52 protein-coding genes (1 of these 52 running past the window's edge) are annotated in these 57,671 nt (G+C 41.6%); 13 read left to right on the forward strand and 39 right to left on the reverse strand.

Annotation, left to right across the window (positions count from 1 at the left end):
- Nucleotides 1–467 precede the first annotated feature (467 nt).
- The 26 genes from L1077_RS21180 to mioC all read right to left on the reverse strand — a co-directional run bounded on the left by L1077_RS21180 (nucleotide 468) and on the right by mioC (nucleotide 27,869).
- Nucleotides 468–2,681 carry a peptidase domain-containing ABC transporter gene (locus tag L1077_RS21180; protein ID WP_237138926.1) on the reverse strand — a complete coding sequence of 738 codons (2,214 nt, stop codon included), beginning with the start codon at nucleotides 2,679–2,681 and terminating at the stop codon, nucleotides 468–470.
- Complete coding sequence (locus L1077_RS21185) at nucleotides 2,681–3,925, reverse strand: HlyD family secretion protein (RefSeq protein ID WP_237138880.1); 1,245 nt, start codon at nucleotides 3,923–3,925, stop codon at nucleotides 2,681–2,683. The genes L1077_RS21180 and L1077_RS21185 overlap by 1 nt, the downstream gene beginning before the upstream one ends.
- Before the next feature lie 2 nt (nucleotides 3,926–3,927).
- The gene (locus tag L1077_RS21190) at nucleotides 3,928–4,269 is read right to left on the reverse strand and encodes a hypothetical protein (RefSeq protein ID WP_237138881.1); all 342 of its coding nucleotides are present in this window, start codon (nucleotides 4,267–4,269) and stop codon (nucleotides 3,928–3,930) included.
- Nucleotides 4,270–4,793: 524 nt separating this feature from the next.
- On the reverse strand, nucleotides 4,794–5,351 hold the full coding sequence (locus L1077_RS21195; RefSeq protein ID WP_237138882.1) for a hypothetical protein: 558 nt from the start codon (nucleotides 5,349–5,351) through the stop codon (nucleotides 4,794–4,796).
- Nucleotides 5,352–5,497: 146 nt separating this feature from the next.
- Nucleotides 5,498–5,638: a hypothetical protein gene (locus L1077_RS21200; RefSeq protein WP_237138883.1), complete on the reverse strand. Its 141-nt coding sequence runs from the start codon at nucleotides 5,636–5,638 to the stop codon at nucleotides 5,498–5,500.
- Between the two features lie 405 nt (nucleotides 5,639–6,043).
- Nucleotides 6,044–8,179, reverse strand: coding sequence for a winged helix-turn-helix domain-containing protein (locus L1077_RS21205; RefSeq protein WP_237138884.1), 2,136 nt, complete (start codon nucleotides 8,177–8,179; stop codon nucleotides 6,044–6,046).
- Between the two features lie 367 nt (nucleotides 8,180–8,546).
- On the reverse strand, nucleotides 8,547–9,278 hold the full coding sequence (locus L1077_RS21210) for a helix-turn-helix transcriptional regulator (RefSeq protein ID WP_237138885.1): 732 nt from the start codon (nucleotides 9,276–9,278) through the stop codon (nucleotides 8,547–8,549).
- A gap of 293 nt (nucleotides 9,279–9,571) precedes the next feature.
- Nucleotides 9,572–10,111 (reverse strand): hypothetical protein, encoded by a 540-nt coding sequence (locus L1077_RS21215; RefSeq protein ID WP_237138886.1) that lies wholly within the window; start codon nucleotides 10,109–10,111, stop codon nucleotides 9,572–9,574.
- Nucleotides 10,112–10,320: 209 nt separating this feature from the next.
- Nucleotides 10,321–10,506 (reverse strand): hypothetical protein, encoded by a 186-nt coding sequence (locus tag L1077_RS21220; protein ID WP_237138887.1) that lies wholly within the window; start codon nucleotides 10,504–10,506, stop codon nucleotides 10,321–10,323.
- Between the two features lie 807 nt (nucleotides 10,507–11,313).
- A complete protein-coding gene (locus L1077_RS21225) occupies nucleotides 11,314–11,847 on the reverse strand; it encodes a hypothetical protein (RefSeq protein ID WP_237138888.1) in 534 nt (177 codons plus the stop codon).
- 219 nt (nucleotides 11,848–12,066) lie between these two features.
- A complete protein-coding gene (locus tag L1077_RS21230) occupies nucleotides 12,067–12,273 on the reverse strand; it encodes a hypothetical protein (protein WP_237138889.1) in 207 nt (68 codons plus the stop codon).
- A 915-nt stretch (nucleotides 12,274–13,188) separates the two neighbouring features.
- Nucleotides 13,189–15,348, reverse strand: coding sequence for a winged helix-turn-helix domain-containing protein (locus L1077_RS21235; protein WP_237138890.1), 2,160 nt, complete (start codon nucleotides 15,346–15,348; stop codon nucleotides 13,189–13,191).
- Nucleotides 15,349–15,640: 292 nt separating this feature from the next.
- Nucleotides 15,641–16,057, reverse strand: coding sequence for a F0F1 ATP synthase subunit epsilon (locus tag L1077_RS21240; RefSeq protein ID WP_237138891.1), 417 nt, complete (start codon nucleotides 16,055–16,057; stop codon nucleotides 15,641–15,643).
- Between the two features lie 14 nt (nucleotides 16,058–16,071).
- Nucleotides 16,072–17,457, reverse strand: a complete 1,386-nt coding sequence (gene atpD, locus L1077_RS21245; protein WP_023400934.1) for a F0F1 ATP synthase subunit beta — start codon at nucleotides 17,455–17,457, stop codon at nucleotides 16,072–16,074.
- A gap of 32 nt (nucleotides 17,458–17,489) precedes the next feature.
- A complete protein-coding gene (atpG, locus tag L1077_RS21250; RefSeq protein WP_039611157.1) occupies nucleotides 17,490–18,350 on the reverse strand; it encodes a F0F1 ATP synthase subunit gamma in 861 nt (286 codons plus the stop codon).
- Between the two features lie 49 nt (nucleotides 18,351–18,399).
- Nucleotides 18,400–19,941, reverse strand: coding sequence for a F0F1 ATP synthase subunit alpha (gene atpA, locus L1077_RS21255; protein WP_046357198.1), 1,542 nt, complete (start codon nucleotides 19,939–19,941; stop codon nucleotides 18,400–18,402).
- 14 nt (nucleotides 19,942–19,955) lie between these two features.
- Entirely contained in the window at nucleotides 19,956–20,489 is a 534-nt protein-coding gene (gene atpH / locus L1077_RS21260) for a F0F1 ATP synthase subunit delta (protein ID WP_063360166.1), read from the reverse strand.
- Between the two features lie 16 nt (nucleotides 20,490–20,505).
- Entirely contained in the window at nucleotides 20,506–20,976 is a 471-nt protein-coding gene (gene atpF, locus L1077_RS21265; protein WP_046357200.1) for a F0F1 ATP synthase subunit B, read from the reverse strand.
- Between the two features lie 51 nt (nucleotides 20,977–21,027).
- Nucleotides 21,028–21,261, reverse strand: a complete 234-nt coding sequence (atpE, locus tag L1077_RS21270) for a F0F1 ATP synthase subunit C (RefSeq protein WP_023400939.1) — start codon at nucleotides 21,259–21,261, stop codon at nucleotides 21,028–21,030.
- A 66-nt stretch (nucleotides 21,262–21,327) separates the two neighbouring features.
- Entirely contained in the window at nucleotides 21,328–22,188 is an 861-nt protein-coding gene (gene atpB / locus L1077_RS21275; protein WP_237138892.1) for a F0F1 ATP synthase subunit A, read from the reverse strand.
- 15 nt (nucleotides 22,189–22,203) lie between these two features.
- Nucleotides 22,204–22,584, reverse strand: coding sequence for an ATP synthase subunit I (locus L1077_RS21280; protein ID WP_063360164.1), 381 nt, complete (start codon nucleotides 22,582–22,584; stop codon nucleotides 22,204–22,206).
- Nucleotides 22,585–22,722: 138 nt separating this feature from the next.
- Entirely contained in the window at nucleotides 22,723–23,667 is a 945-nt protein-coding gene (locus L1077_RS21285) for a ParB/RepB/Spo0J family partition protein (RefSeq protein ID WP_237138893.1), read from the reverse strand.
- Nucleotides 23,668–23,682: 15 nt separating this feature from the next.
- On the reverse strand, nucleotides 23,683–24,468 hold the full coding sequence (locus tag L1077_RS21290) for a ParA family protein (protein ID WP_063360162.1): 786 nt from the start codon (nucleotides 24,466–24,468) through the stop codon (nucleotides 23,683–23,685).
- A gap of 13 nt (nucleotides 24,469–24,481) precedes the next feature.
- The gene (gene rsmG, locus L1077_RS21295; RefSeq protein WP_237138894.1) at nucleotides 24,482–25,102 is read right to left on the reverse strand and encodes a 16S rRNA (guanine(527)-N(7))-methyltransferase RsmG; all 621 of its coding nucleotides are present in this window, start codon (nucleotides 25,100–25,102) and stop codon (nucleotides 24,482–24,484) included.
- A 15-nt stretch (nucleotides 25,103–25,117) separates the two neighbouring features.
- Nucleotides 25,118–27,007 carry a tRNA uridine-5-carboxymethylaminomethyl(34) synthesis enzyme MnmG gene (gene mnmG, locus L1077_RS21300; protein WP_237138895.1) on the reverse strand — a complete coding sequence of 630 codons (1,890 nt, stop codon included), beginning with the start codon at nucleotides 27,005–27,007 and terminating at the stop codon, nucleotides 25,118–25,120.
- 415 nt (nucleotides 27,008–27,422) lie between these two features.
- Nucleotides 27,423–27,869: an FMN-binding protein MioC gene (gene mioC / locus L1077_RS21305; RefSeq protein ID WP_063360159.1), complete on the reverse strand. Its 447-nt coding sequence runs from the start codon at nucleotides 27,867–27,869 to the stop codon at nucleotides 27,423–27,425.
- 837 nt (nucleotides 27,870–28,706) lie between these two features.
- On the opposite strand from mioC, the gene L1077_RS21310 reads away from it, so the two are divergent.
- Nucleotides 28,707–29,582 carry an EamA family transporter gene (locus tag L1077_RS21310; RefSeq protein WP_237138896.1) on the forward strand — a complete coding sequence of 292 codons (876 nt, stop codon included), beginning with the start codon at nucleotides 28,707–28,709 and terminating at the stop codon, nucleotides 29,580–29,582.
- A 69-nt stretch (nucleotides 29,583–29,651) separates the two neighbouring features.
- Here L1077_RS21310 and mnmE read toward each other — a convergent pair whose 3' ends face one another.
- Entirely contained in the window at nucleotides 29,652–31,016 is a 1,365-nt protein-coding gene (gene mnmE / locus L1077_RS21315) for a tRNA uridine-5-carboxymethylaminomethyl(34) synthesis GTPase MnmE (RefSeq protein WP_063360172.1), read from the reverse strand.
- A 125-nt stretch (nucleotides 31,017–31,141) separates the two neighbouring features.
- On the opposite strand from mnmE, the gene L1077_RS21320 reads away from it, so the two are divergent.
- Nucleotides 31,142–33,313 carry a winged helix-turn-helix domain-containing protein gene (locus L1077_RS21320; protein WP_237138897.1) on the forward strand — a complete coding sequence of 724 codons (2,172 nt, stop codon included), beginning with the start codon at nucleotides 31,142–31,144 and terminating at the stop codon, nucleotides 33,311–33,313.
- A 9-nt stretch (nucleotides 33,314–33,322) separates the two neighbouring features.
- On the opposite strand, the gene L1077_RS21325 is transcribed toward L1077_RS21320, so the two are convergent.
- The 8 genes from L1077_RS21325 to rpmH all read right to left on the reverse strand — a co-directional run bounded on the left by L1077_RS21325 (nucleotide 33,323) and on the right by rpmH (nucleotide 38,416).
- Nucleotides 33,323–34,054 (reverse strand): TlpA family protein disulfide reductase, encoded by a 732-nt coding sequence (locus L1077_RS21325; protein ID WP_237138898.1) that lies wholly within the window; start codon nucleotides 34,052–34,054, stop codon nucleotides 33,323–33,325.
- On the reverse strand, nucleotides 34,054–34,512 hold the full coding sequence (locus L1077_RS21330) for a TlpA family protein disulfide reductase (RefSeq protein WP_237138899.1): 459 nt from the start codon (nucleotides 34,510–34,512) through the stop codon (nucleotides 34,054–34,056). Before L1077_RS21330 ends, L1077_RS21325 begins: the two co-directional genes overlap by 1 nt.
- 19 nt (nucleotides 34,513–34,531) lie before the next feature.
- A complete protein-coding gene (locus L1077_RS21335; RefSeq protein WP_237138900.1) occupies nucleotides 34,532–35,200 on the reverse strand; it encodes a cytochrome c biogenesis protein CcdA in 669 nt (222 codons plus the stop codon).
- A 126-nt stretch (nucleotides 35,201–35,326) separates the two neighbouring features.
- A complete protein-coding gene (locus L1077_RS21340) occupies nucleotides 35,327–35,509 on the reverse strand; it encodes a hypothetical protein (protein ID WP_237138901.1) in 183 nt (60 codons plus the stop codon).
- Between the two features lie 299 nt (nucleotides 35,510–35,808).
- Nucleotides 35,809–37,440, reverse strand: a complete 1,632-nt coding sequence (gene yidC / locus L1077_RS21345; protein WP_237138902.1) for a membrane protein insertase YidC — start codon at nucleotides 37,438–37,440, stop codon at nucleotides 35,809–35,811.
- Nucleotides 37,441–37,448: 8 nt separating this feature from the next.
- Nucleotides 37,449–37,673 (reverse strand): membrane protein insertion efficiency factor YidD, encoded by a 225-nt coding sequence (gene yidD, locus L1077_RS21350; protein WP_237138927.1) that lies wholly within the window; start codon nucleotides 37,671–37,673, stop codon nucleotides 37,449–37,451.
- Between the two features lie 188 nt (nucleotides 37,674–37,861).
- The gene (rnpA, locus tag L1077_RS21355; RefSeq protein WP_046357211.1) at nucleotides 37,862–38,275 is read right to left on the reverse strand and encodes a ribonuclease P protein component; all 414 of its coding nucleotides are present in this window, start codon (nucleotides 38,273–38,275) and stop codon (nucleotides 37,862–37,864) included.
- A gap of 6 nt (nucleotides 38,276–38,281) precedes the next feature.
- On the reverse strand, nucleotides 38,282–38,416 hold the full coding sequence (gene rpmH / locus L1077_RS21360; RefSeq protein WP_005492430.1) for a 50S ribosomal protein L34: 135 nt from the start codon (nucleotides 38,414–38,416) through the stop codon (nucleotides 38,282–38,284).
- 695 nt (nucleotides 38,417–39,111) lie between these two features.
- Here rpmH and dnaA point away from each other — a divergent pair.
- From dnaA to L1077_RS21395, 7 genes are all read left to right on the forward strand, one after another.
- Entirely contained in the window at nucleotides 39,112–40,521 is a 1,410-nt protein-coding gene (gene dnaA, locus L1077_RS21365) for a chromosomal replication initiator protein DnaA (protein ID WP_237138903.1), read from the forward strand.
- 10 nt (nucleotides 40,522–40,531) lie between these two features.
- Nucleotides 40,532–41,635: a DNA polymerase III subunit beta gene (dnaN, locus tag L1077_RS21370; RefSeq protein ID WP_063360152.1), complete on the forward strand. Its 1,104-nt coding sequence runs from the start codon at nucleotides 40,532–40,534 to the stop codon at nucleotides 41,633–41,635.
- Between the two features lie 10 nt (nucleotides 41,636–41,645).
- On the forward strand, nucleotides 41,646–42,734 hold the full coding sequence (gene recF, locus L1077_RS21375) for a DNA replication/repair protein RecF (protein WP_237138904.1): 1,089 nt from the start codon (nucleotides 41,646–41,648) through the stop codon (nucleotides 42,732–42,734).
- 12 nt (nucleotides 42,735–42,746) lie between these two features.
- Entirely contained in the window at nucleotides 42,747–45,164 is a 2,418-nt protein-coding gene (gyrB, locus tag L1077_RS21380; RefSeq protein WP_063360150.1) for a DNA topoisomerase (ATP-hydrolyzing) subunit B, read from the forward strand.
- A 184-nt stretch (nucleotides 45,165–45,348) separates the two neighbouring features.
- The gene (gene glyQ / locus L1077_RS21385) at nucleotides 45,349–46,248 is read left to right on the forward strand and encodes a glycine--tRNA ligase subunit alpha (RefSeq protein ID WP_237138905.1); all 900 of its coding nucleotides are present in this window, start codon (nucleotides 45,349–45,351) and stop codon (nucleotides 46,246–46,248) included.
- 2 nt (nucleotides 46,249–46,250) lie between these two features.
- Nucleotides 46,251–48,320 (forward strand): glycine--tRNA ligase subunit beta, encoded by a 2,070-nt coding sequence (gene glyS / locus L1077_RS21390; protein ID WP_237138906.1) that lies wholly within the window; start codon nucleotides 46,251–46,253, stop codon nucleotides 48,318–48,320.
- 65 nt (nucleotides 48,321–48,385) lie between these two features.
- Nucleotides 48,386–48,838 carry a hypothetical protein gene (locus L1077_RS21395; protein ID WP_237138907.1) on the forward strand — a complete coding sequence of 151 codons (453 nt, stop codon included), beginning with the start codon at nucleotides 48,386–48,388 and terminating at the stop codon, nucleotides 48,836–48,838.
- Nucleotides 48,839–48,953: 115 nt separating this feature from the next.
- Here L1077_RS21395 and L1077_RS21400 read toward each other — a convergent pair whose 3' ends face one another.
- The 4 genes from L1077_RS21400 to fadB form a co-directional block, all read right to left on the reverse strand.
- Nucleotides 48,954–49,094 (reverse strand): hypothetical protein, encoded by a 141-nt coding sequence (locus tag L1077_RS21400; protein WP_237138908.1) that lies wholly within the window; start codon nucleotides 49,092–49,094, stop codon nucleotides 48,954–48,956.
- A gap of 236 nt (nucleotides 49,095–49,330) precedes the next feature.
- Nucleotides 49,331–49,570 (reverse strand): sulfurtransferase TusA, encoded by a 240-nt coding sequence (gene tusA, locus L1077_RS21405; protein ID WP_063360147.1) that lies wholly within the window; start codon nucleotides 49,568–49,570, stop codon nucleotides 49,331–49,333.
- Nucleotides 49,571–49,751: 181 nt separating this feature from the next.
- Complete coding sequence (gene fadA, locus L1077_RS21410; protein WP_237138909.1) at nucleotides 49,752–50,918, reverse strand: acetyl-CoA C-acyltransferase FadA; 1,167 nt, start codon at nucleotides 50,916–50,918, stop codon at nucleotides 49,752–49,754.
- Nucleotide 50,919: 1 nt separating this feature from the next.
- Entirely contained in the window at nucleotides 50,920–53,082 is a 2,163-nt protein-coding gene (gene fadB, locus L1077_RS21415; protein ID WP_237138910.1) for a fatty acid oxidation complex subunit alpha FadB, read from the reverse strand.
- 380 nt (nucleotides 53,083–53,462) lie between these two features.
- On the opposite strand from fadB, the gene L1077_RS21420 reads away from it, so the two are divergent.
- From L1077_RS21420 to L1077_RS21435, 4 genes are all read left to right on the forward strand, one after another.
- A complete protein-coding gene (locus tag L1077_RS21420) occupies nucleotides 53,463–55,331 on the forward strand; it encodes a transglycosylase SLT domain-containing protein (RefSeq protein WP_237138928.1) in 1,869 nt (622 codons plus the stop codon).
- 105 nt (nucleotides 55,332–55,436) lie between these two features.
- Entirely contained in the window at nucleotides 55,437–56,759 is a 1,323-nt protein-coding gene (pepQ, locus tag L1077_RS21425) for a Xaa-Pro dipeptidase (protein ID WP_237138911.1), read from the forward strand.
- 87 nt (nucleotides 56,760–56,846) lie between these two features.
- The gene (locus L1077_RS21430) at nucleotides 56,847–57,461 is read left to right on the forward strand and encodes a YigZ family protein (RefSeq protein ID WP_237138912.1); all 615 of its coding nucleotides are present in this window, start codon (nucleotides 56,847–56,849) and stop codon (nucleotides 57,459–57,461) included.
- A gap of 83 nt (nucleotides 57,462–57,544) precedes the next feature.
- Nucleotides 57,545–57,671: the beginning of a TrkH family potassium uptake protein gene (locus L1077_RS21435; protein ID WP_237138913.1), read on the forward strand. Its footprint extends 1,325 nt past the window's final position; 127 of the gene's 1,452 nt are visible here — the first part of the coding sequence; it begins with the start codon at nucleotides 57,545–57,547; the stop codon falls past the right edge of the window.

A 57,671-nucleotide genomic window follows, 5' to 3' on the forward strand; every position in this document is an offset into this window, starting at 1 on the left:
CTCTCCGCCAAGAATGCTCGGAACAACCCTAGTTTTTAGGTAGTAAGAAAAGAATGATATGTAGATTACTCGCTTTCCTTATTACCATGGACTGAACCTAACTCTCCGCCAAGAATGCTCGGAACAACCCTAGTTTTTAGGTATTAAGAAAAGAATGATATATAGATTACTCGCTTTCCTTATTACCATGGACTGAACCTAACTCTCCGCCAAGAATGCTCGGAACAACCCTAGTTTTTAGATATTAAGAAAAGAATTACATTTAGATTACCTTCTTTTCTTATTACCATTAGTTCGACTTTAACTCTATACCAAAAGTGTAAGACAAACCTCTTTTTAAATACCACTCAAAACCTCAAAGTGATGAATGCATAATAACAAACAAACCCAAAAAGTCAACACAAAATAATTATAAATAAAAGTAAAAAAAACAAAAATAAAGAGGTTAAACCCCCTTTATTTAAAAATCACTCCATTAAAAACCCACCATTAAACCCAGTATAATTAAAAGGCTCATTATCTATAATAAGAAATGGAGATTTTAAATCATTATAAAACCTATTTTTTAAATCAGGTTTTTCAACTTCATGTATTTTTCCATACCTTAATTCAATGACCCTATCCGCACTCGCAATTGTCTCCGGCCTGTGCGCAATAATTACCCGTGTAATATCTAAGTTTTTAACAGCATCATTGACTGAACTTTCTAACCGCGTATCTAGATTACTTGTCGCCTCGTCCATAAAAAGAATCTTCGGCTTTCGATACAGGGCCCTGGCTAACAATAAGCGCTGAATTTGTCCCCCCGAAAGAGCTGCGCCCATATCCCCTACCAAGGTGTTATAGCCCATGGTCATTGTGTGAATATCTTTATCCATTGCCGCCACTTCCGCCGCCCATTTCACTCTTTCCATATCCAAATCTGGATCAAAAAATGAAATATTGTCCGCAATGGAACCTGATAACAGCTGATCATCTTGCATCACGGCAGCTATTTGAGAACGGTATGCAGATAATCCAATTTGCCTAATATCTACCCCATCTACGAGTACCTTACCCTCATCAGCATCAAACAATCCCAGCATAATTTTAGCTAATGTGGTTTTACCACACCCTGATGGGCCAACGACAGCAACCGATTCACCCGCTTGTATAGCCAAATCAAGGTTTTTAAAAACAGGTGCTTCTTTCTTATTATAGCGGTAGGTTATTCCCTGAAGTTCGATACCTCCAGTGAGTGTTTTACAACCCATTTTACCCTGCATATCTCCTTCTTTATCCGTTAAAGAGATATCGGCTAAGCGATTAAAATGCAAACTCAGCATCTTAAATTCAATAAGCTTCTCAATTAAAGACGCCATCTTGTCTACAAACTGACGCTTATAAGCCATAAACGCAAAAAGCATACCGACTGTTAAGTTGCCTTCCATCACTAATAACGCAGCAAAATAAACAACTAAAACATTTTCAATGCCAAATATGATCTTATTGATCGCCTCATACCCAATCGTCAGGTGCCCTACTTTAATCCCCGCATTTAAGCTATCCGCATATTTGTTATGCCAGACACTTTGACGCTGCACTTCTCTTCCAAACAGCTTAATCGTTTGTATGCCTCGCACTGTTTCCATAAAGTTAGATTGCTCTTTTGCTTGTGTGACAATCACTTCTTCGGACATCTGCCTTAACGGCCTATACATCGCAATACGTACAATTGCGTAAACAACAGTTGCAGCCAAGACAATAAAGCTTAGCTTCGGGCTGTACAAAAAGATCATCACCATAGTTGCAATGGCCATCACACCATCAATTAAGGCTTCAATAACACCTTTTGTCAGTAAGTCTTTTACCTGTTGAAGAGAGCCAAACCTTGATACAACATCACCAATATGGCGCTTTTCAAAATATTGTAATGGCAAACGCACTAGGTGATGAAAGAGGTTGGCACCTAGCTGGATGCTCATTAAGTTACCAAAGTGCAGCAGTAAAACACTTCTCACGGCGCCTGTTACCATTTCAATAAACATGAGCAGCCCGAAGCCCAACGCTAAGATCGCTAACAGGTTTTGATCAAAGCTCAATATCACTTCATCAACCACAAGCTGCATATAATAGGGGCTCGCGATCGCAAATGCCTGAAGTAAAAGAGATAAAATAAATACTTTACCCAAAGTAGATTTTAACCCGGTCACCTTACTCCAGAAATCAGAGAGTTTTAAATCAACTCGGGTATCTTCTGATTTAAATTCTTCGGTTGGACTGAGCTCTAAAGCAACCCCTGTAAAGTGTTTTGAAAACTCTTCCATTGTGAATTTTCGATGGCCAAGGCCAGGATCATGTATCTCAACACTCTGTTTGCTCACTTTTTTTAGCACAACAAAATGATTCATGTCCCAATGAAGAATACACGGGGTTTTAAGCTTCGGTAAATGCTCTAAGTCGAGCCTTAGCGCACGAGAATTCAAGTGTAACTTATCAGCAATTTGCATCAACTCTTCAAGGTTTGCGCCTTTTAAAGAAATTTCATGCGTTTGACGTAACGTGGTCAAGTCAGTCTTATACCCATGATATGCCGCGACCATAGCGAGGCTAGCTAACCCACATTCGGCCGCTTCTGTTTGTAAGATGACCGGAAGTCGTTTTGTGCCACTAAATTTCAATAGATGCATCGGGTTTTCCATCATAATGCTCCTTTGATGGTATATAGAGGTTCAAATAGCCACTCAAATAATGTTCTGCTATCCACCATAATATCGGCCTCAAGCAGCATGCCCGCTTGAAGCGCAACAGATGCCCCATAAGCTCTGGCATTTTGCGCTTTGAGCGTCACAATCACCTGATATACAGGCTCTCTAAGCGCGACAGGCAGGTTTGCTTCGCTTGGCAATAAAATAGATTTAGAAACGCTGGTGATCTCTCCCTCATATATGCCAAAGCGTTCATAAGGAAATGCTTGATAGCGGATACGAGTATGCTGAGCTGTTTTAACAAAACCAAATGCTCGAGACGGTACTAAAAGTACGGCTTCAAGCACTGCATCCTCTGGTAAGATAGTCATTAACGGGACTGAGCTATGTGCAATCATTCCAGGCTTTACCATTAAGCCCGTTACTTTTCCGCTACGATGACTGCGTACGTCATAACTTTGCTGTGCACTCGCTTGGGTAATTTGTTGATTAATACTAGCAAGCTGACTTCTCAACTGCGCTTGGGACTCTTTTAAAGTAATTGGCAATTGTAATCGTTCTAAGCGCAATTGACTTATTGACTCCTGCTGACTTAAAACACGCCCTTCTAAATCTTCTGCTTGCTGCTGGATTGCTAACATTGCATCTCGCACAGCTTCTAAATCCGCTTGCGATGCAAATCCTTTATCAATCAGAGCTTGTGTATCTTGAAAGCGCTTAATGCTTAACCCAACCCGCTCGTTTAATAATGCCAGCTGCTTGTTGGCCTGACCCAGTTGAAACTCAGTATTATTTATCTGTGAATCTAGCTTTTCTTGATTCACACTGACAAGTTCAATTTGGTTTTCTATATTCTGTTTTACTAGTTCTTTTTGCTTTACTAATTCAGATAGGATCACTTCATTCATATCGCTACCTGAGGTTAAAATTCTTTCCATTCTAACACGAGCCAAAAGTTGACCTTTTTCTACCAACTGACCTTCATTCACATAAACTTCATCAATGACGCCTTGTCCCAATGGATATACTTTACTCAACCCTTCGGTAGGTCTGAGATAACCAGCCACAATTTCCTTTCGGTGGTATTCGCCAATTACCAAGTATGTAATACCAATCACGACAATGGTGAGGATAAGCGCTAAAATCCAATTGAAAGACATATGTGTTGCAATAGACACTTCACCATCTAACTTTTGACCTTGGTGTTCAATCGCCTCCTTTCTAAATAGCTCAGACATAACTACTCCTCAGTTTCAGGCACTATCGATGTTGAGAATATTTTCCATACACCAGCCTCTTTCGCTAAAGAATGAACATTACTTGAATGGCGATTTACTTGCTGACCATTCACTTCACCTGCAAATTGCATTTGGTCATACACAACCAACAAGTTTTCTTGCTTCGCAATTAACTCAATATGTGTGAGTGTTATTTCAAATTCACATTGTGTACGCATCATCTCCCATTGAGATTTTGCTGCATCCATCATCGGAGATGCTGTGTGGTAATATTGTGCTAATTCATCCAAATTGCCTGAGCTAATAATCGAGTAATAACGTGTGAAGTAGTCTTGTAAAGTCATTCGTATCTCTCCATTTCTAAACTTTTACACTCATACTAAATTTGCTTAAAGAGTGCTAATTAGCTACATAGTGCGTAACTGAAAATATAAAATCAAAAAACTCAAAAAACTCAAATAACCAATAAAATCAGATAAATAGCAGTTAATATTATTGTTAAATAAGTCGATAATCCGAGTTATATTGGAAACCATGCTTTTTGAAGATATGAGTGAATAGGTGGGTCATTCCAAGACAGTAAACGAACAGCTCGGATACTTAACTAAACGTGCCAAAACGGAGACTAGACAAATGATGTATTCCACACAGACATAGCTATAAATCGCACCATAGAGTTATGATTTAACAATTTGAGCACCGTCTTCATACACCTTTATAATCGTGTAAAAAACATTATATTGCGCTAAAAAGAAGACGCGGTATTTTAGGCGTCTGTATTTTAAGAAGTTTAAATGAGAGTTATATCTAGATTGGTTAAATATTGATTGAATTTATTGGAGCGAGGCGGTATTATCTTGTCTCCTTATTACATCTGCAAATCTCGCACATGTAAGCCCAAAGCACCGCCATGCTTTGGGCAATTTTTTGCTTCTTCATAAATGCTGACTTTGTTTTCGTAAGACAGCGACTCTTTCGTTCTTTTCATTGAAATGAGCACTTTTGATTTGAGAATATGTTCTATAACGATCTGGTACTCTTGCCCTTCAATGCAGAGCCAATAGGACTCACTCGGTCTCAGCTGCCCAAGCTCAGAAGCATCACTCGGGTTAAATATACCTTGAATACTTTCAGACTGAACAATCGCTAGCAGATTACCAGCTTCAATTTTCGCGTCACTGTGCACCTCAACTAGCCATCCTTCTCCTATCGATTTCAGAGAGGTAAACTCTGCAGTATCGCGCTTTTGGTATTGTAAAATAACCTCTCCCTTAGAAAGGCGACTGCCCTGCTCTAAAACCGGCTTTTTCATAGAACCAGAGTGCAATGCATAATGGTATTCTCTTGAAGGTGATTGAAAATCTACAGTTCCTTGCAACAGAAACAAAAAGTATGATGCGCTGATCGATGCGCCGAGGGTAGACATATCTTGTTCCTTGATAATTTTTGTATATTATCGAGTCTAATCCTTGAAATGATTTATGCAGCCGTTACACAAATTAACGACTGCACCGTAGTATGGCTGTGCCTATGACCTTGACACAGGCATGTATAATTTATGTTTGCCTGTAATCACCAAACGCACGAACCGTTAAACTCTGTAATGATGGTGATTGAATGTGCTTCAAGGTTACCTGCAACAACTGCCTTTAATACTTCTTTTTGCTTGATCTCTGAAGATAGTTTTTTTAGAGCTTTCTTTTTTAATTTCATTTTATTGTCCTATTGTGAAGTTAATCTCGAATTATTAATTAAAGCAGACACTGCTTTGTCAATAACCCTGTGTCGATACACACACAATAGCGCTAAGTGATATTAATTTGAAAGAAAAACTTATTATTTCTAAAAATACCTTTTACACATAACTATATGTTATATATGATTTTATTTTTTATTATGAAACAAAAACAAATTAATTCGTTTTTTTTGGTTGTTTTTTAAACCAAACTAGAACGCAACTAATATAGTAATGCATTAATTTAAGAAACTTTTGTATTTGAGACACGAATAGAGCATCGTTTTCTATTGATAATTCAGATAACACCGAGTAGAAAAATGAATCTGTTTAATTGAATTGAGCAAAGAGCTTCGTTTAAGCTCTTTGCTCTTTGCTTTTTACTACAAACTCTTCTTTTGTTGTGCTTCATTAATATCAAGCATGACCAACTGATTCTTTTTGCGCTTCAAAGTGCCTAATACAAGCTGGTTATGCTGAGACGAATAAGACATATGTATAACAACTATACCATCCAGTTGTTTAAAGACTTCCCATGCTCCGTCTACTAAACGATAAATAGTATTCCTGTTAGCATAATAAAAATGCTCGCCCACCATAACAATAAGGTGCTTTTGCACCCGAGTAGGAAAGTCAGTGTCCACATATTCCTCTCTTGTCTCAAGGTTGACAGACTTCAAGCGATCATCAGACGTGAGATAGACTAGGCGATTATTTTTATCCTTATTGAACCAGACATTATTTTTTATTGGTAAAAGAGACTTCCTCTTCGAACTGACTGAATAAACATAGGATTGACTATCCACTTGGCCTTCTTTCACCAATATATAACCGATATCTCCATTTTGCAGCACATTAACGTCAGTAATAACACCCTGTTCATTAATTTCATCAATAAGCTCATTTTCTGTATTAAAAATCTTAATTGAGCTACCTACTTTTAAAATTAACAGCTTATTTTTTGGTTCATATAATAAGTCTTGATTCTTTCCGCCACTAAATTTGGTATATCGATAACCACTTCCATACTTTTGGCCGTGCATTACCACAACATCGTCACCCAACACTCTTAGAAAAAAGACATCATCATCTGCTCTGACAGCTTTTATATCTATATACTTTTCATTGATAAGCGGCGCCAACGCTTTATCAGTCAGAGATACTGTATAAATGCTCTGTTCATGCGGGAAGGTCGTAGCAACTATTTTAGAGTCAGAAATAAATGAATGATCTAAGTACGTCACAGTATCTAAAGGTAATTGCGTTATACTCTCTAATGCCTGTTTTGCTAATGAATATGAATATATTTGATTAGACCTATTATCAAACCATGTAATGGAATTTGTACTTTCAACGTACTTTAGCTCCCGAAAATAGCTAGATGATTCATATAGCTTAGTTTTCCCACTACCGTCTAGGTCTGTCATATACAGTTCATTAAAACCATATTGAAGTCGCATAAAAAATATGCCGCCAATTGAAGGCTCATAAAGCAAAAAACTATCTCCATACGAATTTAAATTCGGTGAAGAAAGCTGAAATTCATTGCCATTATCTAAAGTCCTATAAGTCACTGCGGATAGCTGATCACGGCCTCTATAATTATATTTAGAGTAGATAAAGTGCCCATCATCGATACCTACGCCACGTGCAACCTTATGCGTACAATCGAACAGTTTTATACCCCCAGACTCTAGGTCGGCACTGGTACTCCAGATTTCGCAAAAGTCGTCCACACCTTCCACACGATAAAATACAGCACTGGAATCTTCATCCCAACCAATTGGGTATACTGAATGCTTATCTAAACCCAGTTTTCTCTCTAACCCTGAATTAAGATCTTTTACTATCAATAGTTTATTTTTTGAAGTAGCAGGAATAAAAGAAAAAGCTACCAACTTTTCATCTGGAGAAGCAAATACATTACTGTACTCACCATTCATCCAAGATAAAATTTGCTCTTCATAATCAGTATCTAAAAACTGGACTGATTCAATATGATTATCTAGTTGCTCATTCGTTTTATAAAAATACAAAAAGAGCAACCCAAGCACAGCCGTAAATCCACCGAATAATGCGATTCGTATAAGAGGGCTTATCAAGCTTATTGGTGAATTTTGTTCTGATTTTTGATTGGATGGTGTGACAGTGTTTATGACTTCTGTTTGCTTATCGAAATAAAGTACCTCTGCAGACAAGAAAAAACTATACCCTTTCCGATAATGCGTTTTTACAACTAAACCTCTTTGCTTATTTGACTTCAAAACTTTTCTCAGCTCTGACATCGCTCTATTGATAGCATTGTCATCTACATAGTTTTGACACCATACATCTTCAACAAGATTTTGCCGCGTGATAATTTGTTCATTATTAATAATGAGATAACAGAGAATTTTAAAAAGAAGAGGTTCAAGCTCACGCTCGACTTCACCATCACTAATTTTTTGTAATTTAGGATCTAATGTCCACGCGCCAAACCGTACTTCTTTTACCGTTCTTGAAAAGCTGACTTCTTTCATTTCATTTGTGTCACATTGCCGTTACACATATTTTATCCAATAAAGAAATCAAAACAACTAATTAAGTTATTTTTAAATTTTATTATTCAAAATATAATAAATTGAATATTAAAGCTGTTCAATAGTATAAAAAAGACTCTCAATTTTTTCATTATAGGCTTAAATGTTTAGTAAATTTCCAAAAAACATACTAATTAAGATAAAAGGTAGATAAAAAACCGATAATTTGACTATGAAATAAGAAATGATTTTACACGTATGATATGGCCTAAATTTGAAGCTCCCATTTCACAAATAAACTTGACGCAACGTGTAAGCCTAGGCTCTTAACTCACACCATTATAAGGTGAAACACACTCAGACACGGCTAAATCAAATTATTAATTATACACCTGGCAATCGCTTGTTGACGATTTGCACTCTGTGTTTTCTCGATACAATTAGTCAGGTGAAAATTAACTGTGCGCTCGCTGATCCCTAAAATTTGGCTTATCTCCCAAGATGTCTTTCCTTCTGAAACCCAAAACATACAATCTCGCTCTCTTTTCGTAATGCTAAGTTTTTCTCTTCGGCACCTTAACGCGGCATTTAACAAATATGGCGATAGTATCGTCCAATACCAATCTATAACTTCAGCACAGCTCTTCACAAATTGATTCCTCGGCATGCTAAATACTAAAGCGCCCACAATGCCTTTTATCCCCCTTAGCGGCAATACGAACAGGTGCGCACCTAACTTATTTGTGTCTGTTAACTTGGCTAAAGAGCAAATTCGGATACCTGACTGCGCATGTGAAGTCACCTTTTCATTTTCAAGATGCATAATAATCTCATCTTCATATTGCCCATAAACCTTCAGTTGATTCGTTTTTTTTGGTAACGGGCAATAATCGATAAATGCGAGGTAGTCATAGCCGACATCATTCGCAATCGTTTTTAAAGCATCCTGTAGCTGCTCTGATTGGCTGATTGACTCAAATAAATCAATTGCCGCTCTGATCGACTGAACATCACTAAATGGGTTATAGCTATCTTGTTCGGTTGGCTTCATTTTTCCCTCATACTCAATATGTTGGATACCCTCAACTATTATGAACATTAATTTATCTTCAAAAGCCATTAGCGTCAAAACACAAAAATAAAAAAACAAAACATAAAAAACAATAGCTTAAACTAAAAAGTTCGCTTTGAGATTAACTTTGTATTGTTTAATAATGGGCAATTAAAGTCCAAAATAAGGATTATTCCCAATAAATACTTTTATATGATTACAAGCAGATTTCGGGGAATTTCTAAACGTTCAACTAAACTATATTGTTTAATCAACTTCACAAAAAGATGAATAGTATTGATGTGAATTGATGTACTATAAAAATGTCTCTGAACTATCGCTCATCGACAATCAATTAGGTTGGCATATAGTTGAACTTGCCCAGTAGACAATTCAACCAGCTGACTGTATCTAATTTGTGCTAAATCAACAGATACCAGTAGGCTATTTTGTAAAACCCCATCGACATTAAATTTCACAGACTGTTTGTCTGCACATAGCCACACGCTCTGGGAGATATTAATATCACTTAGATCATAGGGCTTGTCGAAGTAATAATTGCCAAATGCGTGGTCAGAAGAAACTTTAGCCACTAACTCACCAGTTTCCAGCATAGTTTGAGTATCTTTAATAAACTCAATATATCCCTTCATGTTAGAGGTATATACCTTGCTTGAACCACTATCAGTCGTCGGCTTAAACTTTACCAGCTCTTCTCCTTTTTCAACAAGTTGGCCTACCTCTAACTTGCCAGCTCGAGTGGCAACCCCAGTTTCGCGGGTAAAATAATACTCAACTGCTGGTGCCTGTAAATATAATTGCCCAACCATAGGTGCATCAGAAGTCGGCAAGATCAGAGAAAAAGCCAATAAACTTTTCATATCAGTCCTTAATAAATATCCTGCTTTTGATGAAATTTTAACTTGGCATCTATCAAGCATATGAATAAGCAACTCTTTCAAAGCTCCCTATGCATATGCTAGCTGAATGCACTGTGCGTCATGCTGTGTATTACGATTTATTAAAGCCACACGCAACTTTTTGAATTTCTCGCAGCTTCTTTTTAATTGTCCATAAAACTGAGTTAGTTTTAAATTTGCGTTACGGTATCGGTGTTAAGGCCATTTACCCGTGTAACGGTATCAGTATTAAGCCTATTATTTTGCGTCACCGTATCAGTGTTAAGCCCACCACCGATTAACTTTGTTTGCTTGGCGCCAAGCTTTGCGTTTTGAGATAGAGTTTTAAGTGTTTTTGTTTTTAGAGAAAGTATCATGCTTAAATTCCGTAGTAATTTTTATATTATTTTTTGCACATCTTCGTGTGCTTCAGTGATTTCTACACTAGCGCGCTGACAGTAAAATTAGTACATATCAAATCTTATAAAACCTCTCATAACATTAGATAAGACTTTGATTTATAAATAAAATAAAAACATAACTTGATAAGTAAGTGACGAAAAATAAAAATGATTAAAAATAGAGGCTTATTAAAAATAATCGCAATAAACCAAGGGGCATATGAGGTTTACAGCTCAACAAAAGCCATAATTTCCTCTAAAAAGGCAGGTACTTTTCTAGGTTAAGCTTTCTCAAATGTGATGAGATTGATCATATTCAAAATAAAAATTTAGTCACCAGCATAGGAAAGTGTATGTACATAAAAGTAAACCACCACATTACTTAGAGGGATTGGAGTGAAGTGGCGTTGACTCATGTTCAACATGGGTTTGAATGGAAGAACTTCACACAATTTATTTATGGTATGTATGAAGCAAAAACGCAAGCCATAAACAGAAAGTAAAACGAGCACGAGATTATGAAAAGCAGCCACCTGCGATTCAAGGTTCAGCACTCTTTAATATAGATTTTTAACCTTATCTGACACATTATTTTATATTGTCATGTGTTAGCAGAGGGTTTTGATAAATAAGAGGTTAGGCATACATTAAATGTACAGGAATAAAACAAGAATGCTAAATCGCTAACTTAAATAGCCCTACGAAGCAATGGATATAGGTGATGAGCAGATGTACTGCGAAAGGAGAGATTAACTTAATACAGATATACTATCTAACTAGCAATCACCCACAATCGCTTTGGTTGGGATGCAACAGAACTTGTCCATTGGATAATTCAGCCAATTCATTGTATCTCATTTGGTCTAATTCAACAGATACCAGTAAACTGTTTTGCAATATCCCATCGACATTAAATTTAACTGGCTTTTTGTCTGTACATAACCAAACGCTCTGGGAGATGTTGCTTAAATCATAATGCTTGTCGAAGTAGTAATTACCAAATACATGATCCGAAGAAACTTTAGCCACCAACTCGCCTGAGCCCAGTATAGACTGAGTATCCTTAATAAACTCAATATATCCCTTTATATTCGAGCTATACACTTTACTTGAGCTAATATTAGCATCCGGTTTGAATCTAACCAGCTCTTCTCCTTTTTCTACAAGTTTACCAACCTCTAGCTTTTCTGCTCGTGTGGCAACCCCACTCTCACGCGTAAAAAAGTACTCTACTGCTGGTGCCTGTAAATATAATTGTCCGACCATAGGTGCATCATAAGTCGGCAAGATAAGAGAAAAAGCCAGTAAACTGTTCATATCAATCCTTAATAATATCCGGCATCTGATGAAATATCATATTTCAAATATTTGATTGGTATCTATAAAGCATATGAGTAAACCGCTCATTAGAAGCGGCCTATTCATATACTATTTAGATGCATGAGCGTATTGCCGATAGTGTTACGACTTTATTTTTCTTAAGGCCTTATGAGGCTTTCTGATTTATCAACAGCTTGTTTTTATTATTCGACAAAATTAGCGATTAATTTGTGTCACAGTATCAGTATTAGGTTCAGAATACTGTGTCACAGTATCAGTGTTAGGTACAGAAAATTGTGTGACCGTATCCGTGTTAGGTATAGAGTAGTTATTTCCACCACCGATTAATTTTGTCTGCTTTGCGCCAAGTTGTGCATTTTGAGAAAGCATTTTAAGTGTTTTTGTTTTTAAAGAAAGTAGCATGTTTTAGTTCCTTGATAGTTTTTATTAATTATATTCGCACATCTTCGTGTGCTTCTGTGACTACTACATTAACGCACTCACTGCCATATTGGTACATATCAAATCTTATGAAATCTCCCGTAACCTTTCACAACATATTGATTAATAAACGAATAAAAAACAAGCTTGATATATAGGTGCTGATAATAAAAAAGATTAAAAAATCGAGGGGAATTACTAAGCAGCATTATGAAAGAAGAGGCTACAAACCACAGGCAAGCCAAAATCGCGTCTAACTAGGCAGGCGCATTTTTGGGTTGAACTTATCAATTTCGTAAAAACATACATTCACAAGATAACTATTTACTCGCTTTTAATTACCGATGAAAAAGGAAATTGTTCAGATTGGATGAATGCAAACCATTAAACTACTCACATTAATTAGTAAGTAAGCATACCTTGAGGGTATGCTTCTATTGAATACTAAGGCGCTTTATACTTCGCAGTTTAAATATTACCAAAGGTGATACGACAGATTCTAAACAACAACCTCTGACTGGATACACTATTTGCAATCTCATATTTACTAGGAGTGATTTAGTCAGCCTACAACAAAGTACAGATGAGTTTATCACATCTACGGCACAAACATCGTTTAACCAGCTTTTAAACGAGCTAAAGCACTGTGCATGTGCCGCTTGAAGAAAGTTAAAGGATCATGATGTTGTGAAGATAATTCAAAAATGCGATGTGTATAGCGTGCGAAGTTAAACTGATGAGTAACATGAGCTCTATTGTATGTGTACTAACGTTCATTATTACTCTATCAACTATCAGAATATACGTGAAACGGATGCCAATATATCAATCCAAAGCTGCCCGATACATATTATCGATATAAACATCGGGCTTTCAAATATCACCTCACACTGGCATCTAGTTAAGACTATTCTCTGAATCTATGATTGACACTTTGAGTAACTGATTGTCTATAGTCTTTATAATATCGGCGATCAGCTGACCTGATTTTGAGCCTCGTATTTGCTCAATAAACAATTTAGGATCATTGACTGTGTAAACAGTCTCAATGGGTACGTCCGATGAGAAGTCTATTTTAAAAATGCGCTTGCCATTAGAGTGGTATATATTACCGTCTAAAATGGCAACCGAATGCTTATATTTTGCTGGAAGCAATTCTACATGATGGATCACTTCACCACTGTGTAAATCAAACGCCGAAATAATATCACTAGAAGATAGCGTAATGAGGGTTTCCTCATCCAAACGATCTAGCCACAACGTACTTTGCATAGGGAGTTTTTTCACATGTCCATCCACACTGGACCATACATATGCACGGCTATTCACCTTCTGATCGTCAATCACGGTATAACTGATTTCTTCATCATTTAAATACTCTACTGATACCAGTGTGCCATCGACGGACTTTGACATAGTAAGAGATAAATCTCTTAGATTATAGACTTCAATTTTACGCGCATATTGAACCAATAACTCATTCGTTGTCTGATTGTACCGCAATGCCTTGTATTTCGCTTTCGGTAAACCAAGCGGTTTAACTTCACCATCTCGGCTCATTTTATGTATTTGCTGTACGTGTCCCAAGCGAGATAAGAATATAAAGCCATCAGAAACCTCTACTGCTCTCGTGTCTTCACGTTTGCTGTTAATGAGCGGCTCAAGCGCTTTACCCTGCTTGTCTAACCTATAAATATCTAATACGAAAGGATAGCTTGTCATTAGCAAATCGCGGCTGTTGAGTATCTCATAATTCGCATAAAACTGATCGGTCAACAGTTTTTGCGCTTTCACCAAACGCATTTCGTTTAGAGAAAAACCATAAACAACATTCTCAGCATTATTGAACCAGACTAGTTGCTCCGTCTTTTCGTCATAGTTGAGCCCCCAAATGCGCGATGGTGAGTCATAAATTTTAACCTGATTTCCTCCATCCGGATCCGTCATATACAATTCATTGATATCGTACTGGCGTCGCTCAAACAAGATAATTTCTTTTTCTGGAATATAAGTCAAAAAGCGATCACCGTAGGAGTTTAAGTTCGGAGAGGTGATCTGAAACTCATCCCCTGTAACCAAATCCCGGTTTGTTAACGCAGATAATTCATCCCGATTGCGATAGCCACTTTTTGCATAGACAAGACGGCCCTGGCTCACTTCACCTCCTGTCATGCTATTTATTTTACAGTCAAATAAATACTCACTCCCTGAGTTAAAGTCTGCATTTAATTGCCACACTTGACACTTATCACCATCCACTATTCTGTAATAAATGGTATTAGAGTCTACTGACCAACCTACAGGATAATAATTTACCCCTTGTTCACCTAACCTGCGCTCATGACCACTTTTTAAGTTTTTAACAACCAAAGAATAATAATCAGTATCACGTTTAATAAAAGAATAGGCCACCATGGCATCATCAGGAGATAGATTAAGTAAGGTATAACGGCCTTGCACCCATGACAGAACGTGTTCCTGTATAGGTTGATCTTGAGTAACGATATTTGGCGTGATTGTCTCTTGCTCATCAACACCAAGCTTTATCCCTGCCGCGACAGTTAACCCTATAATACAGCACAGTGCAGCCCCTTTAAATAACCATGTAAAACGACTAGGTGCCTTTTCATTATCACTGGTGGATTCGTTATTGGAGACTGGAGGTTTGGTTGGAGAGACACTGCCTGAGTGAGTTTGAGCGGGTGTATCAGAATGGTATATGATTTCAGGTTCAAGGAAAAAACTATATCCTTTACGATAATGCGTTTTAACCACGATACCGCGTTGCTTTTCAGATTTTAAAATCTTCCGCAACTCCGACATAGCTCGGTTAATTGCATTATCATCTACATAATTTTGGCTCCATACATCATCTACCAAGTCTTGCCGCGTAATAATTTGCTCATTGTTAATAATTAAGTAGCACAACAAACGAAATAAAAGCGGCTCCAACTCACGAGTAGTGTCACCATCACAAATACATTGACGTTTTGGATCAAGCACCCATTCGCCAAATTTGACTTCCTTTACTTGCCTAGAAAATTTTACTTCATTCATGGTGAGTATTAAACGAGTAGGCTGCTAACGAATACCCATTTTACTCAAAGCCATGGTTTACTCAAGTGAATATATGAATAGATGTAACTGAAGCGAGTGGATTGCGTAAAAAAGTAAAGCATTACTGGCTTGTTTTATATTCAGAATACAGCTTCATTTTTTGAATACAAAAGTAAATACATATAAATATTATCCATAACACTTTACGCAATAATTATGTAGATAAAACCACAAGTATAAAAAAACCCACATGCTTGTCAGCATGTGGGTTTCAAACCAGATAGGTGGCTGCTTATTTACGCAGCTGGCGAAGTAGTCGTAGCTGGGCAAGCGCTTCTTCAAGCTGCATAGCGGCACGCTGATAATCCAGCTCGCTTGCAGTACCTGAAGCAAGTTGTGCTTCAGCTTCACGTTTAGCTTCTTCAGCAGCTTGCTCATCAAGTTCTTCACCACGAATAGCAACGTCCGCTAGAACTGTCACTGTCTTAGGTTGAACTTCAAGCGTACCGCCTGCAACGTAGATGTACTCTTCAGCACCATCTTCTTTAACCAAACGTACCATACCAGGCTTTAGGCCAGTCAGGAGTGGCGCGTGGCCAGGGTGAATACCAAGTTCACCTTCACTACCTGTCACTTGAATTGTAGCCACAGCACCAGAGAATAAATTCTGCTCTGCACTTACTACATCAAGGTGTACTGTCATTGCCATAACAACCTCCTAAATTACATGTTTTTAGCTTTATCAACTGCTTCGTCGATTGAGCCAACCATGTAGAATGCCTGCTCAGGCATATCATCGTAATCACCGTTTAGGATGCCCTTAAAGCCAGAGATTGTGTCTTTAAGAGATACGTATTTACCAGGTGCACCTGTGAATACCTCAGCAACGAAGAACGGCTGAGATAGGAAACGCTGGATCTTACGTGCACGAGATACAACTTGCTTATCTTCGTCAGATAGCTCGTCCATACCTAGGATCGCGATGATGTCTTTCAGCTCTTTATAACGCTGAAGTACAGTCTGAACGCCACGTGCTGTCTCATAGTGCTCGTTACCGATTACTTGAGGGTCAAGCTGACGTGAAGTTGAATCTAGTGGGTCTACCGCAGGGTAGATACCTAGAGACGCGATATCACGTGAAAGTACAACTGTTGCATCTAAGTGCGCGAACGTTGTAGCTGGTGACGGGTCAGTCAAGTCATCCGCAGGTACGTATACCGCTTGGATTGAAGTGATTGAACCAGTCTTAGTCGATGCGATACGCTCCTGTAGTACACCCATCTCTTCTGCAAGAGTTGGCTGGTAACCTACCGCTGAAGGCATACGACCTAGTAGTGCTGATACCTCAGTACCTGCAAGCGTATAACGGTAGATGTTATCTACGAAGAAAAGTACGTCACGACCTTCGTCACGGAACTTCTCAGCCATCGTTAGACCCGTTAGTGCAACACGTAGACGGTTACCCGGTGGCTCGTTCATCTGACCGTATACTAGTGATACTTTATCTAGTACGTTTGAGTCGTTCATCTCATGGTAGAAGTCATTACCCTCACGCGTACGCTCACCAACACCAGCGAATACTGAGTAACCGCTGTGCTCGATTGCGATGTTACGGATAAGTTCCATCATGTTTACGGTTTTACCAACACCGGCACCACCGAATAGACCAACTTTACCACCTTTTGCGAACGGACATACAAGGTCGATTACCTTGATACCTGTTTCTAGTAGCTCAACTGAACTTGATTGATCTTCGTATGAAGGCGCAGCACGGTGAATTGACATACGCTCTTCTTCACCAATTGGACCTGCTTCATCAATAGGCTGACCTAATACGTCCATGATACGACCTAGGGTCTTTGTACCAACTGGAACCTTGATTGGCTCGCCTGTGCCTTCTACTGAGATACCACGACGTAGACCGTCTGTAGTACCAAGTGCGATACCACGTACCACACCGCCACCTAACTGCTGTTGCACTTCTAGTGTCAAACCAGCTAGGTCGCCTTCTGTAACTTTTAGTGCGTCATATACGGCTGGCACGTTGTCTTGTGGGAACTCGATGTCCACAACGGCGCCGATAATTTGGACGACCTTACCTAAACTCATGTCTATTCCTCTCGTTAAACTTTGCCGAAGCGTTATACAGCAGCCGAACCGCCAACAATCTCACTGATTTCTTGTGTGATTGCAGCCTGACGTGCTTTGTTGTAAACAAGTTGCAGCTCATCCATTAGGTCGCCTGCGTTATCAGTTGCGGCTTTCATCGCAACCATACGGGCAGCCTGTTCAGATGCAGCATTTTCTACTACACCCTGGTACACCTGTGACTCAATGAAACGTACCAGTAGCGTCTCTAAGATCGCTTCTGGGCTCGGCTCATATAAGTAATCCCAAGCGTGGGCTGATACTTCTTCTTCAGCTTTTGGCAAAGGTAATAACTGTTCGATCGTTGGCTCTTGCTTCATTGTGTTCACGAATTTGTTGTACACAACGAACAAGCGGTCAATTTTGCCTTCAGTAAATGCATCTAACATTACTTTTACTGGACCTACTACGTCCTGTACTGAAGGAGCATCTCCAAGACCCGCTTTTTTAGCGAGTAACTCACCGCCAAAACGTTGGAAGAAACCAGCTGCCTTGCTACCTAAAGTAGCAAACTCGGCATCAACGCCTTTTTCTTTCCACGCCTTAACGTCTAATGTGATTTTCTTAAACTCATTTGAGTTCAAACCACCACACAGACCACGGTCAGTTGAGATAACAATGTAACCAACTCGCTTCACATCACGTTCCTCTAGGAACGGATGGTTGAAGTCAAGATTTGCTTGAGCAATACGACCGATCACTTTGCGTAAGTTCTCAGCGTATGGACGGCTTGATGCCACACGGTCTTGCGCCTTCTTCATTTTAGAAGCGGCAACCATTTCCATCGCGCTGGTGATCTTCTGAGTATTCTTAATACTCCCGATCTTGCTTTTTATCTCTTTTCCGCTGGCCATGACTCTCTCTCCGAATCAGTGGTGACCGAAGTCACCATGAATAACTAAATTACCAAGTTTGCGTCGACTTGAACTTCTCTAGAAGTTCTTTAAGTTGCGCTTCAATCTCAGCGTTATAGTTACCAGTTTCGTTGATTTGAGTCATTAGCTCTGCGTATGTGCTGTTAGCGAAACCAATAAGACCTTCTTCAAAATCCATAATCTTCGGGATTTCGATGTCTTGTAGGAAGCCTTTCTCAGCAGCAAATAGAGACAGAGACATTTCAGCAACAGACATAGGTGCATATTGCTTCTGCTTCATTAGCTCTGTTACACGCTCACCGTGCTCAAGCTGTGCACGCGTTGCATCGTCAAGGTCAGAAGCGAACTGAGAGAACGCCGCTAGTTCACGGTACTGAGCTAGCGCTAGACGGATACCACCACCTAGTTTCTTAACGATTTTAGTTTGCGCTGCACCACCTACACGAGATACCGAGATACCAGCGTTAACAGCTGGACGGATACCTGCGTTGAATAAGTCAGTTTCTAGGAAGATCTGACCATCGGTGATTGAGATAACGTTAGTAGGTACGAATGCAGAAACGTCACCACCTTGAGTTTCAATGATTGGCAATGCCGTCAATGAACCTGTTTTACCTTTCACTTCACCGTTAGTGAACTTCTCAACGTAATCAGCGTTTACACGTGATGCACGCTCTAGAAGACGTGAGTGAAGGTAGAATACGTCACCTGGGTATGCTTCACGGCCTGGTGGACGCTTAAGTAGTAGTGAGATCTGACGGTAAGCAACAGCTTGCTTAGAAAGATCATCATATACGATTAGTGCGTCTTCACCGCGGTCACGGAAGTATTCACCCATAGTACAACCAGCAAATGGCGCTAGGTATTGTAGCGCTGCTGATTCAGAAGCAGATGCAACAACAACGATAGTGTTTTCAAGTGCACCGTGCTCTTCTAATTTACGTACTACGTTTGCGATAGTAGATGCTTTTTGACCAACCGCTACGTACACACACTTAACGCCTGTGTCTTTTTGGTTGATGATTGCATCGATTGCAAGTGCAGTTTTACCAGTCTGACGGTCACCGATAACTAGCTCACGCTGACCACGACCAACTGGGATCATCGCATCGATAGACTTATAACCAGTTTGTACTGGCTCGTCTACTGATTGACGCTCGATTACACCTGGTGCAATTTTTTCAACTGGCTCGAAACCATCGTTGTCTAGTGCACCTTTACCATCGATTGGTGCACCTAGAGTGTTAACAACACGACCTAGTAGACCACGGCCTACTGGTACTTCAAGGATACGACCTGTAGATTGTACTTTTACGCCTTCTTTAAGGTCTGCGTAAGGACCCATTACTACTGCACCTACTGAGTCGCGCTCAAGGTTTAGTGCGATAGCATAACGGTTGCCAGGAAGCTCGATCATCTCACCTTGCATACAGTCAGCTAGACCGTGGATGCGGATGATACCGTCAGTAACAGATACGATAGTACCTTCGTTACGTGCTTCACTTACAACTTCAAACTGCTCAATACGCTGCTTGATCAGTGCAGAAATTTCTGTGGAATTAAGTTGCATGCTCTTTTTCCCAATTACGATTGTAGCGACACTGCTAAGCGGTCTAATTTACCGCGTACGCTACCGTCAATTACGGTATCGCCAGCCTTAATAACCAAACCGCTTACTACGGTTTCATCGATGCTACAATTCAGCTTAACTTTGCGTGCGAAACGTTTTTCTAACGCAGCGCCCAATTTATCTTGCTGCTCTTGAGCAAGTTCAGTTGCAGAAACCACAGTAACGTCGATCTCTTTGTCATAATCCGCTTTAAATTCAGCGAATAAATCAGCAACTGCAGGGACTGCAGATAAACGCTCATTTTCGGCCATCAGCTTGATAAGATTTTGACCTTGCTCGTCGAGTTGTTCAGCACATAGCTTGATAATGATTTCAGACTGCTCTGCTTGAGTAGCAAGGCTACCTAGTAGTGTCTGAACCTGTTCATCGCTGGTCACTTGACCGGCGAAGAACAGCATTTCATTCCAAGCTTCAACTGTGCCTTTTTCAACAGCAAGTTCAAAAGCCGCTTTAGCGTATGGGCGAGCGATAGTAGTCAATTCAGACATGCTCATACCCTCCTAATTAAAGCTCAGCAACTAGCTTATCAACGATATCGCTATGTGCGTCTTGATTGATTTCACGCTCTAAAATCTTTTCAGCGCCAACCACGGCAAGCGTTGCTACTTGAGTACGTAGCTCTTCTTTTACGCGGTTACGCTCTGTTTCGATATCAGAGTGTCCTTGAGCAATAATCTTCTCACGCTCTTGTTGACCACGAGTTGTCTCTTCGTCAACGATAAGCGCAGCACGCTTTTTAGCTTGCTCAATGATTTCAGCCGCTTGAGTCTTTGCTTCTTTAAGCTGCTCAGCAGCTTGTTCACGCGCTTGCTCAAGATCTTTTTCAGCTTTATCAGAGGCAGCTAAACCATCTTCAATTTTCTTCTGGCGAGCTTCAATTGCACCATTTAGCGGTGGCCATACGTACTTCATACAGAAAAGTACGAACACCGTAAATGCAATTAATTCACCTATTAGAGTGGCGTTTAAGTTCACGACCGCTCCTCCTTACTTGACAGTTGTTCGATTCAGCTATTGTCTTAAAAATTAAAGCGCGAACAACATGTACATAGCGATACCAACACCGATCATCGCTACCGCATCGATTAGACCAGCTAGGATGAACATTTTAACTTGTAGTGAAGGCGCAAGCTCAGGCTGACGAGCACATGCTTCTAGGAATTTACCACCCATGTTACCGAAGCCGATAGCAGTACCGATTGCACCGAAGCCGATAAGTAAAGCAACAGCGATAAGCTTAAGACCTAATACTAGTTCCATTTTTTTCTCCAAAGTTTCATTTGTAAATTAAAGTTAAAGTTAAAAAAGCTTTTAAAAATTATATTCTTAGTGGCTATCTTTAGCACTTGCCATGCTCAGGTATACGATCGTAAGCATCATAAATACGAATGCCTGTAGAACGATAACTAAGATGTGGAAAGCCGCCCAGATAAAGTGCAGTGGTAACTGCATCAAGCCAATTGCACCGATCAAGATGAAGATCATCTCACCCGCGTACAAGTTACCGAACAAACGTAGTGCTAGCGAGAAAGGCTTAGCAAACAACGCGATAGTTTCAAGTAACAAGTTACAAGGGATAAGGAAAACCATACCAAGCTTGTTTTTAGTGCTGAACGGGTGAAGCGTTAGCTCAGCAATAAAACCACCGATGCCTTTGATTTTAATTGAATAACCGATCATCAGAAGGAATACGCCGATTGCTAATGCAGCCGTCATATTTAAGTCAGTTGTCGGTACAATTTTCATGTATACATCGTGTGAGTCCATACCAAATGCAGTTTCGCCAACAAAGCCAGCAAATGCAGGTAGGAAATCAACAGGAATCAAGTCCATTAAGTTCATTAAGAACACCCAAACAAAGATTGTTAGGGCCAGTGGAGCAATTAACTTGCTGTTACCGTGATAAGTATCGCGTACGTTGTCGCCAACGAACTCAACAACCATCTCAATAAAGCACTGAAATTTGCCAGGTACACCAGTAGTGGATTTTTTAGCGGCGCTTCGGAAGATCCATAAAAAAACCAGACCTAAACCGATTGACCATGCGAGGGTATCTATATGCCATGTCCAGAATCCACTATCCGCACATGCTTTATTGAAGGCAAGACCGGCATCGGTCGAGCACATCTTGGCATTGGTCAAGTGGTGCTGAATATGGCTTGATAGAGTAACTTCTTCTGCAGCCATGTTTTATCCCAAAAGTTAATGATTAAAAAAAATCGGTGCTAGCCACTGCGAGAACATCACTAGTATGTAACAACAGAAAAATGGCAACGCCATGACACTCAAATGTTTAAACGCCAGTGCAAATATGCAAATGGTTAGCAAAAATTTTAATCCTTTGCCTCGTTTTAACGAGTCATACACTTGATTTGCTTTGCTCGCTCCGACAAATCGAAATGAGTACAAGGCAAATACAAGGTTCGGAAACACAATTGCGAGTCCGCCAACCAATGCTGACAGGCTTGCATGGGCTCCCCAACCTACTAAAACTATTACTGCAGCTACTAATGCTACGATACCCTGAAGCAAGACACCTTTTAATGCGGCGCGTCTATACGGGCCAGCTAACGAATGAGTCACTTTATATTAACCTTAATGACGCTAAAATTTATCAGGGTATAAAAACTGGCGAAATTATACTGATTTCTGCTCAATTTGCAACTTGACGCGACGAAATGCAGCATAATTTAAGCGCTCATTTCGTCGCAATTTTGACCTTTAGGAGGGTTGTTGTAAATCTGGGTGGATCCGCCCAAGAATACCGTCTAATTCATCAAGATCAGCATAAGAAATAACCAATTTCCCTTTGCCTTTTTGATTGTAGTTTATCTCTACTTTTGCGCCCAAATTTTCTGCGAGCTGCTGTTCTAACAGTTTGACATCTGGGTCTTTTTCTTTAGTTTCTTTTTTAACCACCGGCTCTTGCATAGCGCGAACCAATTTCTCAGTTTCACGTACCGTCAGGCCTTTTGCTACAGCCGTTCGGGCAGCTTCTGATTGTGCTTCACCTTGCAACGACAATAGGCACCTAGCATGGCCCATTTCAATATCACCATGTTCTAACAAGATTTTCACATCATCATTGAGATTGATTAAACGTAACAAATTAGTCACGGTTGTACGCGATTTGCCGACAGCATCCGCGACTTGCTGGTGGGTTAAATCAAATTCATTGAGCAAACGATCTAAGGCAACCGCTTCTTCCATGGCATTGAGATCTTCACGCTGAATGTTTTCAATCAATGCGATGGCAACCGCCGCATCATCTTCAACATCTTTAATGATACAGGGCACGACATCTAAACCGGCAAGTTGCGATGCGCGCCAACGGCGCTCACCCGCAATAATTTCATATTGTTCAGTAGCCAATTGCCGCACAACGATCGGCTGTAATACGCCCTGTGCACGAATAGAATTCGCTAATTCTTCCAGTGCCTCTTCTGACATATCTTTACGCGGTTGATATTTGCCACGTTGTAGAAACTCAATCGGTAATCGCTGTAACTCTTGCTCAGGTGCTGCAGATGGCTGGCTAACAGGTGCTGATGAAGCCTCAACGTCAGGGGCTTTAGGTGCCTCTGGTTGTGCTGCCTCGGCAGGTGGTTTTGCAGAGCTTAACAATGCATCTAAACCACGCCCTAATCCTCTTTTTTTCACCGACATCTTGTTATTATCCTCTTATGCTACAGCAGCGGCTTGTTTTTCTTGACGACGCAACATTTCTCCTGCTAATGCAAGATACGCTTTTGCACCACTTGATGCGCGATCATAATACATTGCAGGTGCACCAAAACTTGGGGCTTCAGCTAAACGTACATTGCGCGGTATCACCGTTCGGTATACTTTCTCGCCAAAGTGTTGTTTAAGCTGCTCAGAAACATCGTTTGCCAATCGGTTACGAGGATCATACATAGTACGCAAGATCCCTTCAATTTGCAGTTCAGGGTTTACCAGTTTTGATAATTGCGTGATTGTATCCATTAATGCGGTCAAACCTTCAAGCGCGTAGTATTCGCACTGCATCGGTACCATAACGGAGTCAGCCGCGGCCATCGCATTAACGGTCAGCATATTCAAAGACGGCGGGCAATCAATAAAGATAAATTCGTACTCATCTTGCACTGATTCAATAGCATTGCGCAAACGTACTTCACGCGCAAACAATTCCATCAATTTGACTTCAGCTGCCGTCACATCGCCATTAGCTGCAATTAAATGATATTCACCAGATGTGTCTGTGCAGATAACGTCTTTAATCGGCGTTTCTTCAATGAGTAAATCGTAGATGGTGGCTACTTCGCCATATTTATCAACGCCACTACCCATTGTCGCATTGCCCTGCGGGTCTAAATCTATCAGCAGTACTTTTCTTTTGGTTGCCGCCATCGAGGCAGCAAGGTTCACCGCAGTGGTTGTTTTGCCAACACCACCCTTTTGGTTTGCAATTGCAATGACTTTAGCCACAGTATCCTCGAATTTAGTCTTTAGTAAGAATAATTAAATGGCGCTCACCTTCAAGGTTGGGTACCTGCAAGGTGACATTTTGCTCCAAAGAAATTCCTTCAGGCAGACTGTCCAACTCTTCTTGCGGATACATTCCTTTCAGTGCAACGAATCGTCCCGATGAGTCAATTAAATGCGTACACCATTGGACCATATCCTGCAGTGATGCAAACGCACGACTCAATACACCGTCTAATTTAACACTTGGCTGATATTCTTCAACACGAGACTGGACTGGGGTGACATTTTTTAGTCCAAGCGCATGTTTTACTTGGGTTAAAAAACGCACTCTTTTTCCAAGACTATCCAACAGCACAAATTCAGTGTCCGGCAAGGCTATCGCTAAAACGATACCCGGTAATCCAGGGCCCGTACCAACATCGATATAGTGCTTACCATTAAGATGCGGGGCAACCACCAGTGAGTCCAAGATGTGCTTTACCATCATCTCTTTTGGATCACGTACTGAAGTTAGATTGTAAGCTTTATTCCATTTGTCGAGCAGCCCGACATAATCGACAAGCTGCTGTTTTTGATTTTCGGTCAGCGAAATCTCCGTTTCAGCTAACAAAGCATTGAGTTGTTCTAGTAACACAGTTTTCCATCGCTGTTACGCCGACTTGCGCAACAGCCCTTGCTTTTTCAGATACACTAATAATAGCGAAATAGCCGCTGGGGTGATACCAGAAATACGTGAAGCTTGACCAATCGTTTGCGGACGCGCATCAGTGAGCTTAGCCACAACTTCATTTGACAAGCCACTTACTTGGCTATAATCAAACTCAGCAGGCAATAAAGTTTCCTCATGGCGAAGCTGTTTATTTATCTCATCTTGTTGACGCGCAATGTAACCTGCATACTTAGTTTGAATTTCAACCTGTTCTAATGCTTGCCAATTTTCGTGCTCACTGGCCAAGCCATCGATTGTCATCAGTTCACGATAGCTCACCTCAGGTCGACGGATCAGATCCTCTAAACTAGCCTCTCTGGTTAGTGGTGATTTAAGCAGCGCATTAACTTGATCTAACGCTTCGTGATCTTTGTGGATCCAAGTTGAACGTAAACGCTGTGACTCTTGCTCCATGACTTCCAACTTATCATTGTAAGCGGCCCAGCGTTCATCATTGACCAAACCAAGCTCGCGGCCTTTTTCAGTCAAACGCAAATCAGCATTATCTTCACGTAATAACAGGCGGTATTCTGCGCGGCTAGTAAACATACGATACGGTTCTTTTGTACCTAAAGTAGCAAGGTCATCAATTAAAACGCCTGTGTAAGCTTCATCTCGGCGCGGCGTCCAAGCATCTTCACCTTTAACTTGTAATGCAGCGTTCATACCTGCAATTAAGCCTTGTGCACCCGCTTCTTCATAACCCGTAGTGCCGTTAATTTGACCAGCGAAAAATAAACCATTAATAAATTTGGTCTCTAAAGACTGTTTTAAGTCTCTTGGATCGAAGAAATCATATTCAATTGCATAACCTGGTCGGCAAATATGTGCGTTTTCGAATCCTTTAATTGATCTCACAATATCTAATTGGATATCAAAAGGTAAGCTGGTGGAAATACCATTCGGGTATAACTCATAAGACGTTAGCCCTTCAGGTTCAACAAAGATCTGATGTTTTTCTTTGTCAGCAAAACGTACGATTTTATCTTCAATCGATGGACAGTACCTTGGTCCAATCCCTTCGATCACACCTGCATACATTGGTGATCTATGCAGATTTTCACGGATCACATCATGTGTTTTTTCATTTGTGTAAGTGATATAACACGGGATCTGTTGTGGGTGATCAGATTGCTTACCCAAAAATGAAAACACCGGTGTTGGTGTATCACCCGGTTGCTCTTGCATCACTGAAAAATCGACCATTCTTGCATCAATTCGTGGAGGAGTGCCGGTTTTTAGTCGGTCTACACGAAATGGTAATTCACGTAATCGATGCGCTAACGCGATTGAAGGTGGATCCCCTGCTCTTCCGCCTTTGTAATTTTCAAGGCCAATGTGAATTTGCCCACCTAAGAATGTACCTACAGTTAAAACGACTGATTGAGCACTAAAACGTAGCCCCATTTGAGTCACTACGCCTTTTACCTGATCTTGTTCAACAATAAGATCATCACAGCTTTGTTGGAAAATCTTTAAGTTTTCTTGATTTTGCAAAGTATCTTGGATCGCCGCTTTATACAATGCGCGATCTGCCTGTGCTCTAGTTGCTCTGACCGCAGGGCCTTTAGATGAATTCAGAGTTCTAAATTGGATCCCACCCTTATCAATGGCCTGAGCCATTGCACCACCTAGTGCATCAATTTCTTTAACAAGATGTCCTTTACCGATCCCGCCGATCGCTGGGTTACAAGACATTTGGCCTAAAGTGTCCATATTGTGAGTTAACAATAAGGTATTCATACCCATACGAGCTGCGGCTAATGCAGCTTCAGTACCAGCATGACCGCCACCAACCACGATTACGTCAAAATGTTCATGATAAATCATTTACGGGATCCTACTTAAAAACAACCAGCAAATTTCGAAAGGGTGCGTATTCTACCTAGAAAAACGCAGAAGTGAAACGATTAAATTTTAACCTGAACTCAAAATGGATCACTTAAATATATATAAGGATCTTTTTAAAGATCTTTATTGATCTTATATTTAAGCAGAGCCAGATCTGTGTATAAGGTTATATTCCTATTATGATCCATGAGCTTAGGCTGGATCATATAGTGTGAATTAGATCGGATCTAAGGGCGTATAAGCTTTGATCAAAAGGGCTATTTATACACAGGCACAAATCCGATTAAATTTATCCAATGGATAAGTAATACTAGATCAGCAGTTAGATCAAAGGTTATCCACATACGGTGTTTAAAATAACAAACTTTGTGGATAAGTTATGTAGAACTGATCTTTATATATTCTTCTCTATAACCTCACTTAATTGAGGCAGCCATGCCAGTGCCGTATCTTCAGGCAATGCTTCATCTAACACATCAATTTTCAGAGTGGGGATCAGTATCTGCGCACCTTTTTCCACCAGCAGCTTTTCACTGTTTGTTGCCGCATAGTTATAAGTGTCATAACTGGAGTCACCAATACCTATAATTGCAAAGCTGATATGGCTTAGATCTGACGCTTCAGTCAGCTGTGAGATAAAGGGCAATAGATTTTCTGGGTAATCACCTGCGCCATATGTAGAGGTGACAAGCAACCATGTATGGCTATTACACTCTGATAAATCAGGCTGTTCATGTAAATTACAGTTGAAAGATCGTGTATTTAGATCTTCAGCTAATTGTTCAGCGACGTATTCAGCAGAGCCCATTTGGCTACCGATAATGATCTCAATATTGCGCATTATGATTCGTTTTTTAATCTTCTATGCTGGCCATATTAATGTGGATTGATCAGAAGTAAAGCGTTACTTAAGGCTTGGGATAAAATTTTTCAGTGTGATTTGTGTCCTATTGTGAATTGTTTTATATATACTATTGATTAATAATGATTTAATAAATTATTCCTTGGTGCTTTGTGGCTTAGTTTTTGTGGATAAACAGGGGGTAATCAGTGTGGCAATGAGGTGCTGGTATTCTTGATTAATAGGCCGATGCACAAAAAACAGTCTCGTTTTAGTGGGTGTGGATAATTACCCCATGGATAACGATCTTATCGCCTTAGGTGATCTACTTTTTTTGGATCTATAAAATTAGATCTATATAAGTAAATATTCTAAAAAAGTTTTATTTGTCGGTGAGATCCCCTCATTTTGACAGGGTATTCATGTATTGAAGTGATAGATTTCTATCTTTTCCGTCATTTATGGTGTGTATCAGAATATAATCATTTTCATTATGTCCGATACTATTTCGTATATTGGCAGTCTATTTCAGTGATAAGGTGGGCATGTTTTAACGACATTGGTGCACGTAAGCTGCTTTTTGGTGTGGGAGTAGAGAATGCTCATCTTTTGTCTATCAAATTGGATATTGGTTGAGTTATAACCAGTAATAGCAGGCTTTTTAGATGATTTTCTAGTTTACGATGATCGAATGTCATTATAAATCTGTGTAGCTCCGTATAGATTTGGCCTAATAACCAATTGCAATTGTTGCTATTTTGCTCACTGTGTTATTTCGTTAAAACGCTAGCGGTACAATTTGAATCAGTTTGCTGTGCAAAGGATGTGGTGGTATTGATGGATATGAAAAGTGTTGCAATCGCTTTATTGGTTGTCTTTATTTGGGGAGTTAATTTTTCTGCCATTAAATTAGGCTTAGAGCAGTTACCGCCTTTTTTATTTTCCGGTATGCGCTTTCTTATTTGTGCTGTACCTGCTGTTTTCTTTGTGCCTTTCCCAAAGACACCTGTCTATCATGTCATACTTGTTGGTTTATTTTTAGGCGTGATGAAATTTAGTCTGCTGTTTATTGCGATGCAGTCTGATGCATCGGCGGGAATATCTTCACTGTTACTTCAAGCTCAAGTTATCTTTACAGTGATCCTGAGTGTTCTTTTGTTTCGTGAGCGTTTAAATGGCTTTCAATTGTTAGGCATTATTATCGCTTGCAGTGGCTTTTCTCTCTTTTTTGTTACATCAGGCGGTGGTGCGACCTTGTTTGGCGTTGTGCTATTGTTGGGGGCTGCCGTTTTCTGGTCGGTGGCCAATATTGTTATAAAGTATGCGGGTAAGGTTAACTTATTGCATTTTATGGTGTGGGTAAGTCTTATTCCGCCAGTTCCTCTTTTTGCGCTGTCTTATTTATATGAAAGTAATGCTCCAATTACCTTATTGTTAGCCATGACAGAGCAAGCTTGGCTCTCGCTCATGTATGTGGGCTATATCTCTACACTCGTGGCGTTTGCACTTTGGGGATGGTTGATGGTGAATTACCCGAGTGCGAGCGTTGCACCTTTTGCATTACTCATCCCTGTGGTTGGGGTAATTGGCGCGAATTTATTGCTGGGTGAACAATTAAATAAAGTCGAGCTAATTGGGGGAGGGATTATCTTAGTGGGATTGTCTATTTCGGTGCTGGGTAAAACCACTTTTAGCAAGGCATACACCAAGTGAGTGGCAAAATTGCCAGCCCCTTGGTCTGCGGTGTTTAAACGCCATCGCTAAGAGCACATGTGAGATTGGTTACTTACCAATACAGAATGAGCTGAATATCTTACCGAGTAGATCGTCTGAGGTGAACTCACCGGTAATTTCATTGAGGTATTGCTGCGTTAAGCGCAGCTCTTCAGCTAAGATCTCGCCTGCGATATGCATTTCTAGTTGTGTCTGACCGATTTCTAAATGTTCAGCAGCACGCTCTAATGCATCTAAATGGCGGCGGCGAGCCATAAAGCCACCTTCGTTTGCACCAGTAAATCCGATACACGCTTTTAAGTGCTCTCTGAGTATATCAACGCCGGCATTGGCCTGTGCACTGAGTCTTAAAACAGGGTAGTTGCCCTGCTGACATAGTCCTTGTTGTTCTCCGCATAGATCGATTTTGTTGCGAATGACGGTGATATCCATGCCTTTTGGCAGTTTTTCCATAAACTCAGGCCAGATCTTGATCGGATCTGTCTCTAGCGTCTCCGTGCCATCGACCATAAATAGCACGTGATCGGCACCACTGATCTCTTCCCATGCGCGCTCAATACCAATTTGCTCGACTTTATCTGGGCTCTCACGTAGGCCCGCTGTATCAATAATATGCAGTGGCATGCCATCGATATGAATATGTTCTCGCAGAACATCGCGTGTAGTGCCTGCAATATCAGTGACAATCGCGGCTTCTCGACCAGCTAAGGCATTCAGTAGTGAGGATTTCCCTGCGTTTGGGCGACCCGCGATAACAACACGCATACCTTCACGCATAATGCTGCCTTGCTTGGCTTGTTGTCTAACTTCAGCAAGCTGATCTATGATCGCTTGTAAGTCACCAGACACTTTGCCATCAGATAAAAAGTCGATTTCTTCGTCTGGGAAATCAATGGCTGCTTCAACATACATACGTAAGTGGATCACTTGTTCCACCAGCACATTAATGTGCTTTGAAAAGTCGCCTTGTAAAGAGTGTAGGGCGCTTTTCGCTGCTTGCTCACTGGTTGCATTGATAAGATCTGCAATGGCCTCGGCTTGGGTAAGATCGAGCTTATCATTCATAAATGCACGCTCTGAAAACTCTCCAGGTTTTGCCAATCTTACTCCGTCAATTTGGCTGATCTCTTTGAGCAGCATGTCAATGACAACTGGCCCACCGTGGCCTTGGAGTTCTAGTACATCTTCGCCGGTAAAAGAGTTTGGGCCTTGGAAAAATAGCGCAATACCTTGATCAAGCTGTTCACCAGCTAAAGTATTAAAAGGTAAGTATTCGGCATATCGCGTTTTTGGGCATTTACCTAATATTTTTTCAGCAACTTGTTTGGCACCCGTGCCTGAAATTCGGATGATGCCGACACCACCACGACCTGGGGCGGTTGCCTGAGCTGCTATTGTATCTTGTGCAATCATGATGGCTCTTGCTAAATGAATGTATTCTGAGCTTAATTGTACAGCAAATGGCATTTCTCAGGTATAGTGGAAGTTAATCAATAGAGTCAATTACGCAAGATGTAGAGATAAGGAAACTCTGAGCCGTGTTGTTATTTGGTCCATTTCGTTTTGATGCTGAGCGCTTGGTTTTATACATAGGGCAATCGCAGCAGCTTCTTCGTCCTAAAGTCTTACAGTTACTGGCTTACTTTCTAGCGCATCCCAATCAAGTCATTAAACGTGAAACCTTATTGAGCGCATTTTGGCAGCACGGTGAATACCGAGAAGCCGCACTGACACAGAGTATCAATGAATTACGCCAAGCATTGGGCGATAACGCGCAAAGTCCTATTTATATTCGAACGCGACCACAACAAGGCTATCAGTGGATCTGTGAGGTGCACGCCGAAAAATGCGCAAAAAAACGTGCCAAGCAAATAGGCGTGGCACTGAGCCTCGCTGCTGTCTTGTTATTTGCGGTGGGCAAAATGCACGCTATCTGGCCACTATCATCCAATGAGCAAATTCAGCAAAAACCGGCCTTATTGATTTTACCTTTGCAAAATGAAACGGGAGTCGAGGCCAACGCGTGGTGGGGCTACGCCATCGAAAGCGAATTAAAAGCACAGCTACAACACCACTATCAATTAAAACCAAAAAACCAAGCCCCTGAGCTGCTTAAGCTACCAACAGAGAAACAGCCACATACATTAACGCTCACTCTGAAACCGAGACAGCAACGACTTGTCCTGCAAGCCAGCCTAGATGGGCGAACAACAGATGTCATTGTCGAGCAGTTAGGGCATAACTTCAGTGAAATTGCCACACGTATGCTACTGGCTTTAGAAGTGACGTCCGATCATGAAAATAAAACAGCTGCGCCTGTAAAAGATCTCAGTGATTACTATCGTGGTTTACAAGCACTGAACGAGTATGGCCCTGAGCTTGCGAGGTCGTATTTTGAGGCGGCTTTAGTGCGTGTACCTGAGCATTTACCTTCACAATTAGAGTTGGCGCAGATAGCTTGGCAGCAAGGGGATGTAACGCAGGCGAAAGTACGCTTTGATAAGATCACATTGGGTGACGCACCGGATGGGCTACAAGCTCGTTATCATCTGTATAAAGGGAAATTTGAAAAGGCATTGGGGGAGTTTGAAGCGGCGCTCAATAGTGCAGAGCTTGGACTGAGAGCGGCACAACAAAGCCAACAAATAGAACTGATCGCCAGTGCTTATCAACTGCAAGCTGATATTTATTGGCATACTTTGCAATGGCAAGATTACACCTTGGCGATGAACGCTGCTTATGCACTCATAGGTAGTCGCTCTTTTGCTTACAGTGAAGCACAACGCTCATTTTATCTTGCAAACCCACCAGCTGCCGGCCCACAGGAAAAAAATCACCTTAACCTAGTACAAAGTAAAAAAGTACTGAGTCAGGCCATAGACTACTATCGACAGATCTCTGCAAACTTAGAATTGGCAACCAGCTTATTTGCGTATGGGCAAAATTATTTAGTACCAGTGAGTGAAGGGGAGCAGAGTTTATTAGAGGCGCTGGATATTGTTGCTGATAGTGGCAATGAATATTTTAAAGTGCAAGTACTCACTTATTTGGGGTTTTATTATATTCAGCTTCATCAGGGTGAAAAAGCCTTATATTATCTAGATCAAGTGCAAATACATGAGTCTTTTTTACCGGCCACTGAGCAACTTCAGTTACTCAAGGCGATGGCGTGGATGGATATCGGCTTGGTGAAAAACGATCAAAACGCATTAGATAGTGCAAAGCGGCAATATCACCAACTACTTGAGACTGACTATATCTCACCACTGACGCGTGCAAACATGCAACTTATGCTGGCTTGGATTGGGTTAAAGGAGGGGGAGTTAGAGACAGCTCAAACGTTGACTGAACAGGCTTTACTGGCATATCAACGCTTTGAATTGGCTGATGTGGCGATTTATGCTGCGTATACAAAGATGTATATACATCTTAAACAAGGTCAACCAGAGCAGGCATTAGCGCTCGCAGATAGCGATAATACCGATGCGCATCTCATGCTATTTTATACCTCAGCGGCAGCTCAGATGATAAATAACGAGTCTCTTGCTGCACACTCCAAAGCGAAGTTGAGTACACTCAGAAACAGTGATGGTTTATTGCAGCAATTGGATGAGTTTACACGTTTAGTAGGGCACACAGATAAAAGTATTTTGGACTTGTTGGATGCGCCCTACAGTGTTTATTGTCAAAGTAAATGGATTTTAGAGTAATTAGGTGACTTATCGCGGCACATTGGTGCCTCGATAGAGGGGGTCCCCCTTATTATCTAACAAAATCCAATAGGGAAGTTCAGTGATTTGATACTGTTCAAATAACTGATTATGGGTATCAAAGACAATATCGTGCTTCACCCCAAAGCGCTTTTGGTAATTGAGTGCACTTTGCTTGTCTACATAAAATGGCTTTATCACCGTAAGCACATTCTTATTGTGTTGAGCGAGCTGATTATTTTGCTCAATGCGTTTTTCACAATCGGGAATATGCTGAAATGGACAGAGGCTGTCACTGAAAAATAGTACCTGATACTGTTGGTGTATCAATGTTTTGGAAAGACTTTTGCCCGATAATGTCTGTAACGGCACCTTGGTATTTGAAGTGGCTTCTGATGGTTCACTACTAATTAGTGCTTCTTTTAAGACCACACGTCCCTCGCTTACAACAACCCTTGTCGGGGTCTTGCGGACTTGAAATTTAAACATCAGTTGATTGTTGTGATCGATGCGGATCCCCTTAAATGTGGGGTAGGCTGTAACAAACTGCGCTAAGCTAGGCCTATCAATATTGATATCTGGCTGGATAAAAATGCGCTTTCCTAATGGTTTTGGTAATTTGGTGGATTGGTAATATTCATCCCAGATGTTGATAAATACATATTCGGTGGCTGTTGCATGTGCTTTGCAAGTTACCATAAATAAGGCTAATACTAGGCCAAGTTTTACTTGTATATACATTATTTTCTTCCTTGTAATTCAGTCAGTTTACTTGCTAGTTCATCGGTAAATAGCGCACTGCGATAAAGCTCATTTCCTGAGCCATCTAATAAAATATGTTGCGGCGTGCCCAATACCGCATATTGGCGTGTGATACTACCGTCGCTGTCAAAGACAGTAGGAAAGCGGTAGCCATGTTTTTTCAGGTAATTCGTGATGCTGCGCTTGTTTTGATTGAACCCAATATTGACGGAAATGACTTGATACCCCGTATTGGCTTGTTGATAGCTCTGTTCAAGTAATGGCATTTCTTCTATACAGTAGGCGCACCAAGTGGCCCAAAACTTCAAATAAGTCACCTGACCTTGGCTTGAAATCGCTTGTCCATCTAGCGTATTAGCTAACAAAGGCGGGTAGGTGTTGGCGTAAATGTTGGTATGTACACCGAGTAAGATGAGTAGAGGTGCTAAAGACTTCATAATGGGTTCCTTGTGGTTACTATAGCCAGCTTTTACCAGCCTGAATAAGAAAATATTGCGCCATGATTAAGAGCATGAGTGCGGTGAGGTTATTAATGTGAGCCAGCCACTTCCCTGATTTAGGCAGAGCTGCGAGTAGTCTTGCACTGGTGCCAGCAAGTAGCAGCAATGTACTCATGCCCAGCGCAAAACTAAATAACAGACTGGCACCGAGTAGAGGTTGTTGTGCGGAAGCAACAAATATCAATAATGCGCCTAGAATAGGTGAGGTACATGGCGCGGCGACTAACGCGCTGATCATGCCCATGATCAGGGGTACGGCACTGGTACTTTTTAGCTGAAAGTACTGAGTCGGTAATGTGACTAAGCCTTTATTAATGGCAGCAAAAAGCAGTAAAACATTGGCAAACCCTAATAGGAGGAGAGGATCACTTGCTACTTGACCAAATAGGCTGCCGGTAGTGGCTGCAATAAAGCCCAGCCCTGCATAAATGAATGCAAAACCAATGCAGTACAGTAGGGGGGCAATGCGAGGGTGCTTTTGCTGTGCAAAGGTGGCAACGGTAATTGGTAAAATAGGGTATACACAGGGGGTTAAACTGGTAAGTAGGCCGATAAAAAATACGACTGGGATTTGCCAGCCATTGATGTCAGACGTAGTCAATGCCCCTAAAATCGTTTGCTCCATATGCTTGCTCTTATGATGTCGTGAATGAGCAGTTAGAGTGCACGGGTGTGTTTGTAAGGCCTATCAAAGGGGCATCAAATCGATATCAAAATTTATCAAGTCTATGTTTTATTTGATTTTAAAAAGTTATCTCAGCCCCTTTAATATACCAAGTATATGCTTGGTTTGCTGAATTTGCTCGGTTGGTAAACCATACTGCTGTGCAACGGCTAATTTATCTGACCAAGCTTGGATCTGGTCAATGGGCGTATTGAAGTCTCGTCTCTCTTTTTCAGGAAACAGCTGTGTATGCTTAATCTCAAAGCTCATTTTGGGCGGCTTCATGGGGCGTTATTTTGCCTTCTGATAAAAGCTGTTGAGACAGGGCTATCATTTCATTTGTCGACATTGCATAGGGGTTGTAACGCTGTACAGATGTGTTTGACAGCTGTTTTGTGCTGTTGCTGAGCGTGACTGACTCTTGGCTTTGGTGTTCGGCGCGATTTTGATTTGGCTGGGCATGGTGCGCATTGGGTGTATAAATGGAGGGAGTTGAGATGAGCGAAATAGTTGTATGTACAAGATCAAAAACGCCCGCAGCAGCGGACGTTTTTTAATGCGATTACGCGTTAGTCGCGTACTTTGATGCCTTTTTTCTCCATGCCACGGTAGATGATAAGCATCTGTGCAATAGAGATGATATTTGACACTAACCAGTAAAGTACTAGACCTGATGGGAACCAGATGAAGAATATAGAAAATGCGACTGGCATATATGTCATCATTTTCTGCTGCATTGGATCTGTGATGGTCATCGGTTGTAGTTTTTGTGTTAGGAACATACTCGCACCAAATAGAATCGGTAGCACGTAGTATGGGTCCATCGCTGATAAGTCAGTTAGCCACAAGCCAAACTCAGCGTGACGTAATTCTGTGGACTCTAGGAATACATAGAATAGCGCTAAGAAGATAGGCATTTGCAGTAATAGTGGGAAACAGCCACCCATAGGGTTCACTTTTTCTTTGCGGTACATTTCCATCGTGGCTTGACCGAACTTCTGACGGTCGTCACCGTAGCGCTCTTTCAATTGCTGCATCTTTGGCTGTAATGCACGCATTTTTGCCATTGATGTGTACTGTGCTTTTGTCAGCGGGTAAAGGATAGTTTTCACGATCACGGTAATACCGATGATAGCTAGACCCCAGTTGCCTAAAATACCGTACAAGAACTTCAATAGCACTAATAGCGGCTGAGAAATAAACCACAACCAGCCATAGTCAACTGTTAGGTCTAAATCTTTATGTAGTGCTTCTAGTGCGTCAGTATCTTTTGGACCCATATAATAAATGGCCGATAACTTGGCGTCTGAGTTAGCCTGAATATTTACCGGCTCACCCTTAGCACCAATGATACCCTGGTTATTTCTCAGAGAGGTGTAAATAGTATTGTTAGTCTCTTTTTGTGGTACCCACGCACTGACAAAATAGTGCTGGATAAACGCAACATAACCACCTTGGGTATTTTTGTTAAGGTTTGCTTCGCGCATTTCGTCAAAAGCATACTTTTCATAAGGCTCATCTTGTGTGCCATACGCTGTCCCCAAATACGTTTGAGTCATGATACTGTCTTTGTCTTGTGCTGTACGCTTGATTTGCGTGTACAGTTGAACTTGGACAGGGTTTTCTGTTGCGTTGACCACATCATATTCTAGCGCAACGTCATATTGACCTGCTTTGAATACAAATGTTTTTGTAAATTGAACGCCTTTTTTGTCAACAAACGTCAGCGGAACACGCAGTTCATCACCTGATAGGGTATATGACTTTTGTTCGCTTGAATAAACAGGGCGACCTTCACTTGATGCATCTGGACCATTTAGGCCGATAAGGCCACTTTGTGAAATATATTGTTTCCCTTCAAATTCACCAAGTAGTAAGTAAGGTATATCGCTACCATGCGTTTCAGCATGTTGAAGTAGTTTGGCTTCAACAATGTCACCACCTTTTGTATCGATTTTAACATCAAGTACATCCGTTGTTACGGTAATAACAGAACGGATTGCTTGAGTTTGCGCAACCGGTACGTCCGCTTCGCTAGAAGTCGGAATATCCGCTTGGTCGTTATTTGAAGGTGAAGTGGCCACTTGTGTGACTGCACTGGTCTCGGCTTTGCTTTGAGCTTGTTCCTCTTGCCATTCACTGAATAGCAAAAAAGAGACTAAAAGCAATCCGATCAATAAAAACGTGCGTTGCGATTCCATAACAGCTCTTATTTCTCGTGTTGTTTATCTTGATTCGATTTTTCAGGGACGGGGTCATCCCCACCTGCGCTTAAAGGGTGACATTTTAATATGCGTTTAACCGCTAACCAACTCCCTTTTGCAATTCCGTGTAAATTAATTGCCTGAATTGCATAATTTGAGCATGTTGGATTAAATCGGCAATGTGGTCCAAGCATGGGACTGATAAATTTTTGATAGGCTTTAATAAGCATGATCAAAAATAGACGTATTACCGAAAGCGGATAATCCACCAATCGTTTACACTCACTTTGGGTCTTCGAGGCGTGTTTCATAGTCGCGAGGTAGACTCGATAATTGAGTGATTAAAAGGTGAGCTAACCTTACCTTAATTCACTTAAAATAGCCATGTTAGGACGGATATAGAAGTATAAAAGCGCCGTTATTTTTTCGGCTTTTTATTGGTAGGGCGTTTTTTATGGTGTTTAGGTTTTGGAGCACCCGGCTTACAACGTTCGTTAATTTTGCGCCAAAGCTTATTTAATTGCTTTGTAAGCTCTTCATTGCTTTGCTCATCCACACCTGTTTTGACCATCAAAACGATATCGATGTTATCTAGCTTATGCCTATTTAGACGAAAACTTTCTCTGGCAAGGCGTTTAATGCGATTACGTTGACAGGCTTTTTTACAACGTTTTTTAGCAACGGTTAATCCAAGACGTGGGTGACCTACATCATTAGGTTTTGCTAATAGTGTAAAAACAGGGGTAGCTGCACGAGCAGGCTCTTGAAATATGCGGGAGTAATGCGAGGGAGTTAACAGACGTAACTCCCTGCTGAAGCCTAAACCTTCCACTTAATATTAAGCAGAAAGCTCTTTACGGCCTTTAGCACGACGACGTGCTAGTACTTTACGGCCATTTTTAGTAGCCATGCGAGCACGGAAACCGTGAGTACGCTTGCGTTTAAGTACGCTTGGTTGAAAAGTTCTTTTCATAACTAATCCATCCGATCGGTTAAAGTTAAAACATCCTATGCAGGTCGCGATCCTGGCACAGGTGCCATTGCGAGCGCGAGATATTAAAGCCGACGCGCATGAAAGTCAATCATAATTGTTATGGTAGGCTTAATTTATAGGCAATCTGGTGCAAAATTGATAGAAAAGCGTTTTATTTACCCAAATAAGGTAATTTATTTTATGCTTTCTATATATAGAGAAGGAAATGCCATTGTCTTTGCTTATATATGAAGGATCAACTTTTGTGATCTATCTATATAAGATCGAGATCTTAGCTGTGGATCAAGTTGTTTGATCTTGGGCGGGTTTTCCACAGAGCTTGGGCGCAAATTGCAAACAACCTTTGGAAAACTTAAATTGATCGTAATTTTATGGTGAGATCTTGCTCTTTTTTTGATAAGATCTTTTCAAATAAGTGAAATTAAAAACTCATAAAAAACAGTTGTTTATCTTTTTTGTTTGGTGAGATCTTAATTTTTTTAAAAGTCAATATTGATGTTGTGGATAAGATCCCTTCATAATACCCGGCTTCCACCTGTGAATAATTGATAATATACAAACATTTCCGTAGATCTCTGAGTTAGCTGTGAATAACTCTGTTGGTTATTTTGTGAATGCACATTAAAAACCAACCCTATTGATGTACGGGAATAATAACTATTTCGGAGTGCAATGTGTATCTGTCGGTTTGGCAAAGTTGTTTATATGTTTTGCAAGATGAATTGCCGTCGCAGCAATTCAATATGTGGGTTAGGCCACTACAAGCAGAAAGTACCGAAGATACTTTAACCATCTATGCACCTAATCGTTTTGTGTTAGATTGGGTTCGAGAAAAGTACTTAAATCGAATTAATGAACTACTGATTGAAATCTGTGGTGATGAAGCACCAGAGTTACGTTTTGATGTTGGTAGTAAACCGATAGCGCAAGTTCAGCCGCAAGTATCTGCAGATTCATCTATTGGTGATACGCATGCGCCTACAACATCGCATGTGTCATCAAAAAGTGTTGTGCAGGCACCTGCTAATGATGTAAAAGTTGAACCCGCTCCGAAATCTAGCGTTAAATCTAATATCAAAGAAAACTATACCTTTGATAATTTTGTTGAAGGTAAATCTAACCAGTTAGCAAAAGCTGCTGCAACTCAAGTTGCAGATAACCCAGGTTCTGCATTTAACCCTGTATTTATTTATGGTGGTACTGGCTTAGGTAAAACACACCTTTTACACGCTGTCGGTAATGGCATTATTGATAAAAAGCCAGATGCAAAAATCGTTTATATGCACTCAGAGCGTTTTGTGCAAGATATGGTAAAAGCACTGCAAAACAACGCGATTGAAGAGTTTAAACGTTACTACCGCAGTGTTGATGCGCTGATGATTGATGACATTCAATTTTTTGCTAATAAAGAGCGCTCTCAAGAGGAGTTCTTTCATACCTTTAATGCGCTGCTAGAGGGCAATCAACAGATTATTTTGACATCCGATCGCTACCCGAAAGAAATTGAAGGAGTTGAGGATAGATTGAAATCGCGTTTTGGTTGGGGTCTAACCATCGCGATTGAGCCACCAGAGCTTGAAACGCGAGTTGCGATTTTGATGAAAAAGGCGCAGCAAAGTAACATTAACTTACCACATGAGGTTGCATTTTTTATCGCGAAAAAATTGCGTTCGAATGTACGTGAGTTAGAAGGTGCGTTGAACCGCGTTATCGCAAATGCGAACTTTACAGGTCGTCCAATCTCCATTGAGTTTGTCAAAGAGGCGTTACGAGACTTGTTAGCACTGCAAGATAAGTTGGTAACGATCGACAATATTCAACGTACAGTCGCTGAGTACTATCGTATTCGTGTGTCTGATTTATTGTCTAAGCGACGCAGTCGGTCTGTTGCACGTCCTAGACAAGTTGCTATGGCATTGTCAAAAGAATTGACTAACCATAGTTTACCTGAAATAGGCGATGCATTTGGTGGTAGAGATCACACCACCGTATTGCACGCATGCCGTAAGGTAAAAGAACTTCGTGAGGAAAGTCACGAAGTAAAAGAAGATTATCAAAACTTGATCAGAACATTGTCATCTTAAGGGTTGAGTGATGCAAATAACGATAGTAAGAGAACAATTTTTAAAGCCGTTAATGCAGGTGTCTGGTGCTATAGAGCGCAAACACACCCTTCCTATTTTGTCGAATGTGCATTTAGAAGTAAAAAATGGTGTGCTGTCGATGACTGGCACTGACTTAGAAATTGAGTTGGTTGCATCTGTAACGCTCGACAATGATACCGCAGACACCAAGCTCACACTGCCTGCTAAAAAACTATTAGATATCTGTAAGAGTCTGCCTGATAATTCAGACTTACACTTTAGCACGCAAGAACATCAAGTTTTGTTGACCAGCGGTAAAAGTCGCTTTTCATTGACGACACTGGCTGCAGAAGATTTTCCTAACTTGGAAGAGTGGCAAGGTGAGGTCGAATTTAAGCTCACGCGTCTAGAGTTACGTAAGCTACTTGAAGCAACGCATTTCTCAATGGCGAACCAAGATGTACGTTATTACTTAAATGGTATGTCTTTTGAGGTGGATGGTAACGAGATTAAAACAGTTGCAACAGATGGCCACCGACTCGCTATCGCACAAAAACAACTTGAGCAATCACTTGGTGCACAACGTCAGCTGATCATTCCTCGTAAAGGGGTGTTAGAGATCATGCGTCTACTTCCTGCGGATGATGAAGAGTTGACTATACAATTTGGTGCGAACCATTTCCGAATTATTGATCAAGAAGTTATCTTCACTAGTAAGCTTGTTGATGGACGTTTCCCTGATTATCGTCGCGTCCTACCTCGAGGTGGCGATAAGCTTGTGACGGCTAATCGTGAGTGGCTACGTAGTGCATTCCAACGCGTATCTATTCTATCAAATGAGAAGTTCCGCGGTGTTAGACTTAACCTAAGCAGTGGTGTGCTGAAGATAAGCGCCAACAACCCTGAACAAGAACAAGCTGAGGAAACGGTAGAAGTAAATTATCAAGGTGATGACCTTGAAGTTGGTTTTAATGTTTCATACTTACTGGATGTGTTAAACACTTTAAAAACAGAAGATGTTCAATTTACATTAGCTGATTCAAATAGCAGTGCTTTGATAGAAGGCAGTGGTGAAGATGATGCTATGTATGTTGTAATGCCAATGCGCCTGTAGAGGGCGCTCAATGAGTTTGACACATATTAGCCTCAATGATTTTCGTAACATTGAGGCAATCTCTCTTTCCCCTTCAAAAGATCTTAATTTAATTTTAGGCCAAAATGGCAGCGGCAAAACCAGTCTGCTTGAAGCCATTTACTTCTTATCTAGTGGCCGCTCTTTTCGCACAAATAAACATAAATTAATGATCCGCAGCAGCCAGGCAAAATGCATTGTTCATGGTAAAAAACAATTACATAACTTGTCTATACCAATTGGTATCAGTAAAGATCAAAGCGGAGATACACAGCTTCGCATTCAAGGGCAAGCAAGTCGCCGCATTGCTGAATTAGCGCAAGTTTTACCTGTGCAAGTTATTACACCTGAAAGTTATGAGTTATTTTTTGGTGGCCCGAAAGAGAGAAGAAAGTTTCTTGATCTAGGTGTGTTCCACGTGGAACATTTATTTTTCGATGTTTGGAAAAGCTTCAATAAAGTCCTTAAACAACGTAACGCGTTATTGAAAACTAAGCCCGCTAATTGTATTGAGCAGATCAAGTTCTGGGACAAGCAATTTATTGAGTTAGCTGAGCAAATAAATATCTATCGAAAAGCGTATATAAGTAGGTTTGAAGGCTATTTTTTTGATAAGATAGGGGGGATTAGCCCTGTTTTTGAAGGCCTTGAAGCTCGCTATGACGCGGGTTGGAAAGGGGAACTAAGTGACGTTCTTCAATCACAGCTCGAGCGTGATCTAAAACTTGGTTATACAAGCCGAGGTCCACATAAAGCGGATTTTAATTTTAAAGTTCATGGTCACAGTGTTGAAGGGATCATGTCTAGAGGACAGCTTAAGTTGTTGCTCTATGCGCTGAAGATCACGCAGAATAACTTAATTGAAAAAGAGACTGAAAAGCAGTCGATATTGCTAATCGATGATTTACCATCTGAACTGAGCTCTGAGACTTTAGGGTGTGTGGCAAAATTACTTGCTATTTGTGACTCCCAATTATTTGTCTCAGCTATCAGTTTGGACAGTTTAACGCCTGTTGTGGAACAGCTTGATAAACATATTGAGATGTTCCACGTGGAACATGGTCGTTTAATAACAAATTAATTGGAATTAACCATGTCTGATAATTATGATTCATCCAGTATTAAAGTACTGAAGGGATTGGACGCAGTAAGAAAGCGTCCAGGAATGTATATCGGCGACACTGATGATGGAACTGGATTACATCACATGGTCTTCGAAGTTGTTGATAACTCAATTGATGAAGCATTAGCTGGATACTGTGACGATATATTCGTGACAATTCATACTGATGGTTCTGTTTCTGTACGCGACAATGGTCGTGGTATACCAACCTCGATTCACCCAGAAGAAGGCGTTTCAGCTGCTGAAGTAATCATGACTGTACTACATGCTGGTGGTAAGTTTGATGATAACTCATATAAAGTATCTGGTGGTCTACACGGTGTAGGTGTTTCTGTTGTTAATGCACTTTCTGAAAAACTACAATTAACTATCCGCCGAGATGGCGAAGTGCATCAACAAAAGTACACTATGGGTGTGCCAGATGCACCTTTAGCAATTATCGGTGAAGCAGAATCAACAGGTACTGAACTGAGATTTTGGCCAAGCCCAGAAACCTTCTCTGATATAAACTTCCACTATGACATTCTTGCGAAGCGTCTTCGTGAACTGTCTTTCCTAAACTCTGGTGTAAGTATTATTCTTACCGATGAGCGTGAAGAAAATAAAAGTGACCACTTCAAATATGAAGGTGGTATCCAAGCGTTTGTTGAATACCTTAACCGTAAAAAAACACCAGTACATCAACATGTTTTCCACTTTACCACTGAGCGTGAAGATGGCATCAGCGTTGAAGTTTCTATGCAGTGGAATGATGGTTTCCAAGAGAACATCTATTGTTTCACGAACAATATTCCACAGCGAGATGGTGGTACTCACCTAGCTGGATTCCGTGCGGCGTTAACAAGAACACTTAACACCTATATGGAAAAAGAGGGCTTTAATAAGAAGAACAAGACCAGTGCAACCGGTGATGATGCGCGTGAAGGTCTAACTGCAGTTGTCAGTGTGAAAGTACCGGATCCGAAGTTCTCGTCTCAGACAAAAGACAAGCTCGTTTCAAGTGAAGTAAAAGGCGCTGTTGAGCAAGCCATGGCTGAGAAGCTGAATGAATTCTTACTTGAAAACCCGCAAGATGCTAAAACAGTTGTAAATAAGATTGTTGATGCTGCAAGAGCACGTGAAGCTGCGCGTAAAGCAAGAGAGATGACACGTCGTAAAGGTGTTATGGACTTAGCTGGCTTACCTGGTAAATTGGCTGACTGCCAAGAAAAAGACCCAGGGTTATCGGAACTATATATAGTGGAGGGTGACTCGGCAGGTGGTTCTGCTAAGCAAGGCCGTAACCGTAAGAACCAAGCGATACTGCCTTTGAAAGGTAAGATCTTAAACGTTGAAAAAGCACGTTTTGATAAAATGTTGTCTTCACAAGAAGTTGCAACACTGATCACCGCGCTTGGCTGTGGCATTGGCCGTGATGAATATGACCCAGAAAAGTTACGTTATCATAGCATCATTATCATGACCGATGCGGACGTGGACGGCTCACACATTCGTACGCTGCTATTGACCTTCTTCTATCGCCAAATGCCAGAAATCATCGAACGTGGTTATGTGTATATTGCTCAGCCACCACTTTATAAAGTGAAAAAAGGTAAGCAAGAGCGTTATATTAAAGATGATCATGCATTGACTGAGTACCTAACAACATTAGCGCTTGATGGCGCAGCACTTTATTCAAACGAAGGGGCTGCTGCTATTGAAGGTAATCGTTTAGAAAACTTGGTACATGATTATCAAAAGACTGTTGATGTAATTGGGCGTTTGCAGCGTAAATACCCAGCTTCCATTATGAATCGTCTTGTTTACCAGCCAGAGCTGACTGAAGCAGACTTAAGTGATGAAGCAAAAGTATCTGCTTGGAGCGAAGCACTTGTTGCTGATCTTATTAAGCATGACGATGATGCGACAATTTTCTCAGCAGCAGTGAGCTATGATGATGAACGTCACATGTATTATCCAGTAGTGAATATTCGTCAGCACGGCGTTGATAAAGCACACACTCTAAGTTATGACTTTATTACTTCTAAAGATTATGCACGCATTGCAAACACAGGTAAGCAAATCGCGCATATCATCGAGGAAGGAGGCTATATCCAGCGCGGTGAGAAGACTCAGCCTGTTAGCAGCTTCGTTGAAGCCCTTGATTGGCTAATCAATGAGTCTAAGCGTGGCTTGTATACACAACGCTATAAAGGATTGGGTGAGATGAACCCAGACCAGTTGTGGGAAACAACCATGGACCCTGATGCTCGTCGTATGCTACGAGTGACTATCGAAGACGCCATTGCAGCAGATCAGCTATTCGCTACATTGATGGGTGACCAAGTCGAACCTCGTCGTGACTTCATTGAGCAGAATGCACTAAGAGTAGTTAACTTAGACGTATAACTCTGCCTCATAGCAAATCCATAAAAAAGGAGGGGAAACCCTCCTTTTTTTCGTTTTAACGCTTAATTCTGTGCACTGCACACGGTATACTGAGCATAATTTTCAATCATTAAAACTCAATTTTGCGCTATTTGATTTACTGCTAATTTGAGTCCCATGTACCAAATAAATATAAAAGCCAACTATGCAAAAATATGATATCAAAACCTTTCAAGGGTTGATCCTGGCTTTACAGGACTATTGGGCACAGCAAGGCTGTGTAATTGCACAACCACTAGATATGGAAGTTGGTGCGGGCACATTCCACCCGATGACTTTCCTGAAATCAATTGGTCCGGAGCCAATGTCGAGCGCGTATGTTCAGCCATGTCGTAGACCAACTGATGGTCGCTATGGTGAAAACCCGAACCGTTTACAACACTATTATCAATTCCAAGTTGTTCTTAAGCCATCACCGGATAATATTCAAGAGTTATACCTTGGCTCATTAGAAGCGCTGGGCATAGACACATTAACCCACGAAGTTCGTTTTGTTGAAGATAATTGGGAGTCACCTACATTAGGTGCTTGGGGTCTAGGTTGGGAAGTATGGCTAAACGGCATGGAAGTAACCCAGTTCACTTATTTCCAGCAAGTCGGTGGTATTGAGTGTTCTCCGGTAACGGGTGAAATCACTTATGGTTTAGAGCGTTTAGCCATGTATATACAAGGTGTGGATAGCATCTATGACCTAATATGGACAGATGGTCCTATGGGCCGTGTGACTTATGGTGACGTATTCATGCAAAATGAAATCGAGCAATCGACTTACAACTTTGAGCATGCAGACGTTGATGCGTTATTTAACCAGTTCGATCAGTGCGAAAAAGAAAGCCAAAAGTTAATCGAAGCGGGCTTACCATTACCAGCTTATGAGCAAGTAATGAAAGCGTCTCATGCATTCAATTTATTAGATGCGCGTCACGCAATTTCTGTGACAGAGCGTCAGCGTTATATCTTGCGTGTAAGAGCATTATCAAAAGCGTGTGCACAAGCTTATTTTGAAGCGCGTGAAGCACTTGGATTCCCGCTTTGTAAGGACTGATCATGACAACTGAAAATTTATTAGTAGAAATTGGTACTGAAGAATTACCACCAAAAGCACTGCGCAAGTTAGCTGAAGCATTTGCTCAAAACACTGCGGCGGAATTAGAAGCGCTAGAGCTTGCGCACCAAGGTGTGAGTTGGTATGCATCGCCTCGCCGTTTAGGTATTCAAGTAAAACAACTTGAGACTCAGCAGCAAGACAAAGTCGTTGAAAAACGAGGCCCAGCGATTAAAGCGGCATTTGATGCCGAGGGTAACCCGACAAAAGCTGCACAAGGTTGGGCACGCGGTTGTGGCATTGATGTTAGCGAAGCTGACAAGTTAGAAACTGAAAAGGGCGCTTGGTTACTTCACAAGGCGACTGTCAAAGGCCAACAGGCAACGGAACTACTGAGCGATGTCATTGCAAAAGCCTTAGCAAAATTACCGATCCCTAAGCCAATGCGTTGGGGGGCGAATAAAACGCAATTTATCCGCCCTGTGCACACGGTTGCAGCACTGCTAGGTAATGAGATCATTAAAGGTGAAGTACTGGGCAAACAGATCAGTAATGAGCTTCAAGGTCACCGTTTCCATCACCCGGCACGTACGACTTTAGCGCATGCTGATGAAATTTTTGATACCTTAAAGAAGGCATATGTCATTGCTGATTATGATGTGCGTAAAGCACAGATCCGTGCGCAGATTGAAGCGGAAGCTGCAAAACTCGGTGCGGTTGTGGCAATGGATGAAGACTTACTTGAAGAAGTAACGTCGTTAGTTGAATGGCCGGTAACATTGACCGCATCATTTGATGAAGCGTTCTTGTCTGTACCAGATGAAGCCCTCATCTATACGATGAAAGATGACCAGAAGTACTTTCCGTTATTGAATGACAAAGGGGAGCTGATCAATAAGTTCTTATTTGTATCAAACATTGAAAGCAAAGATCCAAGTGTAGTTATCTCAGGCAATGAAAAAGTGGTTCGTCCGCGTTTAGCGGATGCGCAGTTCTTCTTTGAAACAGATAAGAAGAAAACTCTGGAAAGTCGTTTAGAGTCGCTTGGCAGCGTTTTATTCCAAAAACAGCTGGGCACATTGAAAGACAAATCTGAGCGTATTGCTGCATTGGCAGGCTATATCGCTGATCAACTTGGTGCGGATAAAGTATTGGCAGAGCGCGCTGGCCTTCTGAGTAAAACAGATTTAATGACTGAAATGGTCATGGAGTTTACAGATGTTCAGGGCGTTATGGGTATGCACTATGCGCGCATTGACGGTGAAGCAGAAGAAGTGGCCGTTGCACAAAACGAGCAATATATGCCGCGTTTTGCAGGTGATGCGTTGCCGTCAAACCCAGTTAGTTTTGCCGTTGCATTGGCTGATAAGTTTGACACGCTAGTGGGTATTTTTGGTATTGGCCAAATTCCAAAAGGCGATAAAGACCCATTTGCATTGCGTCGTGCTGCCATTGGTGCATTACGTATCATGGTTGAGAAAGAGCTTCAGTTAGACATTTTAGACATTGTTGCTAAGGCACAAACCCTGTTTGGTGACAAGCTGACAAATGACAAGGTTGCAGATGATGTCTTTGAGTTTATGCTAGGTCGTTTCCGCGCTTGGTATCAAGACGAAGGGATTAGTGTTGATGTGATCCAAGCGGTATTGGCACGTCGTCCAGAACAACCGGTTGATTTCGATCGCCGTGTGAAAGCAGTTAGCCACTTCCGTACATTGGATGAAGCTGAAGCACTTGCTGCTGCTAACAAGCGTGTGAACAACATCTTGGCGAAGAATAATGTAACCAGCGATGCAGCAGTGTCGACTGAGTTATTGATTGAAGATGCTGAGAAACAACTGGCAGAGCAAGTTGCGGCACTGACTGAAGAGCTTGCTCCTGTATATGCACAAGGCGACTATCAACAAGCGTTGACGCGTTTGGCAAGCCTACGTGAAGCGGTTGATAACTTCTTCGATAATGTGATGGTTATGGCAGATGAGGAAGCGGTTAAGAATAACCGTTTGGCACTACTGAGCCAGTTGAGTCGCTTATTCTTAAACACAGCGGATATCTCAGTTTTACAAAACTAAGATAAAAATAATCTGTGAAGCCAGCTATGATGCTGGCTTTTTTATTGATAAAAAAGGTGAGACAAGTGCAAAATAAAATCGCGTTATCCATCTTAATATTATTAGGGCTTGCTGGCTGTGCTTCTCCACAAGTGGGAGAGAAAACGAGTAATGGTGTGAGCCAAGCGGAAGCGAAAGTCATTGATCGAGCTTTGTATCTGCGCGGTGATTTTAGTTTATGGGATGCCGAAGATATATACCAGCTTAAGCCTCAAGGGAATGGCACATATTCGGTTCGCGCTCGGTTTATGAGCCCAGGCAAAGTATATGAATTTAAAATCGCGGATGAGGCATGGAGCCAAGGATATAACTGTGGTTATCGCTACCAAAGCTTAGTAACACTCGGACAACCGCAGCCGGCCGATTGCAATACTATTTATAATTACTTTAGTTTTACACCAGATAAAAAAGGATGGTATCGCATCACACTAGATTACAGGGTGTCGCATAAGCCTGCTGTTTTAATTCAAAGAGACTAAAAAATAATACAATGTTGTTATGTAACGGGTCGATGCGAGCTTAAGGTGTGGATCTAAGTGTAGTCCTAAGTGAAACGGCAAGTTTTCGTGCTTGCCGTATAGCTAAAGTTTAATACTATTCAGGTTTACAAGGGTAATCACGAGACGCACAAACATGAACGCTGGCTCGACCGCCTGCGACTGCATTCGTTTGGGTTGGTTTGATAGCTTGAAGGTCTAGGTTTTTAATTTTTTTTGTTTTTAGCTGTAATTTCATATATTTTTCCTTTTACTTTGTTGTTTACCTATTTTTTAAACTACCGCATTGCTTTATAAAATAATTCATTGAATGCTCGGTGTGAGTTTACACATTTATGCACTACTGTGTGGGTAAACCTTTAAGTTTAATTAGGGGAGATGTGCAACAGTGCTATGAGATATGGAGCACTGAGAACACTATTTATGTAAAAGGTGACTTGTGGCAGAGGTTATCTCTGACTGGTTAAAAAGGGCTTATTGGCCCTTTTTAATCAAATATTGGTAGGGTGCTTGCGCGGTTTCTTGAGCAACTAATGTGTGATCCATAAACTCACAAAAGTTCGGTATATCGCGAGTGGTCGATGGGTCATCAGCCACGATTAATAATGTTTCACCATGATTCATTTTTCGCACCATGCCACGGATCATCATAACCGGTTCAGGGCAACGCAGCCCAACGGCATCTAATGTATGGTCGGCATTATCAAAACTCATAAAATTGCACTTAGCTATTATAAAAAAAGATATTTTAACTTGGCATGTATGAAGATTTAAAGAGGGCTGAGGTAATTTGTTAGAATAACTTGAAATTGAAAGAGGCGATAAAAAAGGCAAAGCCACACATCGTGACTTTGCCTTGGTTACCAAGTTGAAATGGGTGATGACAACAAGCGTATTAATTCACGCGTTCAAATACGGTGGCGATGCCTTGCCCTAAACCAATGCACATGGTTGCGAGGCCATATTTGGCATCTTTTTCTTCCATAATATGAATAAGCGACGTGCTGATCCTCGAACCTGAGCAACCCAACGGATGGCCAAGTGCGATGGCGCCGCCATTCAGGTTTACTTTTTCGTCGGCAACTTCCAGCAACCCTAGGTCTTTCATTACTGGCAGAGACTGTGCTGCGAATGCTTCATTCAGCTCGACTACATCTAGGTCTTCCACTTGAATTCCCGCTTGTTTAAGCGCTTTTTGGCTCGCTGGAACAGGTCCATACCCCATGATAGATGGATCGCAGCCCGCAACAGCCATTGATTTAACACGCGCCCTGATCGGCAGTCCAAGTTCTTTGGCTTTGCTTTCGCTCATGACGAGCATGGCAGACGCGCCGTCAGACAATGCAGAGGAAGTACCTGCAGTCACAGTGCCACTGGCTGGATTAAACACAGGACGTAATTGGCTCAGTCCTTCCAGATTAGTTTCAGGGCGGATAACTTCATCATGTTCAACCAATACGGGAATGCCATGTTCGTCATGCCCTTCGGTCGGTAAAATTTCTTTTGCAAAGCGGCCTTCAACACTGGCTGCGTGAGCGCGTTGGTGTGAGCGTACTGCAAATGCATCTTGCTGCTCGCGATTAATACCATGTAACGTAGCAAGGTACTCAGCAGTTAAGCCCATAACGCCAGCTGCTTGTGCTACCGAAGTTGAAAGGCCTGGGTGAAAGTCTACGCCATGGGTCATAGGAACATGACCCATATGCTCAACACCACCAATAAGGTAGGTATCGCCTGCACCTGTCATGATAGCGCGCGCTGCATCATGCAGTGCTTGCATGGATGAACCACATAATCTGTTCACGGTAACAGCGGGTACTGAATGAGGGATACCAGCTAGAAGCGCTGCGTTACGTGCAACATTAAAACCTTGTTCAAGTGTTTGTTGTACACAACCCCAATAAATATCATCAATGGATTCTGGGGCAACTTGTGGGTTGCGCTCAAGTAGGCCTTTCATTAGGTGTGCGCTGAGGTCTTCTGCACGACGATGCTTAAACACACCGCCTTTGGATCGACCCATAGGGGTACGAAGACAATCTACGATAACTGCATGTTCCATATTACTGGCCCTCCACTTGATAGAACACTTTACCTTCTGCTGCCCAAGCACGTGTTTGCTCAGAAACTTGGTAAATTTCACCTAAGTCAGCATATTTATCGGCCATAGCAACAAACTCGCTCAAACCAATTTGATCTAAGTAACGGAAAGCGCCACCTCTAAATGGCGGGAAGCCAATACCGTAAATGAGTGCCATATCTGCTTCTTGCGGTGAAGCGACAATGCCTTCTTGCAAACAAAGCAGTACTTCGTTGATTAGAGGGATCATGCAACGCTCAATAATGGTTTGTTTGTCGAACTGCTGCGCATCATTACAAATCTGACTCAAAAGCGTCAATGATTCAGGATCTTTACTCTTTTTCAAGCGGCCTTTTCTATCTGGCGCATATTGGTAAAACCCTTTTTGATTCTTTTGACCAAAACGCTCTGCATTGGCCAGTAAGGCAACCGGGTCTTTGTCTTGACGGGCCATGCGGGTTGGGAAACCCTCGGCCATCACACCTGTACAGTGATTGGCAGTGTCGATACCGACGACATCAAGCAGGTAAGCTGGACCCATAGGCCAACCAAATACATTTTCCATGACTTTGTCTATTTGACTAAAGTCAGCCCCTTCAACTACGAGCTTACTGAAGCCTGCAAAATAAGGGAATAAGACGCGGTTTACGAAAAAGCCCGGGCAGTCATTCACGACAATTGGCGACTTACCAAGTTTCAATGCGTAGTCAACAACCGCTGCTACTGTGTTATCTGAGGTTTTTTCACCACGAATGATTTCAACCAACGGCATCTTAGGTACTGGGTTAAAGAAGTGCATACCACAGAAATATTCCGGATTTTCAAGCGCGGTTGCTAATTCATCAATACGGATAGTAGAGGTATTTGACGTCAGTACAGTGCCTTTTGGTAACTGCTTTTCTAAATCAGCCAGCACTGCTTTTTTAACTTGTGGGTTTTCGACAACGGCTTCAACAATGATGTCTGAGTTTTCTAAATCACGTTCGTTGAGTGTTGGTTTTATTTTCCCAAGCGTGGCAACCATTTTCTCTGTTTTCATGTGGCCGCGTTTTACTTTTTTACCCAGTAGGCCGGCCGCTTCGCCCATGCCTAAATCAAGCGCAGCTTGGTTGATATCCTTCATGACAATCGGCGTGCCTTTGTAGGCTGACTGGTAGGCAATGCCGCCACCCATAATACCAGCACCGAGTACAGCCGCTTGCTTAATATCAAGTTGGCTTGCTTTGGCTTGTTTTTTGGCAACGCCTTTAATGTACTGGTCCGCTAGGAAAATACCGGTTTGCGCTGCCGCTTCTGCCGTTTTGGCTAGCTTTGCAAAGTTGGCATTTTCGATTGCCATAGCCTCTGTGCGAGTCTGGTTAGCGGCCGCTTTGATGGTTTTGACTGCCATCACTGGCGCAGGGTAGTGGCCTTTGGTTTTTGCCATGACCATGCCTTCTGCCATTGCAAAGCTCATGCCTTGCTCGACACGATTCATCTTTAAAGGCTCAAGTTTAAGTTGGCGCTTTGCTTGCCAATCGAGCTTACCATCAATGGCTTGTTCTAGTGTTTTTATCGCGGCGTCCATTAATTTATCCGCTGCAACAACGGCATCTAATGCGCCGACTTTAAAGGCATCGGGTGCGCGATTTTCCTGACCGGTTGAAATCCAAGTCATGGCATTATCTGCACCAATCACACGAGGCAATCTCACGGTACCACCAAAACCCGGCATAATTCCAAGCTTGACTTCAGGTAAACCGATTTTGGCATTTGGGGTTGCAATACGATAATCGGTAGCAAGTACCCACTCACATCCGCCACCCAGTGCTAGGCCGTTGATGGCAGATAGAGTTGGAAAAGGTAAATCTTCAATCGCATCGAATACGTCAGTGGCATCTTTGATCCAACTTACGAGCTCTTGTTCAGGGCGATTAAAGGTAGGTAAGAATTCGAAGATATCGGCGCCAACAATAAAGTGGTCTTTATCACTGGTAAAAACTAGGCCTTTTACATCATCACGTGTGCTGAGTTCAGCTAGTGCTTTGGCACAGTCTTGCAGGGTTTGTTGAGAAAGTTTGTTGACCGAACCGGGCAGACAAAACTTAAACTCAGCAATATTGCCTTTGCAAAAATCAACTACAAAGGACTCGCTTTTGATTAACATACTTGTTCTCCGTGACACTGGTACGATGAGTTGTCATTTCATTCAGTGTGGCGTCTTTAAATGAAAATTGCAATGAAAAATTTACCGCAGATTTACTGTAAAGCATAAATTGGGATGTTAAGGTGGCTAAGTGCATAGATTGGACTAAGGTGTTTTAAGGTTTACGCATTCAGTTTATTTAAACCTTCAATCATGCATAACTTGATTACGAGTAGGGCATAGGTGCTGCTCAAGACTGCTCTGGTGCAGTTTAATTAAGAAAGTACTCAGCTTTTGTCTTTAAACACGGTTTTTAAATTAGCTGGGTCTGGATATACAACGCATTTATGTAAGTATAGGTCGCCATGAAATTACGGATCTCTCGGTTTTTTAGTACGGGTATGTGCGCTTTTTTCACTTTGTTAAGTACCCAAGGGTATGCGCAAAAGCCCCATCAAGATTTTATACAAGCTGAGCGAATAGCTTGGTCAGGAAATTACACTAAATTTAAACATGCACTGGATGAGCTCGATCATCCATTGAAGCCTTATGTTGAGATGACATTTTATAAACGTCATCCCAGATTAAAATATCAAGCAGAAATTAGTCAGTTTTTATCTGTCTATGACCACACGCCCTTGGATTGGCCTGTGCGCAAAAGCTGGCTGAACTATTTAAAAAAGCGCGGTAAGAAAGCGTTATTTATTGAACATTATCAGACAACAAATAATGCAGAGTTAAAATGTACATATTTGCAGTTTCAACTGGATTTAGGCGCGCCTAAAAAAGCCATTTTAGATCAAGTTGAACCTTTGTGGGTGGTGGGCAAGTCACAACCTAAAGCCTGTGATAAGTTATTTTCACAGTGGCAAAAAGCAGGTTACCGCTCACAAGCGTTAATTTGGCAACGCATTACCAAGGCAGCACAGGGCGGTCAAACCTCGCTAATTAAGTACTTAAAAACCTTGTTGCCAAGTAATGAAGCGTATCTTGCAGATTTATATGTGGCGGTGCGCAGAAACCCAAGCGCGTCAGCAGGGTTGTATCGTTATAAACAACGCAGTCAAAAAGAAAGTGAAATCGCGGTGTATGGCGTCAGACGACTTATTTGGCGAGACCCTAAGTTGGCGCTAAGAGCGTGGGATAAACTGCAAGACATGTTTGAATTTAGCCAAGCGCAGAAAGACAGCGTTGCTTATCGCTTTGCGCTGGCTTTGGCATCAAAAGGGCATGAGCAAGCGCGTTTTTGGTTAAATAAAGTACCAACTGAATTACAAGATGTGAAGCTCCGTCAATGGCTGATGAGTAATATGCTCAAAGAGCAAGATTGGGAAGGGATCGCGGCACTGTTCACAGGTATGGATAACTTGAGCAATGGGCAAGCTTATTGGCTCGGTTACAGCTACTTTAAGCGCGGAGACTCAGCCAAAGCGACCTCACTTTGGCAGTCACTGGCCAGTAAGCGAGATTATTATGGATTTCTGGCAGCGGCGCGACTGAATTTACCACCGTCAATGAATGCGCAGTCACTGGATGTCAATGAGCAAACGTTAGCGAATGTGTCACAAGCGCCCGGCTTTAAACGGGCAAAAGCACTGTATGAGCTGGAGCGTTTTACCCACGCTCGTAGAGAATGGAACTATTTAACTAACACTTCCAGTACTGAGGAAAAGCTTGCTGCATCGATATTGGCTGCAGAATTAGACTGGTATGACAGCACCATTTACACCTTAGCGCAGATTAAAGCATGGAACTATGTTGATTTACGCTTCCCGATGGCGTTTGACAGTTTATTTGAACGTTATAGTGAACGAAATCGGGTTGATCTTGCTTGGAGCTATGCGGTGGCACGTCGTGAAAGCAGCTTTGCACCAGATGCGAGATCCTCTGCTGATGCTTATGGCTTGATGCAAATGCTGCCGAGCACAGCCCGTTACGTGGCGAAAAAGCGTGTCTCTAAAAAGCAGTTGATGACTCCGTCTATAAATATTCGTCTTGGGACGGACTATTTGGAGTATTTAAAGCGTAAAACCAAGGGCAATGAGATATTGGCGACTGCTTCTTATAACGCTGGTTATCACAGAGTGAAGCGCTGGGTACCGGATGAAGCCATGCCAGCTGAATTATGGATTGAGCTTATTCCATATCGAGAAACTCGGGACTATGTGAAAAATGTGATGGCGTATCGACAGGTCTATCATACCAAGCTTGGTCGAGAGGGGAATGTGTTGGCAGGGATCTTGGATATGAGTATAGGCGGCAAACGTTAAAGCGTCGTGCTGTGACGTCATTTCAAGGAGTTGGCATGGCATCGTTTTTGAGACGGTGCTATGTTAGACTCAAACATAATTGAACAGAACTAATATGGGTACACTGTGGACACATTAGCAAATTTGTATGCAGAGCATATCACTACGCTTCAGGCGCGTACTAAAACCATCGTTGAGCGCGAAGGCCTAGATGGCTTAGTTATTCATTCCGGTCAAGCTAAACGCCAGTTTTTGGATGATATGTATTATCCATTTAAAGTTAATCCGCAGTTTAAAGCTTGGTTACCGGTCATCGATAATCCACACTGTTGGTTAGTGGTCAATGGCGTAGATAAGCCTAAATTGATTTTTTATCGTCCTGTGGATTTTTGGCATAAAGTCCCTGATGAACCAAGTGATTTTTGGGCTGAGCACTTTGATATTACGCTGTTAGTGCACCCTGAGCAGGTTGAAAAACTACTGCCTTACGACAAAGAGAAGTTTGCTTATATCGGCGAATACCTCGAGGTCGCGCAAGCGCTTGGTTTTGGTCAAATGAACCCAGAGCCAGTAATGAACTTTCTGCATTATCATCGTGCTTATAAAACACAATATGAGCTGACCTGTTTGCGTGAAGCTAACCGCATCGCAGTGCTTGGCCACCAAGCTGCCAGAGATGAATTTTATGCGGGTGGATCTGAGTTTTCTATTCAGCAGGCGTATTTGAATGCCACTGCACATATGGAAAATGATACGCCTTACGGTAACATCGTGGCGCTCAATCAGCATTGCTCCATTTTGCACTATACACATTTTGAACGTCAGGCACCGAGCAAGCATTTATCGTTCTTGATTGATGCTGGTGCTAATTTCAATGGCTATGCATCAGACATCACGCGTACCTATGACTTTGCTAAGCAAGGGCAATTTGCAGAAATGGTAGATGCGTTAAACCAACATCAAATAGCCCTTGGTAATGCACTTGAGCCGGGTAAACTGTACGGTGATCTACACATTGATTGCCATCGTCGTATAGCGCAAATTTTGTCTGACTTTAAAGTGGTGAACTTAGGTGCGGATGAGATTGTTGAGAAGGGCATTTCATCGACGTTCTTCCCACATGGATTGGGCCACCACATTGGTTTGCAAGTACATGATATGGGTGGCTTTATGGCTGATGAGCAAGGTACACATCAGGCACCACCTGAAGGGCACCCGTTCTTACGTTGTACAAGACGCATTGAAGCTGGGCAGGTATTTACCATTGAGCCTGGTTTATATTTCATTGATTCATTACTCGGTGATTTAGCGAAAGGTGAACACGCGCAGCATATCAATTGGGATAAGGTTGACCAGTTTAAGCCATATGGCGGGATCCGTATTGAAGACAACATTATTGTTCACGAAGACCGTCTTGAGAATATGACGCGCGATCTTAACTTAGATTAATATGTTGGTGTGTCGTATTGGTTCAAGTGCGGCTCAGCTTGTTTAATAAAAGGAGTCGAAAGGCTCCTTTTTGCTAGAAAATACTTTATGTCAGAATATAAAATCCCAACTGAAACCATTTCACACCACGAAGAAATCAAAAAAAGTACGTTTTTGGTGCATGTTGCGCATACCCCTACAGTGGACGATGCAAAAGCATTTATTCGCAGTATTAATGACGCATACCCAGATGCACGTCACAACTGTTGGGCGCATGTGGCTGGGGCTCCAGGAGGCAGTCATGTTTTAGGTTTTTCTGATGATGGTGAGCCGAATGGTACGGCTGGAAAACCCATGTTGAATGTCTTAATGGGTTCTGGCATTGGTGAAGTTACTGCGGTGACGACGCGTTATTTCGGGGGGATTAAACTTGGAACAGGTGGTCTAGTTCGAGCTTATGGCGGCACTTTGAATAATGCCTTGAATGTGTTGACGACCGCTGTGAAAGTACCTGCAGCAATACTCATTGGAGAGTCCGACTATGCGCTGCAAGGAGTCATTGAGCAGCATTTAGCTAGCCAGTATCAGGTGCTGAATATCCAACATACGTTTACAGCAAATATTGGCTGGCAAATAGAGATTGATGCCCGAGAAGCCAAGCTGGCCATTCAGTCAATATTTGATCTGACCCACGGTAGTGTGGCAATGAAACTACAAAAGTAATTGCTTTGTCGGGTTATGAGGTTTACTAACGCCCAAGTGTATTAGACAATCAAGTTTAATCATAACAACAAGCGATCTGCGTTATGCAATTTCGTACCATTATAAAAATTCTTGGCCAACTCGTCGCACTGTTTAGTTTGACTATGGTGCCGCCAGCACTGGTGTCTTTGATCTACAAAGATGGTGGTGGTGTGCCTTTCGTTTTGGCTT

Source organism: Pseudoalteromonas luteoviolacea (assembly GCF_021654285.1).
Classification (GTDB): domain Bacteria; phylum Pseudomonadota; class Gammaproteobacteria; order Enterobacterales; family Alteromonadaceae; genus Pseudoalteromonas; species Pseudoalteromonas luteoviolacea_J.

Bases quoted from the DNA above. Each gene is read 5' to 3' on its own strand.
- fadB (WP_237138910.1), bottom strand. From the start codon at position 53,082: ATGTTAATCAAAAGCGAGTCCTTTGTAGTTGATTTTTGCAAAGGCAAT.
- mnmG (WP_237138895.1), bottom strand. From the start codon at position 27,007: ATGATTTATCATGAACATTTTGACGTAATCGTGGTTGGTGGCGGTCAT.
- L1077_RS21335 (WP_237138900.1), bottom strand. From the start codon at position 35,200: ATGGAGCAAACGATTTTAGGGGCATTGACTACGTCTGACATCAATGGC.
- mnmE (WP_063360172.1), bottom strand. From the start codon at position 31,016: ATGATTGCACAAGATACAATAGCAGCTCAGGCAACCGCCCCAGGTCGT.
- atpD (WP_023400934.1), bottom strand. From the start codon at position 17,457: ATGAGTTTAGGTAAGGTCGTCCAAATTATCGGCGCCGTTGTGGACATC.
- mioC (WP_063360159.1), bottom strand. From the start codon at position 27,869: ATGCGCAATATTGAGATCATTATCGGTAGCCAAATGGGCTCTGCTGAA.
- glyS (WP_237138906.1), top strand. From the start codon at position 46,251: ATGACAACTGAAAATTTATTAGTAGAAATTGGTACTGAAGAATTACCA.
- glyQ (WP_237138905.1), top strand. From the start codon at position 45,349: ATGCAAAAATATGATATCAAAACCTTTCAAGGGTTGATCCTGGCTTTA.
- L1077_RS21185 (WP_237138880.1), bottom strand. From the start codon at position 3,925: ATGTCTGAGCTATTTAGAAAGGAGGCGATTGAACACCAAGGTCAAAAG.
- L1077_RS21210 (WP_237138885.1), bottom strand. From the start codon at position 9,278: ATGTTCATAATAGTTGAGGGTATCCAACATATTGAGTATGAGGGAAAA.
- rpmH (WP_005492430.1), bottom strand. From the start codon at position 38,416: ATGAAAAGAACTTTTCAACCAAGCGTACTTAAACGCAAGCGTACTCAC.
- L1077_RS21330 (WP_237138899.1), bottom strand. From the start codon at position 34,512: ATGAAGTCTTTAGCACCTCTACTCATCTTACTCGGTGTACATACCAAC.
- L1077_RS21195 (WP_237138882.1), bottom strand. From the start codon at position 5,351: ATGTCTACCCTCGGCGCATCGATCAGCGCATCATACTTTTTGTTTCTG.
- L1077_RS21400 (WP_237138908.1), bottom strand. From the start codon at position 49,094: ATGAAATTACAGCTAAAAACAAAAAAAATTAAAAACCTAGACCTTCAA.
- L1077_RS21340 (WP_237138901.1), bottom strand. From the start codon at position 35,509: ATGAGCTTTGAGATTAAGCATACACAGCTGTTTCCTGAAAAAGAGAGA.
- atpA (WP_046357198.1), bottom strand. From the start codon at position 19,941: ATGCAACTTAATTCCACAGAAATTTCTGCACTGATCAAGCAGCGTATT.
- yidD (WP_237138927.1), bottom strand. From the start codon at position 37,673: ATGCTTATTAAAGCCTATCAAAAATTTATCAGTCCCATGCTTGGACCA.
- fadA (WP_237138909.1), bottom strand. From the start codon at position 50,918: ATGGAACATGCAGTTATCGTAGATTGTCTTCGTACCCCTATGGGTCGA.
- gyrB (WP_063360150.1), top strand. From the start codon at position 42,747: ATGTCTGATAATTATGATTCATCCAGTATTAAAGTACTGAAGGGATTG.
- L1077_RS21285 (WP_237138893.1), bottom strand. From the start codon at position 23,667: ATGTCGGTGAAAAAAAGAGGATTAGGGCGTGGTTTAGATGCATTGTTA.
- L1077_RS21240 (WP_237138891.1), bottom strand. From the start codon at position 16,057: ATGGCAATGACAGTACACCTTGATGTAGTAAGTGCAGAGCAGAATTTA.
- dnaN (WP_063360152.1), top strand. From the start codon at position 40,532: ATGCAAATAACGATAGTAAGAGAACAATTTTTAAAGCCGTTAATGCAG.
- L1077_RS21180 (WP_237138926.1), bottom strand. From the start codon at position 2,681: ATGGAAAACCCGATGCATCTATTGAAATTTAGTGGCACAAAACGACTT.
- L1077_RS21420 (WP_237138928.1), top strand. From the start codon at position 53,463: ATGTGCGCTTTTTTCACTTTGTTAAGTACCCAAGGGTATGCGCAAAAG.
- atpG (WP_039611157.1), bottom strand. From the start codon at position 18,350: ATGGCCAGCGGAAAAGAGATAAAAAGCAAGATCGGGAGTATTAAGAAT.
- L1077_RS21215 (WP_237138886.1), bottom strand. From the start codon at position 10,111: ATGAAAAGTTTATTGGCTTTTTCTCTGATCTTGCCGACTTCTGATGCA.
- atpE (WP_023400939.1), bottom strand. From the start codon at position 21,261: ATGGAACTAGTATTAGGTCTTAAGCTTATCGCTGTTGCTTTACTTATC.
- L1077_RS21430 (WP_237138912.1), top strand. From the start codon at position 56,847: ATGTCAGAATATAAAATCCCAACTGAAACCATTTCACACCACGAAGAA.
- L1077_RS21220 (WP_237138887.1), bottom strand. From the start codon at position 10,506: ATGATACTTTCTCTAAAAACAAAAACACTTAAAACTCTATCTCAAAAC.
- L1077_RS21235 (WP_237138890.1), bottom strand. From the start codon at position 15,348: ATGAATGAAGTAAAATTTTCTAGGCAAGTAAAGGAAGTCAAATTTGGC.
- L1077_RS21230 (WP_237138889.1), bottom strand. From the start codon at position 12,273: ATGCTACTTTCTTTAAAAACAAAAACACTTAAAATGCTTTCTCAAAAT.
- L1077_RS21310 (WP_237138896.1), top strand. From the start codon at position 28,707: ATGGATATGAAAAGTGTTGCAATCGCTTTATTGGTTGTCTTTATTTGG.
- tusA (WP_063360147.1), bottom strand. From the start codon at position 49,570: ATGAGTTTTGATAATGCCGACCATACATTAGATGCCGTTGGGCTGCGT.
- atpB (WP_237138892.1), bottom strand. From the start codon at position 22,188: ATGGCTGCAGAAGAAGTTACTCTATCAAGCCATATTCAGCACCACTTG.
- yidC (WP_237138902.1), bottom strand. From the start codon at position 37,440: ATGGAATCGCAACGCACGTTTTTATTGATCGGATTGCTTTTAGTCTCT.
- L1077_RS21325 (WP_237138898.1), bottom strand. From the start codon at position 34,054: ATGTATATACAAGTAAAACTTGGCCTAGTATTAGCCTTATTTATGGTA.
- L1077_RS21225 (WP_237138888.1), bottom strand. From the start codon at position 11,847: ATGAACAGTTTACTGGCTTTTTCTCTTATCTTGCCGACTTATGATGCA.
- L1077_RS21200 (WP_237138883.1), bottom strand. From the start codon at position 5,638: ATGAAATTAAAAAAGAAAGCTCTAAAAAAACTATCTTCAGAGATCAAG.
- recF (WP_237138904.1), top strand. From the start codon at position 41,646: ATGAGTTTGACACATATTAGCCTCAATGATTTTCGTAACATTGAGGCA.
- atpH (WP_063360166.1), bottom strand. From the start codon at position 20,489: ATGTCTGAATTGACTACTATCGCTCGCCCATACGCTAAAGCGGCTTTT.
- L1077_RS21190 (WP_237138881.1), bottom strand. From the start codon at position 4,269: ATGACTTTACAAGACTACTTCACACGTTATTACTCGATTATTAGCTCA.
- L1077_RS21205 (WP_237138884.1), bottom strand. From the start codon at position 8,179: ATGAAAGAAGTCAGCTTTTCAAGAACGGTAAAAGAAGTACGGTTTGGC.